This is a genomic window from Ningiella ruwaisensis (assembly GCF_004798935.1).
In the GTDB taxonomy this organism is placed as follows: domain Bacteria; phylum Pseudomonadota; class Gammaproteobacteria; order Enterobacterales; family Alteromonadaceae; genus Glaciecola; species Glaciecola ruwaisensis.
The window spans coordinates 115,344-173,014 of record NZ_RAHT01000003.1 but is presented as its reverse complement, the minus strand read 5'-3'; the positions used below and the strand labels follow the sequence as shown (position 1 = coordinate 173,014).

At 42.9% G+C, this 57,671-nt stretch carries 50 protein-coding genes (2 of these 50 cut by a window edge); 23 read left to right on the top strand and 27 right to left on the bottom strand.

All coding sequences use genetic code 11. The features are described 5' to 3' along the window. On the top strand, positions 1-296 hold the 3' portion of the coding sequence (locus tag D6V41_RS07120; protein WP_136250804.1) for a DUF3750 domain-containing protein. The gene continues 259 nt to the left of window position 1, outside the view; the window shows 296 of its 555 coding nt (coding positions 260-555); its start codon lies off the left edge, out of view; its stop codon occupies positions 294-296. Then, positions 268-1,404: a mechanosensitive ion channel domain-containing protein gene (locus D6V41_RS07115; RefSeq protein ID WP_241664454.1), complete on the top strand. Its 1,137-nt coding sequence runs from the start codon at positions 268-270 to the stop codon at positions 1,402-1,404. The genes D6V41_RS07120 and D6V41_RS07115 overlap by 29 nt, the downstream gene beginning before the upstream one ends. Before the next feature lie 21 nt (positions 1,405-1,425). On the opposite strand, the gene D6V41_RS07110 is transcribed toward D6V41_RS07115, so the two are convergent. After that, complete coding sequence (locus tag D6V41_RS07110) at positions 1,426-1,734, bottom strand: DUF6482 family protein (RefSeq protein WP_136250803.1); 309 nt, start codon at positions 1,732-1,734, stop codon at positions 1,426-1,428. A 204-nt stretch (positions 1,735-1,938) separates the two neighbouring features. Between D6V41_RS07110 and D6V41_RS07105 the strand changes: the two genes are divergently transcribed. The 3 genes from D6V41_RS07105 to D6V41_RS07095 all read left to right on the top strand — a co-directional run bounded on the left by D6V41_RS07105 (position 1,939) and on the right by D6V41_RS07095 (position 4,143). After that, positions 1,939-2,313, top strand: a complete 375-nt coding sequence (locus tag D6V41_RS07105) for a hypothetical protein (RefSeq protein ID WP_136250802.1) — start codon at positions 1,939-1,941, stop codon at positions 2,311-2,313. Between the two features lie 320 nt (positions 2,314-2,633). Then, positions 2,634-3,518, top strand: coding sequence for a DUF3014 domain-containing protein (locus tag D6V41_RS07100; protein ID WP_136250801.1), 885 nt, complete (start codon positions 2,634-2,636; stop codon positions 3,516-3,518). 31 nt (positions 3,519-3,549) lie between these two features. Next, positions 3,550-4,143 (top strand): DUF1285 domain-containing protein, encoded by a 594-nt coding sequence (locus D6V41_RS07095; protein ID WP_136250800.1) that lies wholly within the window; start codon positions 3,550-3,552, stop codon positions 4,141-4,143. A 36-nt stretch (positions 4,144-4,179) separates the two neighbouring features. On the opposite strand, the gene D6V41_RS07090 is transcribed toward D6V41_RS07095, so the two are convergent. Further along, positions 4,180-5,730 carry a methyl-accepting chemotaxis protein gene (locus tag D6V41_RS07090; protein WP_136250799.1) on the bottom strand — a complete coding sequence of 517 codons (1,551 nt, stop codon included), beginning with the start codon at positions 5,728-5,730 and terminating at the stop codon, positions 4,180-4,182. A gap of 127 nt (positions 5,731-5,857) precedes the next feature. Here D6V41_RS07090 and D6V41_RS07085 point away from each other — a divergent pair, with 127 nt between their 5' ends. From D6V41_RS07085 to D6V41_RS07075, 3 genes are all read left to right on the top strand, one after another. Next, complete coding sequence (locus tag D6V41_RS07085) at positions 5,858-7,165, top strand: metal-dependent hydrolase family protein (RefSeq protein WP_136250798.1); 1,308 nt, start codon at positions 5,858-5,860, stop codon at positions 7,163-7,165. A 272-nt stretch (positions 7,166-7,437) separates the two neighbouring features. Then, the gene (locus D6V41_RS07080) at positions 7,438-7,986 is read left to right on the top strand and encodes a YqaA family protein (protein ID WP_136250797.1); all 549 of its coding nucleotides are present in this window, start codon (positions 7,438-7,440) and stop codon (positions 7,984-7,986) included. 75 nt (positions 7,987-8,061) lie between these two features. Then, a complete protein-coding gene (locus D6V41_RS07075) occupies positions 8,062-8,829 on the top strand; it encodes a class I SAM-dependent methyltransferase (RefSeq protein ID WP_136250796.1) in 768 nt (255 codons plus the stop codon). Between the two features lie 163 nt (positions 8,830-8,992). Here D6V41_RS07075 and tusA read toward each other — a convergent pair whose 3' ends face one another. Genes tusA through rph form a run of 3 tightly spaced genes read right to left on the bottom strand, consistent with a single transcriptional unit; the run spans position 8,993 to position 10,672 of the window. Next, entirely contained in the window at positions 8,993-9,250 is a 258-nt protein-coding gene (tusA, locus tag D6V41_RS07070; RefSeq protein ID WP_136250795.1) for a sulfurtransferase TusA, read from the bottom strand. A gap of 15 nt (positions 9,251-9,265) precedes the next feature. Continuing rightward, positions 9,266-9,913 carry an orotate phosphoribosyltransferase gene (gene pyrE / locus D6V41_RS07065; protein ID WP_136250794.1) on the bottom strand — a complete coding sequence of 216 codons (648 nt, stop codon included), beginning with the start codon at positions 9,911-9,913 and terminating at the stop codon, positions 9,266-9,268. Positions 9,914-9,958: 45 nt separating this feature from the next. Beyond that, entirely contained in the window at positions 9,959-10,672 is a 714-nt protein-coding gene (gene rph, locus D6V41_RS07060; protein WP_136250793.1) for a ribonuclease PH, read from the bottom strand. A gap of 222 nt (positions 10,673-10,894) precedes the next feature. Here rph and D6V41_RS07055 point away from each other — a divergent pair, with 222 nt between their 5' ends. Both D6V41_RS07055 and D6V41_RS07050 read left to right on the top strand, forming a co-directional pair. Next, positions 10,895-11,758 carry a YicC/YloC family endoribonuclease gene (locus tag D6V41_RS07055; RefSeq protein WP_136250792.1) on the top strand — a complete coding sequence of 288 codons (864 nt, stop codon included), beginning with the start codon at positions 10,895-10,897 and terminating at the stop codon, positions 11,756-11,758. Between the two features lie 186 nt (positions 11,759-11,944). After that, on the top strand, positions 11,945-12,226 hold the full coding sequence (locus D6V41_RS07050; RefSeq protein WP_206663243.1) for an Arm DNA-binding domain-containing protein: 282 nt from the start codon (positions 11,945-11,947) through the stop codon (positions 12,224-12,226). Between the two features lie 93 nt (positions 12,227-12,319). Here the strand turns inward: D6V41_RS07050 and mobI are convergent, their stop codons facing one another. After that, entirely contained in the window at positions 12,320-12,907 is a 588-nt protein-coding gene (gene mobI / locus D6V41_RS07040) for a conjugative transfer protein MobI(A/C) (RefSeq protein WP_136250790.1), read from the bottom strand. Between the two features lie 599 nt (positions 12,908-13,506). Between mobI and D6V41_RS07035 the strand changes: the two genes are divergently transcribed. Together D6V41_RS07035 and D6V41_RS07030 are read left to right on the top strand one after the other, a co-directional pair. Further along, on the top strand, positions 13,507-14,103 hold the full coding sequence (locus D6V41_RS07035; RefSeq protein ID WP_136250789.1) for a hypothetical protein: 597 nt from the start codon (positions 13,507-13,509) through the stop codon (positions 14,101-14,103). Between the two features lie 5 nt (positions 14,104-14,108). Then, positions 14,109-15,197 (top strand): helix-turn-helix domain-containing protein, encoded by a 1,089-nt coding sequence (locus tag D6V41_RS07030; protein ID WP_136250788.1) that lies wholly within the window; start codon positions 14,109-14,111, stop codon positions 15,195-15,197. A gap of 73 nt (positions 15,198-15,270) precedes the next feature. Here the strand turns inward: D6V41_RS07030 and D6V41_RS07025 are convergent, their stop codons facing one another. From D6V41_RS07025 to D6V41_RS07010, 4 genes are read right to left on the bottom strand one after another with little or no spacing between them, the layout of a single operon-like run. Continuing rightward, a complete protein-coding gene (locus D6V41_RS07025) occupies positions 15,271-17,871 on the bottom strand; it encodes a DEAD/DEAH box helicase (protein ID WP_136250787.1) in 2,601 nt (866 codons plus the stop codon). A 3-nt stretch (positions 17,872-17,874) separates the two neighbouring features. Next, positions 17,875-19,995 (bottom strand): site-specific DNA-methyltransferase, encoded by a 2,121-nt coding sequence (locus D6V41_RS07020; protein ID WP_136250786.1) that lies wholly within the window; start codon positions 19,993-19,995, stop codon positions 17,875-17,877. A gap of 38 nt (positions 19,996-20,033) precedes the next feature. Continuing rightward, positions 20,034-20,972 carry a nucleotidyl transferase AbiEii/AbiGii toxin family protein gene (locus D6V41_RS07015; RefSeq protein WP_136250785.1) on the bottom strand — a complete coding sequence of 313 codons (939 nt, stop codon included), beginning with the start codon at positions 20,970-20,972 and terminating at the stop codon, positions 20,034-20,036. Next, positions 20,965-21,756 (bottom strand): type IV toxin-antitoxin system AbiEi family antitoxin, encoded by a 792-nt coding sequence (locus D6V41_RS07010; protein ID WP_005512037.1) that lies wholly within the window; start codon positions 21,754-21,756, stop codon positions 20,965-20,967. Before D6V41_RS07010 ends, D6V41_RS07015 begins: the two co-directional genes overlap by 8 nt. Positions 21,757-22,025: 269 nt before the next feature. On the opposite strand from D6V41_RS07010, the gene D6V41_RS07005 reads away from it, so the two are divergent. The 5 genes from D6V41_RS07005 to D6V41_RS06985 all read left to right on the top strand — a co-directional run bounded on the left by D6V41_RS07005 (position 22,026) and on the right by D6V41_RS06985 (position 29,773). Then, positions 22,026-23,720 carry a DUF927 domain-containing protein gene (locus tag D6V41_RS07005; RefSeq protein WP_136250784.1) on the top strand — a complete coding sequence of 565 codons (1,695 nt, stop codon included), beginning with the start codon at positions 22,026-22,028 and terminating at the stop codon, positions 23,718-23,720. After that, positions 23,717-24,001: a helix-turn-helix domain-containing protein gene (locus D6V41_RS07000; protein WP_136250783.1), complete on the top strand. Its 285-nt coding sequence runs from the start codon at positions 23,717-23,719 to the stop codon at positions 23,999-24,001. Before D6V41_RS07005 ends, D6V41_RS07000 begins: the two co-directional genes overlap by 4 nt. Beyond that, on the top strand, positions 24,002-24,226 hold the full coding sequence (locus D6V41_RS06995) for an AlpA family phage regulatory protein (protein WP_136250782.1): 225 nt from the start codon (positions 24,002-24,004) through the stop codon (positions 24,224-24,226). 543 nt (positions 24,227-24,769) lie between these two features. Continuing rightward, positions 24,770-26,326 (top strand): Fic family protein, encoded by a 1,557-nt coding sequence (locus D6V41_RS06990; RefSeq protein ID WP_136250781.1) that lies wholly within the window; start codon positions 24,770-24,772, stop codon positions 26,324-26,326. A gap of 246 nt (positions 26,327-26,572) precedes the next feature. Beyond that, complete coding sequence (locus D6V41_RS06985) at positions 26,573-29,773, top strand: DUF3427 domain-containing protein (protein WP_136250780.1); 3,201 nt, start codon at positions 26,573-26,575, stop codon at positions 29,771-29,773. 35 nt (positions 29,774-29,808) lie between these two features. Here the strand turns inward: D6V41_RS06985 and D6V41_RS06980 are convergent, their stop codons facing one another. From D6V41_RS06980 to D6V41_RS06950, 7 genes are all read right to left on the bottom strand, one after another. Beyond that, positions 29,809-32,214 (bottom strand): DEAD/DEAH box helicase family protein, encoded by a 2,406-nt coding sequence (locus tag D6V41_RS06980; protein WP_136250779.1) that lies wholly within the window; start codon positions 32,212-32,214, stop codon positions 29,809-29,811. After that, positions 32,204-32,827, bottom strand: coding sequence for a class I SAM-dependent methyltransferase (locus tag D6V41_RS06975; RefSeq protein ID WP_136250778.1), 624 nt, complete (start codon positions 32,825-32,827; stop codon positions 32,204-32,206). Before D6V41_RS06975 ends, D6V41_RS06980 begins: the two co-directional genes overlap by 11 nt. 81 nt (positions 32,828-32,908) lie before the next feature. Further along, entirely contained in the window at positions 32,909-34,255 is a 1,347-nt protein-coding gene (locus D6V41_RS06970) for a type II toxin-antitoxin system HipA family toxin (protein ID WP_136250777.1), read from the bottom strand. Beyond that, on the bottom strand, positions 34,245-34,535 hold the full coding sequence (locus D6V41_RS06965) for a helix-turn-helix domain-containing protein (protein WP_136250776.1): 291 nt from the start codon (positions 34,533-34,535) through the stop codon (positions 34,245-34,247). The genes D6V41_RS06970 and D6V41_RS06965 overlap by 11 nt, the downstream gene beginning before the upstream one ends. Positions 34,536-34,839: 304 nt before the next feature. Continuing rightward, entirely contained in the window at positions 34,840-36,318 is a 1,479-nt protein-coding gene (locus D6V41_RS06960) for a methyl-accepting chemotaxis protein (RefSeq protein ID WP_136250775.1), read from the bottom strand. A 68-nt stretch (positions 36,319-36,386) separates the two neighbouring features. Further along, positions 36,387-37,679, bottom strand: a complete 1,293-nt coding sequence (locus tag D6V41_RS06955; protein ID WP_136250774.1) for a cyclic di-GMP phosphodiesterase — start codon at positions 37,677-37,679, stop codon at positions 36,387-36,389. Positions 37,680-37,831: 152 nt separating this feature from the next. Beyond that, on the bottom strand, positions 37,832-38,599 hold the full coding sequence (locus D6V41_RS06950) for a delta-class carbonic anhydrase (protein WP_136250773.1): 768 nt from the start codon (positions 38,597-38,599) through the stop codon (positions 37,832-37,834). Between the two features lie 390 nt (positions 38,600-38,989). Here D6V41_RS06950 and D6V41_RS06945 point away from each other — a divergent pair, with 390 nt between their 5' ends. After that, positions 38,990-40,663, top strand: a complete 1,674-nt coding sequence (locus D6V41_RS06945) for an amidase (RefSeq protein ID WP_136250772.1) — start codon at positions 38,990-38,992, stop codon at positions 40,661-40,663. A 98-nt stretch (positions 40,664-40,761) separates the two neighbouring features. On the opposite strand, the gene D6V41_RS06940 is transcribed toward D6V41_RS06945, so the two are convergent. The 6 genes from D6V41_RS06940 to D6V41_RS18435 all read right to left on the bottom strand — a co-directional run bounded on the left by D6V41_RS06940 (position 40,762) and on the right by D6V41_RS18435 (position 44,552). Continuing rightward, entirely contained in the window at positions 40,762-41,052 is a 291-nt protein-coding gene (locus tag D6V41_RS06940; protein ID WP_136250771.1) for a high-potential iron-sulfur protein, read from the bottom strand. A 318-nt stretch (positions 41,053-41,370) separates the two neighbouring features. Continuing rightward, the gene (locus D6V41_RS18150) at positions 41,371-41,514 is read right to left on the bottom strand and encodes a hypothetical protein (RefSeq protein ID WP_168710982.1); all 144 of its coding nucleotides are present in this window, start codon (positions 41,512-41,514) and stop codon (positions 41,371-41,373) included. Between the two features lie 4 nt (positions 41,515-41,518). Further along, on the bottom strand, positions 41,519-42,175 hold the full coding sequence (locus tag D6V41_RS06935) for a flavin reductase family protein (RefSeq protein WP_179952545.1): 657 nt from the start codon (positions 42,173-42,175) through the stop codon (positions 41,519-41,521). Beyond that, complete coding sequence (locus tag D6V41_RS06930) at positions 42,175-42,366, bottom strand: zinc ribbon domain-containing protein (protein WP_136250770.1); 192 nt, start codon at positions 42,364-42,366, stop codon at positions 42,175-42,177. Before D6V41_RS06930 ends, D6V41_RS06935 begins: the two co-directional genes overlap by 1 nt. 111 nt (positions 42,367-42,477) lie before the next feature. Then, positions 42,478-44,247 (bottom strand): D-lactate dehydrogenase, encoded by a 1,770-nt coding sequence (gene dld / locus D6V41_RS06925; RefSeq protein WP_136250769.1) that lies wholly within the window; start codon positions 44,245-44,247, stop codon positions 42,478-42,480. 182 nt (positions 44,248-44,429) lie between these two features. After that, positions 44,430-44,552 (bottom strand): hypothetical protein, encoded by a 123-nt coding sequence (locus D6V41_RS18435; protein ID WP_277750966.1) that lies wholly within the window; start codon positions 44,550-44,552, stop codon positions 44,430-44,432. A 303-nt stretch (positions 44,553-44,855) separates the two neighbouring features. Here D6V41_RS18435 and D6V41_RS06920 point away from each other — a divergent pair, with 303 nt between their 5' ends. Beyond that, positions 44,856-45,173, top strand: a complete 318-nt coding sequence (locus D6V41_RS06920; protein WP_136250768.1) for a hypothetical protein — start codon at positions 44,856-44,858, stop codon at positions 45,171-45,173. A 10-nt stretch (positions 45,174-45,183) separates the two neighbouring features. Here the strand turns inward: D6V41_RS06920 and D6V41_RS06915 are convergent, their stop codons facing one another. Genes D6V41_RS06915 through D6V41_RS06905 form a run of 3 tightly spaced genes read right to left on the bottom strand, consistent with a single transcriptional unit; the run spans position 45,184 to position 50,283 of the window. After that, positions 45,184-45,900, bottom strand: coding sequence for a CerR family C-terminal domain-containing protein (locus D6V41_RS06915; protein ID WP_136250767.1), 717 nt, complete (start codon positions 45,898-45,900; stop codon positions 45,184-45,186). Further along, entirely contained in the window at positions 45,897-49,025 is a 3,129-nt protein-coding gene (locus D6V41_RS06910) for an efflux RND transporter permease subunit (protein ID WP_136250766.1), read from the bottom strand. The genes D6V41_RS06915 and D6V41_RS06910 overlap by 4 nt, the downstream gene beginning before the upstream one ends. A 13-nt stretch (positions 49,026-49,038) precedes the next feature. Continuing rightward, a complete protein-coding gene (locus D6V41_RS06905; RefSeq protein ID WP_136250765.1) occupies positions 49,039-50,283 on the bottom strand; it encodes an efflux RND transporter periplasmic adaptor subunit in 1,245 nt (414 codons plus the stop codon). 386 nt (positions 50,284-50,669) lie between these two features. Here D6V41_RS06905 and D6V41_RS06900 point away from each other — a divergent pair, with 386 nt between their 5' ends. The 3 genes from D6V41_RS06900 to D6V41_RS06890 all read left to right on the top strand — a co-directional run bounded on the left by D6V41_RS06900 (position 50,670) and on the right by D6V41_RS06890 (position 55,306). Continuing rightward, positions 50,670-52,886 carry an exonuclease domain-containing protein gene (locus D6V41_RS06900; RefSeq protein WP_136250764.1) on the top strand — a complete coding sequence of 739 codons (2,217 nt, stop codon included), beginning with the start codon at positions 50,670-50,672 and terminating at the stop codon, positions 52,884-52,886. 145 nt (positions 52,887-53,031) lie between these two features. After that, positions 53,032-54,939, top strand: a complete 1,908-nt coding sequence (locus tag D6V41_RS06895) for a TonB-dependent receptor plug domain-containing protein (protein ID WP_168710981.1) — start codon at positions 53,032-53,034, stop codon at positions 54,937-54,939. Positions 54,940-55,033: 94 nt separating this feature from the next. After that, complete coding sequence (locus D6V41_RS06890; RefSeq protein WP_136250762.1) at positions 55,034-55,306, top strand: TIGR03643 family protein; 273 nt, start codon at positions 55,034-55,036, stop codon at positions 55,304-55,306. 59 nt (positions 55,307-55,365) lie between these two features. On the opposite strand, the gene D6V41_RS06885 is transcribed toward D6V41_RS06890, so the two are convergent. Then, positions 55,366-56,055 carry a DUF4919 domain-containing protein gene (locus D6V41_RS06885; protein WP_136250761.1) on the bottom strand — a complete coding sequence of 230 codons (690 nt, stop codon included), beginning with the start codon at positions 56,053-56,055 and terminating at the stop codon, positions 55,366-55,368. 394 nt (positions 56,056-56,449) lie between these two features. On the opposite strand from D6V41_RS06885, the gene D6V41_RS06880 reads away from it, so the two are divergent. Then, on the top strand, positions 56,450-57,671 hold the 5' portion of the coding sequence (locus tag D6V41_RS06880; RefSeq protein ID WP_136250760.1) for a sodium/glutamate symporter. 125 nt of this gene lie beyond the right edge of the window; the window shows 1,222 of its 1,347 coding nt (coding positions 1-1,222); it begins with the start codon at positions 56,450-56,452; its stop codon lies off the right edge, out of view.

The window sequence follows — 57,671 nt, the reverse complement described above, 5'->3', positions numbered from 1 at the left end:
TGGTTGGCTGGCGAGTCGATAGCGGTTTACCCGCGCTAAGAAGCTACACCACCGATACTCCCGATCGATTTTGGTATGGCGCAAAGCCGGAGAAGATCCTATCTATTCAGGGAGACAGAGCCAAAACGCTTATCCCACAAATATATGCTGCGGTAGAGCGTTATCCCTACGCAAATGAATATACTCTGGTGCCAGGCCCAAACAGCAACACCTTTCCAGCCTGGTTAGGTAAAGAAATTCCAGCGCTTGAGCTTAAAATGCCATTTAATGCGATTGGAAGTGGTTACGCTGATTAGCTATAAGCTGTCCAAGCTCATCGAACAGCGAACAACACAACAAGGACCGATTTATCAAATGCAGGATCTCATTCACTCTATATTTGCTCTAGGACAAGAATTACTGCCTTTTGCGCTTATGCTATTGCTCGTTATTTTTGTTCTTCCCCTTGCGCACAAATTGTTACTAGGCGATAAACATTTAGAGGTATCAAAACGCTTTTCCAGACAGCTAATTTTGCTGTTATTCTATGTTATCGCGATCATTGCTTTAGTGATAGCTCTGCCGCTAGAGCCGAGTATTCGCAATCAGATTTTAGCTTTGATCGGAATTTTACTCTCCGGTGTGATCGCATTTTCGTCCACTTCTTTAGTGGCAAACGTGATGGCAGGTATTGTGTTTAGATTTACTAAACCTTTTCGAACCGGCGATTTTATAATAGTAGGTGAGCATGCCGGGCGCGTAACAGAGCGCGGATTATTTGATACCGAAATTCAAACCGAGCAGCGAGAATTGATTGCTCTAACCAATGCCTACTTGCTTAATCAGCCAATAACTGTGGTGCGCTCCTCGGGAACCATTATCTCAACCACTCTGTCCTTAGGCTATGATCTGCATCATTCGCACATTGAAAAACTCTTACTGCAAGCGGCTAACGATATTGAACTTCAAGAACCGTTTGTGCAAATTCTGGAACTGGGCGATTTTTCGATTACTTACCGTATCTCCGGCTTGCTCACAGAAATAAAAAGCATGATTTCAGCGCGCTCTCGCCTCATGGGCGCGGTATTAAACACCTTGCATGAAAACGGCATTGAGATTGTTTCGCCAAGCTTTATGAATCAGCGGCGCATGGATGATAAACCGCCGGTTATCCCAAAGCAGGATCGTCGCCTATACGCAGAAAAACGTGAAAATGATACTCTACCTGAAGAGATAATCTTCGATAAAGCAGAAGAAGCGGAGAGCAAAGAAAAGCAGGTCGAAACCTTGAAAGGGAAAATCCTCGCCCTGAAAGAAAAGCTTAAAAGCGCAGAAGGTGACGATAAGGACAAGTTAAAAGCGCAAATTGAAAAACGCGAACAGAGCTTAGAAACGCTGCTCGCTCAAGATAAGAAAGCGGAATAATCTTTACGAATGTCGTTATTCCTAATATGGCTGCTGCATAGAAAAAGGCATCGCCATAGAAGGCTCTGGCTTGTTAGGATTGCCAATCATTTCATCATAGGGCGAATCGTGGATCATGACTGCTTCGTCCACCTCGCAATGCTCAAAGGCGTCGCGAATTTGCTGAGAGTTGTGAAAGCGCATGGGTTTGTCTGAAGCGTCGTAAACAAAGCCTTCTGTGTCGTGCGTATAAAGCTTTACTAAATACACATTCATCTCAAAAGATTGAACTTCAAGCTTGGTGATTTTCATCGAAGCGCTTTTTATTTTATCGATTTTAAATTTGTGCATGCTTTGCTCTGCTCTGCTAATCATAGGTAAACCCTAATCTTTACGCATTGTATTGTGATGGGTTCATTTTGGTGTAACTTGCGCTTTAAGCGACACCTGACGCAGATTTGAGTCACTTGAATGAAGTACAAATAGTGATATGCTCCAAACGCTTTACGTTAAAATAAAGCAACACCACTTAAACATGATTAAGGAAGACCAACGATGTTAACACTAAAAACAAAAATTGCATTTATTGCGCTTATCAGTCTTTTCGGCTTAGCAGCGTGCAGCGATGCACCCGAAGAATCTAACGAAGATGCGCAACAAATGCTGGAACAAGCGCAAGAAGAAAGTGCAGATGCATATGATTCTGCAAAAGATAAAGCGTCAGAAATGGCAGACGACGCAAATAGAATGATGGAAGAGGGTAAAGAGAAAGCAAACCAACTTTTAGAAGATAGCGAAGAGAAAGCTGACGAACTACTTAAAGATGGCGAAGAAAAACTGGAAGATGCTAAAACAAGTGCTGCTGAAAAAGCGAAACAGGCTTGCATCAAGTTAAAAGAGCAAACCGGTGGCGACCCTTCTGAATGCTAAATCAAGCCTTATCTGTAAGGTTTAGTTATTCATAAGGCAAGTAATTCACTTGTTGAAACGATGGGTCGCTTTATAGCGGCCCTTTTTGTCAGTGTCGTTATATATGACACTCAAGTCTGGCTATGTTTCTTCAGCATGATTCAGCTTTATTACATATCTTTTAAACCTTCTGGTGGAAAATCCTTATAAAAACAAAGGAATTAATTGAATTTTGAATAGTCAATACTATGTATAAACATGTAGGATGTATTTGAGATAGAAATAATTAAACAGACCTGATTACGAATATCTTATCCGGTTTAAACGCGGTGGAGAAATATATGAGTGAAACACCTAGTCAGTTTCAACAAATGCGCCCTTACTTAATTGTAGCAGGCGTTTTAGTGATCCTCGTGCTTGTAGTGATGTTGTGGCCCAGCAGTGAAGACCCGCTTGAAACAAGACCTGTTCCCGTTCCGACTCAGGAAGTAGAACTACCAACCATGGATGAACAAGCGTTGGAAGAACAGAATAACGAAACAGAGGTTTTTGAGGCGCCACAAATACCTTCTGAGGTGGTAATTGGTGAAGAAGAGCAAAATGTCGAAATGCTCGAACCCATCATTGAAGATGCCGAGGATGTAGTGCTTGATATGAGCGATGTTGCGGTAAAAGCTGCCGTGATGGAAGCCATCAAAAGTCCGGAGTTAACAAAACTGCTGGTTGACGAGGCGCTACTGCAGAAATTTGTCATTAATGTGAATAATTTGGCAAATGAAGAAATTACTATTAAAGACAATTTGTTTACCCCGCCCGACCGAGGCTTTAGTGTTTATACTCAAGCCGATAAAATGTGGATAGATCGTACTAGCTTTCAGCGCTACAGCCCGTATATTGACGCCATAGAAGAGTCAGACACCGAAGCGCTGTTAAATGTGTATGACAGCTACAAACCGACTCTGGAAGAAAAATTTGCTGAAATTGCGCGTCCGGGAGAGTCACTGGATGAGACCGTCATTAAAGCGATTAATGAGCTGCTAGATACGCCTCAGGTGCCTGTGCCCATTGAAGTGTATTCAGACAGCGTGATGTACAAATTTGCGGATCCGAAGCTAGAAAGTCTCTCAGAGCCACAAAAACAGATGATTCGAATGGGCCCCGACAATATGCGCAGGCTAAAAGACATCCTTCGCGATGTAAAAGCAGAATTGGAAGCGCGACAATAGTCGCGCCAGTTAAGCTATAAAAGCCGCCATTATGGACTTAAAAGCCATACAACAAAGCATAGAGGATAGCACCGACACAGGTGCTAAATCTCGTTCATTGCCTCCCGTTGAGAAATGGGATCCGGAATTTTGCGGCAATATGAACCTTGTCATTAAGCGCAATGGCCAGTGGTGGCACGAGGGCACTCCTTTCACGCGTGAAGCGCTGGTTAAACTGTTTGCAAGCGTAATAAAAAAAGAAAATGAGGATTACTTTTTAGTCACGCCCGTTGAAAAAATTGGCATCACCGTTGAAGACGTACCTTTTGTCATTATCGACCACAAAAAAACCGATTCAGGCATTGAAGTAATTACTCAAACTGGAGATAGATTTACCCTTAGCGACGCCCATCCGGTTGAACTTCGTAAATTCGAAGAGAGCCTGGTACCATACTGCAATGTGCGCCGTAATTTGTGGGCGCGAGTGCATCAAAATGTGCTCTACCGCTGGGTAGAAGCAGCGCAAGAGGTGGATGAGTCTGCCAGTACTGAAAATACTGACAGTAATAAAAATAAAGCCGCAAAATATTCTAAAGCCTTATATTTACAAAGCGGCCACTACCGATTTTGTATTGGCCGCTTTTAAGCTTCAAGGTTAAAGTTCACCCGTGCTATTTAATAGCTAGCTCGCATCAAATGTACTTGCCAAACCACTAAGCATTTTAATGTTATCGTCTAGCGTTTTGGCGTTGTTCTGCAAATCATTCGCCATATCAGCATTTTGATTAGCCACGGCCAAAATCGCCTCCACGCTGCTTTTAACCTGCAAGCAGTTTTGATTTTGCGCATCGCTCGCTTTCATGATCCCCTCAAGAAGCTGACTGATGTTATCGATCATTCCGTAAATGGTAGCAATGCTGTCTGCTGATTCGTTCGCTTGTTCAGCGCTTTGCATTGCCGTATCGCGCGAAAAGTGCATTTTTTTAACCCATTCTTGCAAGGTATCCCGCATTGTATTGGTGCTGTTAATAGTACGTGCTGCTGATTCTTGCGTACGTGTTGAAAGCGCCCTTACTTCATCTGCCACCACCGAAAAGCCCCTGCCGCTTTCGCCAGCGCGAGCCGCTTCAATTGCAGCGTTGAGCGCCAGTAAATTCGTTTGGTCGGCAATAGATTCTATTTCAGAAATAGTTTGTGCAACCATGTCTGAGGCCTGCATCAGAGAATCAGCCGTGGCCGCTGCCTGGTCAACGATATCCGATAAGCTCGACACACCGTCACGGCCTCGAATTATCAATGCTTGTGCGTTTGCACACTGCATATTAGTACTCTCAACACTTTCATTCGTTTGCGCAGTACTTTGCACAACAGACTCACTGCCAGAGCGCATATTTTCTATGGCTTGTGTGATTGCCTGCATTTCCTGCTGTTGTTGCGCAATACCTTGATTAGTCTGCTGGGCAATTTGTAAGGTGCGATCCGCAATGACTTCTATTCGTTTAGAGGCATCTTGCGTTCTGCCAATAATTGTTCGCTGCATGGCTTTTTGCATACCAATATGGAAATTCACAATCCCTGTTGTGCCACTACCAGAGAGAACAAAACGGCTCACGCTCTCGTATTCCGATTTTAGCTTTTCAGCCAGCTTGGGAGTTTGTATCAATTCAGAGTAAAAAATGAACAGTCCGCTTGCACATAAGAGAAACAACGCCAAAGCGCCCGCCCATCCTGATGCTGCAAAACTTAAAATGCAAAGCCCTGTGAATATAGCCACAAAAGCCGCTACTTTTTGCCCATAGCTGAATTGCCACTTATTGGCGCGTTTTCCGGCATTAACGCGAGCATACAAGGACTCTGCTCGTTCAACTTGCTCCGCTTTTGGCTTTACGCGTACCGATTGATAGCCGACTAAGTGATTGTTTTCATAAATAGGCGTAACAAACGCGTCTACCCAATAGTACGAGCCGTCTTTACAGCGGTTTTTAACAACACCTTGCCATGAATTACCCTGTTTAAGGTGATCCCACATATCTTTAAATGCGGCTTTTGGCATATCTGGATGGCGAACAATATTGTGGCTGTGCCCAACAAGCTCTTCTTTTTTGTAACCTGCTACCTTGCAAAATACATCGTTGGCATAAGTGATCACTCCACGTTTATCGGTGGTAGAAACCAGTTGCTCAGATGCATGAAAAGTGACTTCCCTATCAATTGTCGTTTTATTACGTGGCATCGAAACCTCTTATAGGATGCGTGATAGGATAAGGCGAGACGCCTATAGCATGTTTATCGACACGAAACTTTTGATCTAAAGGCCAGATTGTCCTAATGTTAGTCAATCGCGACAACAGGTAATAAAAATGAAAACAAAAAACACATTAGGCAAATCTTTACTTTCACTTGCGTTTTTAGCGACCTTCTCTGGCGAACTCATCGCCGCGACCTACATCTATGCAGGTAAACTCATCACCGCAGACGATGCCAAGGTAAGAGAAGATAAAACCGTGGTTGTTGATGAAGGAGTCATCAAAGATATTCTCGATGGTAAAAATGAAGGCGGTGAAGGTGATGTATTTATTGATTTAAGCGAGCATACCTTGATGCCCGGCTTTATGGACATGCATACCCACATTACCTACCAAAATGAAGGTACTGCCGGTTATTTGAAACGCTTTAGCAATAACGAAGCAGATTATGCCATTGCTGGTGTCGATTATGCTGAAAAAACACTAATGGCGGGTTTTACCACCATTCGTAATTTAGGCGACAGCTATAACGAAACGGTCGCTCTAAGAAATGCCATCAATCGGGGCATAGTAGCCGGCCCGCGCATTTACACCTCTGGTAAATCTATTGCCACCACCGGTGGTCACGCCGATCCTACCAATGGCATGCGCAGAGATTTGATGGGTAGCCCAACTCCTGCTGATGGCGTGGTAAACGGTGTTGCCCAGGCACGAGAAGCAGTAAGGCAGCGCTATAAAGATGGTGCAGACCTGATTAAAATTACCGCTACAGGTGGCGTGCTATCGGTTGCAAAAAGCGGCCAGAACCCCCAATTTATGAGTGATGAGCTTGAAGCGATTGTGCAAACGGCCAAGGACTATGAAATGACCGTTGCAGTTCACGCGCATGGTAAAGAAGGCATGAAACGCGCCATTTTAGCCGGGGTGGATTCAGTTGAGCACGGCACTTACATGGATGATGAAATTTTTAAGCTTATGCGTAAGCACGACGTGTATTATGTGCCCACTATCTCGGCGGGGAACTTTGTGGCAGAAAAAGCAAAAATTGACGGTTATTTTCCTGCCATTGTGCGTCCCAAAGCCGCAATGATTGGCCCGCTTATTCAAGAAACGTTTGCAAAAGCCTACGAAAATGGCGTGATGATCGCTTTTGGTACCGATTCTGGCGTGTCACCACACGGTGAAAATGCACTGGAATTTGAGCTTATGGTAAGCGCCGGTATGTCAGAAATGGATGCGATCCGCTCAGCAACTTACAACACCGCCAAACTATTAGGCATTTCAGATAAGTTAGGTACCATAGAAAAAGGCAAACTGGCTGATTTGGTTGCCGTAAAGGGTGACCCAATAGACAATATTCGCTTACTGCAAAATGTGGATTTTGTAATGAAAGACGGCTTTGTTCACAAGCAAGCCTTGTAAGCAATCTGATGTTAAATTGAGCTCTTTCCTTTTTACTCAATAACACTCAAGGCGCCACTCAAAGCAGTGGCGCTAATTTTTTGTGCTCCCTCGAAACGTATTTTTATAGTAAATACAGAAGAATTCAAAGAGAATAAGGTTCAGGGGATAAGCGCCGTATTGGCATCGCTAGTTTGTTCAAGCGAAAATTAACGCAAATACTTTAAATAACTACAATAAACGTGAATAAACTCAAACAGCTTTTTCGGAAAATTAATGAGCGCGTAAAGCGCATGATCCACTCCAAGCATATGCTTAGCAGTATTGGCCTTGCGTCGTTTCTGGAATCGACGATTGTTCCGATTCCCTTAGAGACCTTGCTTGTGCCGCTAATGCAGGCAAGACGCGAAAAGCTCTGGCAAATTGCTACCGTTACCACTCTTGGCTGTATTTTAGGGTCAATTTTTGGCTACTTTATTGGTTATTATTTATTCGAGCTTTTAAAAGATCCCATCATGACCTATATCACCACGCCTGAGCAATTTGATTCGTTTAAAGCGCAAATGAGTGACCATGGATTTTGGTTTGTTTTTTCAACCGGCGTCACCCCCATTCCATTGCAGGTAGCAATGATTGTTGCTGGGGTAACGAGCTATTCGTTTATGCTGTATATGGTAGCCATTGCGACAAGCCGTTCAATTCGCTATTTTGGCTTGGCGTTGCTGGTGTTTTTGTTTGGAAATCAAACCGAAAAGATTATTCGCAGGTATAAATGGCAAGCTATTGTCGGCGCATCGCTTGCGATCATCGCCATCATCGCCTTTAATATTTATTCACAGTAACGATTTTGCTACTTTTTACACTTAGTTTTTATTATCTAGCACAAAGATAAATACAACGACATAAAAGGATTCATTATGAAACGCTTAAGCACACTTCAAAGCCTATGTTTAGCGGGTTTAGCCTGCTGCTTTGCCATCGCCCCGGCGCATGCTGACGATGTTGAAGAGAAACTCAAAGCCGCCATGTCGTCAGACGTGAGAACGCAAGCTGAAATAGAGCGTGATGCCAACCGCAAGCCGGTAGAGACCTTGCAGTTTTTTGGTATTCAGGATGATATGAAAGTGATTGAGCTCATTCCAGGTGGCGGTTGGTATACCAAGCTGCTTGTGCCGCTACTGGCTGAAGAAGGGGCGTATTACGGCGCAATTGGCACCAGCAGAATTGAAACCGCGCTTTCTGGTGCGCCGGGCTTTGAGCGTATGAATATTATCGCAAAAGATGCACGACTGTATCGTGAAGAGGGCGCACGTTTTTATTCACTTGAGCTTGACTCATTAGGTATTAACGACGCTGATATGGTGCTTACCTTCCGCAATTATCATAACTTTGGCGACCAGGGCCGTGCAGCTATGAATAAAGCTGCCTTTGATGCGCTTAAGCCCGGTGGTATTTATGGGGTAGTCGATCATACCGCTCGTCATATGGAGCCAATGAATAACAGCAATCGACGCCGCTTTGACCCGGTAAAGGCCATTAAAGAAATACAAGACGCCGGTTTTATATTTGTGGATTTTGCTGACTTGCATTATCGGGAAGATGACGAATTAGAATATGAAGTGGGTGCACGCTCGGTGTCAGGCAACACCGACCGCTGGACGCTTAAATTTATGAAGCCAGAGTAAAGCACTCCATTACTAACATCCGAAGTGTTTTTGGAACAAGAGGGGCGTGGAATTACAAAATCGCTTTTCGCCATCCATGGCCGCTCGACACACGCCATCCATGGCGTGTGACGTTTTGTAATTCCACGCCCCTCTTGTTCTTCACACAGCGCATTTACGCTTTTTAGGACTCCATTCCTTTTTTAATAAGATAACGATAAGGCGAGCTTTCCGTTTCCTTTGCAAGCAAGGTATGTTGCATAAAACGACAGAAGCTTGGAATGTCGCGCGTGGTGCTATGATCATCGGCAACAATGCAAAGCGTTTCGCCTTCCTGCATTTTTCTTACCTGTAATCGCACCATCATCACCGGCTCCGGACACCGAAGGCCCAAAGCATCTAGCTGATGATCTGCCTGTTCAAACACGTCTTTACTCGTCATTTTTCACAGCACCCGCTAGGCATCAATGCCGTATTGCTCGCGATAGCGGTCGATTGACGCTATTAAGGCTTCACTGTCTTGGTGAGTGCGCAAATATTCCACCACATCCGTGAGCGTCACAATAGAAAATACTTGTGTGCTGTAGTCTCGTTCAACTTCCTGAATGGCAGATAATTCGCCCGTTCCACGCTCTTGTCTGTCTAGCGCGATTAAAACGCCAGCTAGTCGCGCGTCATTTTCACGGATGATTTCCATCGACTCACGAATGGCAGTGCCAGCGGTTATCACATCATCCACCAGCATAACATCACCTTTTAACGGGCTACCTACCAAATTACCGCCTTCTCCATGCGTTTTGGCTTCTTTACGGTTAAAACAAAAAGGGACGTCTTCACCAAAAGAATTCGATAAGGCAATTGCAGTGGCAGCAGCTATGGTAATGCCTTTGTAAGCTGGGCCAAAGAGCACGTCGTATTCAACACCCTCAGCTTGCAAGGCAGAGGCGTAAAAACGACCGAGCCTGGCGAGGTCTCCACCGGTATTAAACAAGCCTGCGTTGAAAAAATAAGGGCTTTTTCGACCAGATTTTAAGGTAAATTCACCAAATCTCAGCACCTTGCGCTGAATAGCAAATTCCACAAATTCGCGTTTGTAGTCTCGCATGTTTTGTCTCTTGTCTTAATTTGTTTGAATTAGATTCGGTTTTATTTACGCAAGTGCCGTGCGCTGAATATCAAATAACTCTTTTATTCCAATGCGGGCCAGCTCTAACATTTCGTTCATCTCGTCAAAGCTAAAAGGCTCACCCTCGGCCGTGCCTTGCACTTCGATTAACTTACCCGTTTCAGTCATGACCACGTTCATGTCGGTTTCAGCATCGGCATCTTCTAGATATTCAAGGTCGGCAATTGGCGCGCCTTTATAAACACCCACTGAAAGCGCAGCAATCATATGCTTAAGCGGATTGGTTTTTAAAATTCCGTTTTTTCGCATCCACGACAGTGCATCTACTAACGCGACGCACGCGCCTGTGATTGACGCTGTGCGCGTGCCGCCATCAGCCTGAATTACATCGCAATCGACCGTAATGGTATTTTCACCCAACATTTTAAGGTCTACCGCTGCACGTAATGAACGCGCGATTAAACGCTGAATTTCAAGCGTGCGTCCGCCTTGTTTGCCACGTGTTGCTTCTCTGTCTGAACGGGTGTGAGTAGCGCGTGGCAACATGCTGTATTCAGCCGTGATCCAGCCTTTACCTTGCCCCTTCATAAAACGGGGAACCCCTTCTTGCACGCTGGCATTACAGAGCACTTTGGTATTGCCAAATTCAATTAAAACAGAGCCTTCAGCATGGCAGGTAAAAGAGCGGGTGATAGTAACAGGGCGAATTTGACTAGCCGTACGATTGCTTGGACGCATGTAAGCGGGCTCCTTGAGCGTAAAATGAGTAAAAAATGCTGTGCAGCGCCAAGTGCGCCGCATATGAGAGGGAGAGTATAGCGCATTCGGCCAAAGAGTGAAAAGCACCGGCACAATTGTGTGTGAAACATGCGCGTTGATAAACTTTTATAAAAAGATGACATTTAAAAGCAGAGTCACTAGACTTGCGCATGCCGTTTTCACAACAAGAGACAAGCTATAATGATTTACAGTATGACAGGATTTGCACGCTTTGAGCTTAAAGCCGATTGGGGAAGCGCAGTGTGGGAAATTCGCTCAGTGAATCAACGCTATCTTGAAACACATTATCGCTTGCCAGAGCAATACAGGTCGCTCGAACCTATGCTTCGCGAGCGTTTTCGCAAACGCTTACAGCGCGGTAAAGTAGAATGTGCACTACGCATTAACTTTAACGATGTGAGCAGTGGCGCCTTAACCTTTCATCCTGAACTGGCACAGCAACTGATTGATGCGGCTAAAAAGGTTCAAAGTGCGGGAGCCGACGGTAACATTAACCCTACCGATATCCTTCGCTGGCCAGGCGTAATGGCGGCGCAAGAAGCCGACGTAGACGCTATGCAAAAAGCGCTGATGCAAGCCTTTGATAACACTATGGATCAATTTCTTGCTGCCCGTGCAAGCGAAGGCGCAAGCATGGCGGCGCTAATTAATCAGCGATTGGACGCAATTTTAAAAGAAGTGGATGTTGTAAGTGAACATATGCCAGCGGTACTTGAATGGCAAAAAGAGCGTATACGCAGCAAGTTTGAAGAGGCACAAGTAGAGCTTGAAGATACCCGCGTAGAGCAGGAAATGGTGCTCTTGGCGCAAAAAACCGATGTTGCTGAAGAGCTAGACCGTCTCAAATCCCACGTAAAAGAAACACAGAAAATCATGAAAAAGGGCGGCGCGATTGGCCGTAGACTCGATTTTATGATGCAGGAATTTAACCGCGAAGCCAATACGCTAGGTAGTAAATCAATCAGTAAAGATGTAACCCAGTCTGCTGTTGAGATAAAGGTATTGATAGAGCAGATGCGGGAGCAGATCCAGAATATTGAATAAGGGTTTTTGAGTCTCTTTGAGCTTACTTAATCTTACCAAGCCCCTGTAAATAGGGGCTTTTTTTGTTTTCAGAAGATTTCAGGTCTTTGCCTCTGTTTTCAACCAACTGGTGAGTTTAGTGGTGAGTAGGATTGATCTAGCATGCCCTTAAATGGTGAGTAACTTTCCATACCTAAGGAGAACTATATGGGCAAGCTCAATGCACGCAAAGTCGCCGCTTTGGCCAAAGATGAACCACGCAAAACCGCAGATGGTAATGGCCTCTACTTCGTTGTACCCGCCTCTGGAGAACCTTTTTGGATCTTGCGATTTTCAATCAACGGCAGCCGCCCAGAAATGACACTTGGATCCTATCCAGAACTATCCCTGGCTGACGCACGTGATGCCGCCTTCCAGCAGCGAAAGCTGAGCGTTTTAAATCACGTCGCTGTACGATTAACTCATCTTTCATTTTCGAAATGTACGTAGATAACAATACAGAATCATGGATATTGATCGTTAGGCTATTTAAATCAACTTGAATATCTTTATCAAAAATACCGACTAATGGCTCTTCTAAACTCATTTGGGTTCCTCCGTCAACTCAAAATGAGCTCGCAGCTTGATAAAACGACGCTGACACATTTCAACTTTTTTCCTGATGTTATCCATCTCATGTCGGATTTCTCGGAGAAGCTGGAAAGCATCCTCTGCATAATTGATTTTCACCTTTTCCCAATCTTGAGCTTTAGAAAAACTGCTTGGGCGATAGCGACTACTAGGCCCCTTCGGAATATGTACTGACCTAACTTTTTGGTGTTTGTTTTTTCTGCGCTTCATGTCTTCTTCATCAAGAAAAACATTGATGTACCATGAAGCTTCAAATTTATTGTCTTTGACTCTCACACGACACCCAAATCTACCTGGCACCTCTGAAGTTTCAGGTGAGCGATGATGTCGATTGAAACGCCAAAAATTATTAGCGAAGCAACTAGCCAGGAATTCGAGCCGAAATGGCTCCTGATGTGTAATTTTAGTTATTTCTTCGAGGAGTAATTCCGATTGGGCCAGAGCTTTTTCAAAGTACTCTGATTCATTTAACTCCTCACGATAGTGGGCTAACTGGTGCCAATTAAACGCCAGCCTATCTAGCTTTAAGTAGTCTTGCATAATAAGCCTCCTTCTTTACGACTGCTACGAGTTACAGTCTATCGAGACTTACTAATTTGGTTGCACTGCGAAAATGCCCAATCAGGACAGTTTGAGCGTTTTTTGCTTTCATTGCCCCAGTAATAATGCAGCGCGTCGATAGCATATCCTCACCGGGACCTAACCAATCGTTTTCCAATTAACTATCTAATGTGGGCCTAGGTGATTACTTTCACCAAAAATAGTAGTAGCACTCTGGGGCTGCTAGATTTTGTTTCTATATCTATGTGGGACCTTGGAAATCAAAGCTGAAGTGGACGGAACATTAACTGGTATTATCAAAAACTTATGTGGGGCTTTGCCTGCATGTTTTCGATAGCGCTTCTGACTTTCACATGTGAAATTTCCATACCTATACCTAGTACTGTTTAATTCTGAAAATCACCTAAAAACGACTTCTCAATGCAGGTTATCAACTCGTAAGCACAACAAGAAATCCAAAAGCTACCTAGTGGTTGCTTTTTGGTAACCACCCTGGTTGACAAAAACAAAAAAAGGCATAAAATGAGTTTACATTTCACAACTTTTGCATAATTTAACCCAGTATACGGATAGAACTAATGACCAAAAAACCTGAATTTTATGCTCCAGACCTAACGGAAGAACGCTTGCACATATTGAGTGAAAACCTACTCGATGTGCTCGATGAGGCCCATCATTACTCAGAAAGTCCCAATGCGACGGCCTGGTTTAAAGGCACTGCAAATTATGGTTTACCACAGGGAATGCTAATCCGTATGCACTCAGACAGTGCTTATCCATGGCTCACGCTTGCCAACCAAACAATGGATTACACTGTTAGAGTTGGAAACACTCTAGTTCAATTTGTTGTAGATGACCCTCACTCACCTCGCAAGCAACATCGCCTTAAACGCAATGCTGTTGAAAAGCATCAAATATCTCTTGAATTAGAGGAAGACTATGTTGATACCCCATTGATCTGGCGATTTTACTTAAATCCTATATCTAATGGTGTTGATTATTCCCCATCTATTTCTTTGTTGGGTTTCAACGGCAATGGCAACGTTATATGCAGTTGGGAATACGACACAGTTGTAACTGGTCCAGTTGTTACCGACAAACCAGAATCGGTTGAAATTGATGAGCCATTATTGGTTCGTAAAAAGAAAGTACAAAAAAAGGTCTCTGATGAGTAAAAAAAATGATTTATCAAGCTGTTAATCGTTTTAACGGCGAGCAACTAAAATTGGCGCGAGTAGCTGCTGGTCTATCGCTAGCAGATGTAGGAGAAGCTTTACAGGTAACAAGACAATATGCGTCTAGGCTAGAAAACAATGCTTCTCCATCGGATGCACAAATAGAACTTCTTAGTAGTCTTCTTTCGGTCAATACAAGCTTCTTCTTTAGGCCAAGAGCAAAGACCATTGAAGCTGAACAATGCCATTTTAGAAGCTTGAGATCGTCAACTCAAACACTCAAAAAAACAATAATGGCTCAAGTAGAAATGCTTGATAGTCATTTTGTTTCTGCTATAGAAGATGAAGTAGGCTTCCCGGAAGTAAGCATCTTTTCAGCAGAAGATCATGAGTTCAGGTCGGTGAAAGATATTGAGCTTCTCGCTGAACGCGCAAGAAAAGAGTTCGGTCTTGGCTTAGGCCCGATATCTAACATGATAAAATTGCTAGAGAAACTAGGTTGTATTGTTGTCAATCTTGCTGATGCTGATGAACGCATTGACGCATTCTCTATATATACGTCTCGTCCATTAATTGTAAGAAATACAACGAAACAGAGTCCAGGTAGGCTTCGCTTTGATTTTGCACACGAGTTAGGCCATCTAATTATGCACCAAGGTATTGAGACAGGTTGTCGAGCCACTGAACAACAAGCTAATAACTTTGCTAGCGCATTTTTAATGCCAAGAAGCTCTTTCGTTGCAGAGTTTCCAAGAGTAAGAGGCTCATACTTTAATTGGGATGCGCTTGTTGAAATGAAAGTTCGATGGGGCGTCAGCCTTAAAGCAATTCTATATAGAGCAAAGGCTCTCGGACTGATAACTAGTGACAAAGCTAAATCAGGTTATATCTACCTCTCAAGAAATGGCTTTGCAAAGGTTGAAAGGGGAGATGAACTGATGAATATAGAGCACCCTATGATGCTTCAAAGAGCTATAGAATTACTAGATATTCACACTCTTGAAAACCTTATCGCTAATAGTGGTTTAAGCCGACAGCTTTTGAAGGAGCGTTACAGTCTAATGTTACCCCCTCCACCTTTGCGTTCCGTTTAAACTATCTTAAATGGCCAACTAGTAACCCATCTTAAGGGATACCGATTGGCCATTTAACAATCCATACAGAAAATTAGTTCAAATAATCAAAGGCCAACTCACTTTCGAAAAGCGATTTAGCATTATCTGAATCTAAAACTTGTTTTCTCACCGTTGGTTCCATGAGATCTAACACCTTTAACTTCCCATTAAAGGCCGCAACAGACTCTATTCGACGATATTTCCCTGCATGTTTCTCTGCATATTCAGCAAGTCCTTTCAACTTAGGCAAGGCATCGCTTAAATGCAAGCTATGTGGATCGACGATATCAACTGCGATCGTTCCGTCAGGCTTTCTCGCAAAGAAGATAAAATCCGGTCGCAATAATTTATATTCACCATTATCGAGATATGCTATGCCTAAACTATCTTGGCTACCTCGAGAAGGATTTCTGTACCATGCTTCAAATCCATCTCTATTAGTCTCATGCTCTATTACCTTAATTTCCCAGTCATTTAATATAGCAGGGAAAAGACCATCGTCCTTCGACATTAAATGGGAGTCAAAAGTTGGCAAAAGCACTTCCGAACCGTCAGCAAGCCTTTCCGTTGTTGGTTCCATCCATGTTTTAGGAAGAGATAGATCGACGTCCTGTGGCTCTTTGCTCATCTCTCGAATTTGGCGATAAACATCTTGGCGCACATCCGTGAGGTTCTTTATTGAAACTCGATGCTCTTTGAACCATTGATTGGCCAATTTTTCAGCTTCTGAGTTTAAGTATTCAGAAACATCCTTAACCAATCCAAGAGCTGCAATGTCAACATGAGCATCCATTAAAGCCTCTTCTCTTGAATCAGCAACTGGATTGTTATCCGCGAGGTGCTCAGCATATGTTCTGGCTAAATCTGGACTAAACGCTCGAGCTGCACGTTTGTACGCATCTTCAATTACTGTGTAATCGGCCTCTTCAACGAAGTCATCAAAAGACATACTCTTTCCACCTAAATCGGCTCTCAAGCTTTTTCCATCTACTGTCAGTACATCTTTTCTTGCTTCCGCAACCTGTGTCGAATAACGTGCGCACGCAGCATTTAGCACTTTGTGCATCTCTTCATGAGCTCTCTTTCCTGCGTTTTCCAACAGTTGGTCCTGCGATAACTCATGTGCCAAAGCCGTCAAACGCTTGATAGGCTTAGCAACTTTCTGCGGTAATATCTGGGAGGGGATATTTGAAAAAATTTCCCAGATATCGTTGCTAACTTTAGTATTAGGCTCCAGCTTAACAGGATTAATAAGTACACGACGCCCTTGGATAGGCGCTTCACCTTCGCTAAAGCTCCCATGCATTAACGACTCTGCTACCGCTTCAACAGACTTCTTGTCGAAAAATGGCAGCAAACAATCCACAGCATTTAGCCTGTCGTTACCAGGAATTCTGCGAGCTAACGGTGTTCGAACCATTCGCCCTAGTAACTGCGTAATGTGGGTTTGATCCTTCGCAGGTCTAAACGAGACCATCACCTCAGCTCGAGGGCAATCCCACCCAGTACTGATTGCATCTTTTGCAATCAGTACTCGTATTTCTGTATCATCCTGAACTCTTTCTGGTTGCGTGTAATACACTGTATGACGGCCAAAGTTCATCGTGGTTCTTTCACCAAATACATGAGCAATATTTGTATTTTTAAGATCAGGCCAACGTTCAAAAATAGTATCTAATGCACGACTGATATCATCTGGGTTAGGCTTGTTTGGTACTTGAAGTATCATCAAGGGTAGCATTGGCTGAAGTCCTTCAGCAGCTGTATACTCTGCCCAAGCTTGGCTTGATTCAACAATCTTATCTGTCGCTCTTCTCACCAGAACTGTATCGAATTGACCTGCTTCATCAGGAATATCGAGGATAATCGTATCCTTTAACAATCCCGACTCTTGTACTCTCGAAGGGTCAACAACAACGTTAGGTAGTGTACTTCGACCTTCAGCTACACTCATAGCTTGATTAAAGCGCTCTACTGTCGCGGAAATACCCCAAACAACAGGAATTGCAGGCACAGAGCCGGAACCGTTAATTAGTCTTTTAACAATAGTTGACTTATCATTCTGAGCAGCTTTGCTCTTAGAGCCCATACCACGATGCGCCTCATCAAGAACGAGATACAAGGTTAAATTGGGGTCTTCAATTGTATTGCGAATCACTTCCCAGATAGTGTGTGAACGCAGATCTGGACGAATCTCAGGAAATAACTCGTTTTGCGCAGAATTTTGAGCATCGGGATCGAACCCTCGAACTAGAAGACTATTTTTACTCAACTTCTGAGTGTTCAGAAAGTACACTTTTCCAGATTCAAATTTCTCCAAACTGAAAGAGTTCTCTACCACAACAAGGTCCGTGTGGTTTAGTTTGTCAGCCGCCTCCATTAAACGAAAGCGTGTTTGCTCATTCAAAGATGGATCATCACTAAACCATATAACAACCGCGCCGGGGTCAGCTTCAAAGTCAAATTCATCATCCCCATAGAACAATGCCTCGAATGCAGCTGCAGCCATAACTGTTTTACCTGCACCAGTGGTGGCCGTTAACGAGAACGCATGAACATCGCCATCCTCATGCCAGCGTTTCTTTGCTTTATCCAATCGGTTGAGCGAGTCATGTACTGCCTCACGTTGGTAATCTTTTAACGTAAATTTCACGACTTACTCTCCGTTAGTGAACTGAAAATTGTTTAGATAAGCTTCATACAAGCGAACAGGTTCCACATTTTTGGGAAGATTTCTCGCTACAGACTGAAAGCGGCGATCATCATTGGTAACTATATAAGCAATTTTCATGTCTTTACTTTCGGTGGCCCTTGCACAAAACTCCTGACTTTTATCGAGATCTGCCAGCACGCCGTAAGTTTCAGCAATATCCCAGCCTTGTAGAGGAAGTTCTTCAATCCTTCCTCCCCTTGAGCCAGCCCTTAACCAAAGTAGAGGAGCAATTTTTGAAAATGCTAAATTATGATTGATGCTTATTGGTGTTTCATAAGTCAAAGTGAAAAATTCAGCATTTTCGTCAAGACCTTGAGACATTGGGAACTCATCTCTAAATTTATAGCTAGCATTAATAGGCTTACCATCAGGAGTCATTCCGGTAATAGCGGATTTGATTCTTGGTTTTGTTATATGCTCACATATACCCAAGCACTCCCAGTCATAATCTCCCGGGCGTTTTCCATTCTCCTTCAGTAGCTTGTGCTCTTCTGCTGCAACTTCATTGTTTGTGACAGATATACACAGTCGCTCACCATTATCTTGTTTGTTTATCTTCATTACTGCATGGCAAGTGGTTCCTGACCCTGAGAAAAAGTCTAAGACAACAGCTTTAGGTTTATGTTTAACAAATAGGGTTAACACATCTTCGACAGCATACAAGCTTTTCGGGAATGGAAATTTTCTTCCTGGCAACATAGCACGCAATAGAGTTGTACCGTACGCTCCTGCCTCGTGACTTTTTTCATTCCAACTAGTCGTCGGTCTCTCTGATTTACCAGACGGATCTACAATAATCCAAGAACCATCTTCCCTTTTACCTTTCTTTACCAAAAGTCCAGAATCAACTTTCTTTATATTTGGAGCTGTAAGATAGGAAAAAACATATGGTTGGAGCTCAGATTTTTGATTTTCTGATACCCTTACATACCCAGCTTCCAATGCCTTCTTTAAGCTAGGTACTGTCAATCCCCAGTTCATTTCCATTCCATCGCTTTCCCTAATTGGGAATACAGCGGTACATCCTGGAACCTCTGCAATTTCTGAACGGCTTGCATTGTGAGGTAAAGGTTCACCTATAAGCTCTATAAGTGAAGTCTCATTGTTAACGTAGATAGGGTAAAATTGAGCAGGCCCACCTTTCTTTGTGCCTCGCGCGGACTCAACATCAGTTCGTCTTAGGTATCTCCAACGAACTTCAGACTCTTCCCCATCTCCGATTCTGTCAGGAACTGCAGCTTTTCCAAAAAAGCAAACAAATATGTATTCATCAGTACGTGAAAAGTATGTAGATCTCCCCGTACCTTTGGGATTAATGACGCTCGAAATCATTTGAATATGAGCCTCAGGAAATATCTGTTCTAACAGAAGCCCTAACCTCAAGTACTCTTTTTCATCAATAGTAGCAATAAGGATTGAGTCATCGGGATTCAAAAGTTCTTTCGCGACTTTTAACCGTCGCTCCATAAAAGCTAACCATTTGGAATGACGATACAAATCTTCAGATTCAACATAATCGTTGTTATATTTCCAATCTCTGGCACCGGTATTGTAGGGCGGATCAATATAAATGGCGTCAATTTTGCCCCGATGGGTAAAAGTTAGGGCTTTCAAAACATGGTAGTTTTCACCATTAATCACCGAATGAAATGGTTTATCGCCACCTCTCTCAACTTTCCCAGTGCTCACAAGTCCTGGATAAATCTTGTCTCGAAATTCAGCTACAACAACAAGATCAGTAACGTCCACTTGTTTAGTTTCTGGTTCTACTGCATAGCGCTCAACAAGATGAGCAACTTTTTTACCTTCCAGCATTTCAAATTGCTTCACGACCCAAAGTCTTTGATCACCTTTGGATGTATCTCCGCGGGGCGGAAGTACACGAACTTTGTCACCTTTACGCACAGGACGCTGCGGGAGTTCAACGTTTTCAGGGCGATGACGCTCGAAATTCAAACCAAATGAACGACGTGATGAAAGAGCCCTAAACTCTCGCTCTAAATCAGCGCCCATTTGTGGGTCTTTTGCTTTTGCTTGGGCGATGAGATCAGTTAACCGTGACACACCTACTCCTTAGAATTATTGTTAATACTTTTATAAAGTTAATTGGAGTTAGCTTGCTTAAGCCACTCATCAAGTACAGACTCTAACTTAGTTAGCTGCTCTACATGTTTTTCTTGATTCTTAGCTAACTTAGCTATGTTTTGTAGCTTCCAGCGTATAGCTGGCAGTTCTGCTGCATCTGGGTAGTCAAACAGTGACCAATCAGGATTCCCTTGTTTGAATGACAACAAAAATGAGCGATCTTTTTCTGTGAAATGGGCTTGTAGTGCAGCTACCATCGCTGGCCTTATAGAAATTAAGTCGTTTAACTCAACGGGTTCAAAAGTCATGCCATCGAACTCAGCTTGAAACTTATCATCAAGAGGTTGCCAGTTAGGAGCCATAACCTCATTGATAGGTCTTGGGTGGCTTAGTACGTAAGTAATGAATCCAACAAAGATATCTCGTGAAATACCTTCCTCTGCAAGCAGCATACGAACATCAAACAGATCGCGAGGGTGCTGGCGATCCATGGCAGCACATAGTTTTCCGCCATAAAGATCGGGCAGACTAACTACAGGAATCTCTGCATAACCAAACTCTTCTTCAACTGATTCTTGGACAGCTAAGCTATCTGGCTTATGCAACGTACCTCTTGCAACCGGAGAGACTTCTATTTTAATTGTTGCATTAGGACTTGTAACAACAATACGCAATTCATCTAACCTATGGTCCTGCAATACAGGTCGGTTCTCAGGTTCTTTGTTGATTAAATCGGTTATACGTTGCAATGCTGCTTTTACATTTGCTAGAGCTTCATTTCTCGGTTCAAGAGGAAGATAAGCAAGATCAATATCCACAGACAAGCGTGGAAAATCTCTCACAAATAAGTTGATAGCTGTACCACCTTTGAGTGCAAATGAAGGTTCTGTTGCAACCACTGGTAACATTCTAATCAGCAGTGAAACCTGCTTGTAATAAGGGCTCTCTCTATCCATTGTTTGCTTCTTCTTTTTTTACACTTAATATTTCTGGCACTGTGATTTGGTAACGCTCATCAAATCGCCCTTGCTCTACCACCTGACGCTTTCCTGAACCTAATGCGATCTTTGTTTCATCAATGCGCTGAGTCCACTGATGCCCATGATAATGACTCAAAAACAAAAACACTCTATTGGTTTGAACCGAGCTACTACGTTCAAGGAGAGATTGCACCTTTCTAGGACTCAGGTTTACAAGGCCTTGAAAAAGCTCTGCTGCATGCTCAAAAGAAATTTGCTTCCCTATTGCATCAACAACTTCGTAAGCAGCAAGCTCTGGGCAACTAGCTTTTAACTCTTTTCCTTTAACCGTAATCACTTTTAGGTCCTTTTCAGAGACAGCTTCAAGTTTATGGTTACCACAATAAAACCAATTTTGCTTGGGAAATTCACGAAACCACTTAGGCAATGATTGTTTGTTCTTCACCCCTATCCAAACTTGTTCTTTACTTAGCTGTAAATAGTGGCTCAGCCCTTGGTGAGTTAAGCTGCTTAACCCAGCCAGATGAACACGATGGTGCAACTGTGTGTCCATCGCTTGTAGAGCATCCACCCAGCCCGGCTTAACATCATCTCTTGCGCTTGGCCGATAATAAACGCCAGAAGATAGCTTCCTAAGCCAACCACTCTGCGCATATTTTTGAGCTAAGGAATAGCTAATTCCGTTCTCAGTCAGCCATTGCTGTAGCACAAGGGCTCCAGGATATGCATTGGCTACCAACCAGTTTATCTTGGATGACATTTTAATACCTAGGGTGTGAATATTATACGCAAACCAAACCAGAGGTTTACTCCAAGTAGTATTGTAACACCCTAGGTATTAAAAAAAACCACAAGATAAACAAAAATCAAAAACACAGTATTACTCCATGTCAAGTTCTCTTCAGTACCAAAATGGGCAATTACAGATGCCTTCTTTCACCTCAAAAATCGGTACCATCATCACGTCGACGAAATCAATTGAAAAGATCTGAAACTATTGCGCTGCAGCCAATCCACTGAGGATTTGCAATGAACTTAACAATCGAGAAACGAGATGAGGGGTTGATGTCTTTACCTGAAGGCGCACCACCAGAACTAATAGCGGGACCTATCTCTGTTAAAGCTCACACGTATGACCCAGATTTTAAGAAAGGATTTGGCATTCTAATTCAATGGCGCTCAAGAGTGGGCGAGCATCACGAGCGAGTCTTCAAAATGAAGGATATTCTTGCTGATGGAGGGCGATCTATGATTCAAACACTTGCTGATACGGGCTTATACATACATTACAGGCAGGGTTACTGGAAACACATCATTGACTATATTTTGTCATCATCACCAACAGACACTGTAGTTACGGTTGATCAAACTGGTTGGTATTACGATCAATTTGTTACACCAAGCTGGGTAGCGGGCTTTAGTGAACAAGAAGTGATTTTCCAAAATGATTCTGCAGAGAAATTGAGTTCCAAAGGTACATTTATGGATTGGCAAGAGTCCGTTGCCCGCTTATGCCAAAACAATGCTTTAATGACTTTTTCACTGTGCTCAGCTTTCGCTGCTCCTTTGCTATCCAAATTGGATTGGGACTCATTTCTAGTACATTTCCTAGGCAATTCTAAAAATGGAAAAACTACCTTATTGCGACTTGCGGCTTCTGTTTGCTCAGACTTTAATTACTGTGATTCTTGGAGTAGTACCAGCAACGGCCTAGAGGCCAGGGCTAAGTCACGCAACAACATGATTGTTCTGTTGGATGAATTCCAACAGGCAGATCCTGAATCAGTACTGACCGGCGTTTATCAACTAGGCAATGGCACATCAAAGCTAAGAGCGACCAAAAGTGCCAACCTGCAAGAGCAATATCACTGGAACATTGTAGGGCTCTCGACAGGAGAAATTAGCCTTGCTCAAGTTCTAGCCCAAGCAAACCGAAAAGTTCAAGCTGGCCAGCTGATGCGATTTTTTGAAATTCCTCTGTTTCAGAAATATGGAGCCTTCGAGCACATACATGAACTCAACTCTGCTAAAGAGTTTGCTGAACACATAGCCCAAGTAACATCACACCAGCATGGTACAGCGCTTCAACCCTTTCTAAACCAGGTCGCGTCCATTGATAACATCAGGGAAAAACTAACTTCAAGAATTAAATCAATATCATCGATGTGGTTTGATTGCTACGAACTAATAAAAAACAATCAGATAAGTTTCGCAACTGACCGCTTCGCCTTTGTTGCTTCCGTTGGCGAGCTTGCCATTGAATTAGGGGCGCTTCCATGGAGTAAAGGCAGCGCCATTATGGAGATCGGGAAAATCTTTGAGGTATGGGTAGCCAACCAGGATGAAGATTGTGACTTTGAAGAGCGACATATAAAGAACCAGCTGCGGCAAATCATTCCCAAGTGGCAGTATTCAATGAGTTTACCCGGTGAAATAGCCAAAAATGGATGGTGGCGATACGAGAGAGGCGAGCTTTGCTGGCATATCCATCGAGATGCGTTCAAGCGAGCTTTTAAGCTGGATTTTGACCATCAGGTTATTCAGACCGCGCTACTTCTTAAGAGGCAAGGCTGGCTGCAAACCAATGAGCCTGCTCGCGGCACATTCAAAAGCAATGTTTCTGGCCGTGCAGCTCGAAACTTTAAAATCTTCCCGGCTAGGATTACCGAACAACTAGATCTCGATGTTGATTTCAGCCGTTTCCAAAAAGGAGGTGAGGCATGATTTCCCATTTTCCCATTTCCCAGCGCGATAGAAACGAAGCTCAAGCTCTGTTGGCAGATATCAAAGCGGCAATCGAAGAGCTCCGCACTCTAATAACATCGCAAAAACAGTTCTTAAGCGCAGAGGAAGCTGCACAGTATGCAAACTTGTCTGTTAAGTACATTTATAAGCTCACGCATACCAAGCAAATCCCGCACTACAAACCGAACCGCAAACTGTACTTCAAGCGCGATGATCTCGATGCTTGGTTGATGTCTCACCGGGTAGAGGAGAAAAAGTAAATGCCTTATACTGAACCGACTTTGACACAAAGAGCAGAGATCTTGAACGCCTATGGTGAGTCAGAGCGCTTGGTAAGAGAAGCTGAGCGCAAGCAGATCACCTCAATCAGCAATACCACATGGTGGAGACTAAGCCGAAAAGGTCAAGTTCCGGCAGCCAAGCAAGTTGGTACAACCAAGGCCTGGTTGCTGTCCGATCTGCTGCTTTGGATGCAACATCAGTAAATTAGCCAAAATCTTTCTGGTGAGTATATCGGTGAGTAACGTGATACAGTTACTCACCACAATCGCTTGAAAGCACTGGTCTCACAGGGCATGACCAATGCTATTCTGCGAGCAGATCCAGAATATTGAGTAAATTCCTCTACCCTATCTGATATTTTTCTTATGCTTCCAAAGCCCTTTTAAAAAAGGGCATTCTTACTGGGCATATTTTTACACTATACATGGCAAGCGCCGTGAAATGTCGGTGAGCAAATATCTATTCATAGGGTTAGTCTGCGAGCGCATCGGGAGGTAGCTGATGCTGTTGCGCCGTCGGTTTGGTATGACTTAATGAAACTAAAAAACGCAATTTAACAAGAAAATGTTGATTCGTAAGTTAAAAATCTATTTTGTAAGTACAAAGCCGTATTTGTAAGTATAATTTTTAATTTGTAACTAAAAAATCTAAAATGTAATGATTTTTTTGGTAAACTAACTATTATATACGGTTGTGCAAACGTTAAACAAAGATAATACCTTTTTTGCGAGAAGTAAAGGACTGCTATGAAACCAGTTGGATATGCTTACCTTAATCTGCATTACGATCTACGTCTACCGAAGCTCGGGGTGGAGGTTTATCAGGATCCGAATGCGGAAAAGGAACAGTTGATCCAATATGGTGGTAGCAAGCGCAAGGTCATTCCCAGCCATCTAAAGTACGATGATAATCCTTACTCGCAGATGCATGCGGCAATAAAAAACCAAGGTATCAGACTACATTTCTTCGCAGCAATTTATAAAAAAATTAATGTGACTGAGTTTACTGCGTTTATTTTAGATAAACCGACAAGTCAATATAACCGAGTCCTTTGGTTTCTTTACGAATGGCTAACTGGTCAGAAGCTTGATATCCCGGACTTGAAGTCGTCGAACTATATCAAATTGTTTGAGGACGAGTTCTACTACACCCTGAGAACTGGGCAGAAAGATAAAAGAACACGGGTTATTAACAACGCGCTAGGTACACCTGAATTTTGTCCGACGATCCGAAAAACAGCTGAAATAAGTCAGCTTGATGAGACTAACGTTTATAAAACTGCATTTGCGAAAATGCAGCGCATCGGAGAACAGCTATCAGTTGATGTGATTGGGAGATCGGTTAATTACCTTTATACAAAGGAAACAAAGTCATCGACGGAGATAGAGAGAGAAGAGCCGAATAGGCAGCGAATGCAACGATTTCTGAATGCAATAAAAAATGTTGGATTATATGATTTGAACAAGCATTCGCTCATCAACGTTCAGAACCAAATTGTGGATGAGAAGTTTAAAGCGACCGATTACCGTAAATCGGAAATTTATGTCGGTACAACGATTCAACGGTTTGGGGTTCGAGATGAAGATGTTCATTACGTTGGTGCTAAACAAGAACACGTAGCAAGTATGATGAGTGGTCTATTTAAGCTACATGAAAACTTGATGATTGATGGCTCAGTTCCCCCATTATTCCATGCAACTTTGATATCTTTCGGTGAAGTTTATATTCACCCATTTGACGATGGAAATGGTCGCATTCATCGCTATCTGATTCATGACGTTATGAAGCATCGAGAACCAGAGCATAAGTTTATTATTCCTATATCTGCTGCGATCTTAAAGAACCAAAAAAAATACGATCAGGTTCTTGAAACCATTTCGGTACCAATAATGGCGATGTTGGATTACGAATTCGACGATTCCAATAGAATCGTAATCAATAATAATATTGATTACATGTATCGCTTTGCGGACTACACCGAGCATGTAAAGTTTGTATATGAGATGATGGATACAGCCATCTCCGATGATCTACTAAAAGAAGTTTGCTTACTTACTGTGTTCGACTGCTTGAAAAAATTTATCAACGAAAATGCGGACTTGCCGAACAATAAAGTCGATATGGTTTTATCAATTATTATTCAAAACGGTGGTAAAGTTTCAAAGCGCAAACGTAAGCAATTAGAAGCGCTAGTGGATGGTCCGATTCTCAAACAATTGGAGCAGCAGGCGACCCTCCTAATCGAAGAAATTAAGGATAAATTTGAAATTGATGTTGTTGCGGTGATGAACGAAGAGAGTTAAGTGCTAATAAGCAGGACAGAAAATGTTTCATGACTTTTGGTTAAATATGAACATTGTTTGGCGGCCTTACTTCCCGAGCTGTGTTAAAAATGCTTGATGAAATTCATATTTTTAAAAAGCTTGGTTCTAATCATTTAAAATACTGATTAGCCTGATCTGTAACAAGATTATGCCTTTTCCATTTAGCTTTTACCCAAATTCACTTTTCAGTTATGCTCAATAAATCAACGACTAAAAAGCAACTTTATGAATCAAGCTGGCATATATGAGCAACTAATTACCCAATTGGTGGAGCTAAAGTTAGATCGTGAAACATTCTATGTTGGTGAACGCTTATTAGAAAATGGAGAAGCAGCGTCTTGGTTGTCACGATTTCTAACTCGAATTATCGAAATAGCTATGGATTCAGTGCCTAACGGTGAGAATAGAATTTTTGACCAAATAAACCTAGCCAATAAAGTCATTGAATGGTTAAGCGACAATATTGGTGATAAGGAAATTATCACCGAAAATTTAATCGATACGCAAGGCAAGATACTAACCGCACTCCTAGACAAACAAAATCCCGTTGCCTCTGATCTTCCCAAATACATCGAATCAATAATGCCTCTGACTGGCCTCACTCAGAGTGAATTATTTTGTGGCAGTAACGTTGGCATTTCACTCGAAACTGAAATTAAAAGAGAAATTCAGTCGTCGGATAAAATTTATTGGTTAGTTTCATTTATAAAGTGGGCTGGAATTAGGATTTTCAAGAAGGAGCTTGAGGACTTCACTCGCAGTGGTAAGCAACTCAAAGTTATCACTACATCCTATATGGGGGCTACTGATGCTAAGGCAATAGAATTTTTAGCGTCACTTCCCAATACAGAAGTAAAACTCAGTTACAACACGAATAGGGAAAGACTACACGCTAAGTCATATCTGTTCATACGTAATACTAGCTTTAACACTGGTTACATTGGCTCATCCAATTTATCTCACTCAGCCTTAACCAGCGGTTTAGAGTGGAATTTAAAAATCACCTCTCAAGAAATTCCTCATATTATTGAGAAATCTCTAAGCACCTTTGAAACTTACTGGGAATCGCCAGATTTCGAACAGTTTGATGGCAAAACAAAAAGCAGGGAAAGGCTTAATATTGCCCTGCAAACTGCTAGAGGTTCGTTTGATGGTGGTGAGTCTAGCTTTTATTTTGAAATCAAACCGCACTCTCATCAAAAAAACATCCTAGAGAAATTAAAGGTCGAGAGAGAGCTGCATGGAAGGTATAGAAACCTTGTAGTCGCAGCAACAGGAACGGGGAAAACAGTCATTTCAGCTTTTGACTTTGCAAGATTTTACAATGAACACCCGGAGGCTAAGTTTCTATTCTTAGCCCATAGAGAGGAGATACTTAAGCAAGCCAGAAGCGCATATCGCGGAGTTCTTAAAAACAGTCAATTTGGGGAGTTACTGGTAGGTCAATATAAGCCTGAAAAGTTCAATCACCTATTTGCTTCTATCCAGAGTTTCAATAATCAACTTTACAGCTTGAACTTAACTTACGATTACTTCGACTATATTGTTATTGATGAGGTTCACCATGTAACAGCTAATAGCTATCGTTCAATTCTAGAGCACTTTGAGCCAACAATACTAGTTGGCTTAACTGCAACACCGGAACGCCATGATGGTGCTGACATCCTCAAAGATTTCTGCAATGTTATTGCCGCAGAAATTCGGTTGCCAGAAGCAATAAATCAACGCCATTTATCGCCATTTCAGTACTTTGCAATTGATGATGAAACAGATCTTACGACAATTTCATGGTCAAAAGGCCGATATGACGTTGCTGAGCTTACCAACTTATATACCTTGAATGACCAACGGGTGGTCAGAATTATTCAAAGCCTCAATGAAATTGTTACTGATATTTCTCAGATGCGAGCGCTTGCGTTCTGTGTGAGCAAAGAGCATGCAAATTATATGGCTAAGAAGTTTACTTTTAGCAAGATCCCCTGTGGAGTGCTCACTAGCGACAATTCTAGGGACCGTTATATTCAGCAGCAGCGTTTAAAGTCGAGAGAAATTAATGTCCTATTTGTAGTCGATATTTTTAATGAAGGTGTTGATATTCCTGAACTAGACACTTTACTATTTTTAAGACCAACAGAGAGTTTAACTATATTTTTGCAACAATTAGGTCGAGGACTCCGCCTAATTGAAAACAAGGAATGCTGCACGATTTTAGATTTTGTTGGTAACTCAAGACCTGAATATGATTTTTCACATAAATTTAGAGCATTAGTTGGCAAAACTAACCAAGCAATTTCTAAAGAAGTGAAACAGGGTTTTCCTCACCTTCCTCTTGGCTGTCGTATTGAGTTACAAGAGAAAACTCAGAAAATGATCTTGAGGAACATATCTCAAGCAACGCTAAATAAAAGCAAATTACTTAACCTTATTTCCAGCTACCCCCACGTTACTGACTTACCGCTTAATCTGACTAACTTCTTGCATATCTATCCGGACATTACTTTAGAAGATATTTATAAAATTAAAGTTGGCAAGTTTGGAGGATGGAACGCTTTAATTGCCGCAAGCAATCAGCATGATATAAATGAAGCTGAGTCTCCTATATACGCAGCTTATTATCGTGCAATCAACAATCGAATTCTAGGCAATACATCTATTTCATATTTAAGGTTTGTTAAAGCCCTATGCGAGTCTAACTTTTCCCTAACTAGTTTAGTCAATATCGAATCCATGCCTGAAAGGCACAAAGAGCTATTTACTGTTATGTGTCATTATGATTTTTGGGATAAAACAATTAAACAAGCTGGATTCGATTCGATTTCGTCTAGTATCAAAGCGCTGAACAATACACTTCTTAAAAATGAATTACTTGAAGTAGTAACATTGTTAGTTAAACGTCTTGAAACACAAGAGTTTTCAATGCCAACAGTGGAAAATGAGATAGTTGACAGCTCCCCTCTTAAGATGCACGTTAGATATCCTAAAGAGCACATTTTGATTGCTTTTGGTGACACTAAAATTGATAGAAAATCTTCAAGTCGCGAAGGTGTTTTAAACATTGAAAATGCAAATACAGAACTGCTATTTGTGACTCTTGATAAGTGTGAAAAACAGTTTTCGGCAACCACTATGTATCATGACTACGCTATCAGCCCTACATTATTTCACTGGCAAACGCAGAACAGTTCGAAGCCAACATCCGGCAAGGGACTTAGCTACATTCACCAGAAGCTGAACAAAAAAACGTTTATTTTGTTCGTGAGAGAGCAAGCAAAAGACGAATACGGAAAGACAATGGGATTTGTTAATTTTGGGCCTGTTGATTTTGTAAAGTATGAAGGTTCGCAACCGATGAATATAACCTGGAGATTAAAGCATCCCATGCCAGCATTCATGTGGCACGATACAGCCAAGCTGGCTGTTGGGTAAACAATTGCTGGTGAATGCCTTAATACCAAACAAGGCTAATTGTCTCGAAGTGCATAAACCATCAACTTATAATCAATTAACTCCAACAACCAACTTAACAATAATTCCTGATGCTGCTGAGATACGCTATCTATAAGCTCAAACTTGTCATTTTCAACTTTAAAAAACGCTTTTCGCTTTTTCGAATTTCCACCGACCCAAGCATTAATTGGGTTTTTAATCCAATACGAGATAAAGCTGTCTGGATAGTAGCTATCGACCATATGCCGCTGTAATGGCTTTGTTAAGTCATTAAGAAATTCACGGTGTCGACGAAGTACGTACCATGAGCGCCTACAAAGTGTCTTAAGTTCAACCGCACCTGATAAACCGCCACATTCAATAAAGGCTTTGAGCAAAATCATTTTGAAGGACTTTGTCATTGCGGTTTTTTCTATTTCGACCAGCAGCGCACCATAAAGATCGATTATTTCTTTTGCGTCTTTTGGCATCCCTTCCTGTTGATACACAAAGTTGAACCAAAAGTCGCTATGATGACGAATCTTACTTAAATCGCCACCGCCCTCTATGTACTCACTCAATGTCGGCCTGTGACCGAGCGTTTCGCTTAAATTCTGATATAAGGCTTGATGTGTCAGCATGCTGCTTTGCACGAGTTTGTCCAACATACTTACTGCATCAGGCGCTAAATTTACAAAACAACCATTATCAAGAGTCAACGCTTGTGCTTTCTTTAAAAACGCCTGGCGCTCTGCATTTGTTGAATTGATACCCAGCAATGCTTCAAATTGCGTGAAGTAAGTATTGTGATTACCCACATAATCAATAATCACCAAATGCGACTTATTCGAAGCCCGGCGCAGTCCTCGCCCTATTTGCTGCAAATAAACAATTTTTGATTCTGTGGGGCGCAGCATTAAAATCGTATCAATTAAGGGTAAATCGGTACCCTCATTAAACAAGTCTACTGCAAAAATGATATCAACCTCGCCTCTGGCCAACATTTGTAAAGCAACATTGCGTGGCGTATGCGAGCGTGAGTGCACGGCAAGCGCTTTTGCACCCTTATTTGAAAAATACTCTGCCATAAACTCAGCATGCGAAATGGATACGCAAAAACCTAAGCTGCGGCTTTGCTTATGCTCTTGCCAGTGAACAAAGTTGTGATGCGCTCGCTGTTGAGTGGCAAATTTTGAAGTCAGCGCGTCCGGATCGAACTTACCATTGCGCCAAGGGATCTCGGTATAATCAACTGTATCTTTAAGGCCAAAGTAGCGAAATGGAACCAGTACTGATTTAGCGATTGCTGTTGGCATATCAATTTGATACACCAAATTGTTATCACACAGCGCAAGTATATTTGCGTTGTCCGTACGTTTTGGCGTTGCGGTCAAACCTAATAAAAATCGTGGTGTAAAGTAATTCATCACAGCTTGATATGATGGCGCACTGGCGTGATGAAATTCATCAACCACAACATAATCAAAATGTTCGGGAGGTAAACGCTTCAGCGTGTTGCCCTTACCAAGGGTCATTACAGAAGCAAATATTAAATCCGCGGTTAGTTCTTTTTGCTGTGCATTCACAATACCGCTGGTGTAATTCGGAAAAAGCTGAGCAAAAGTGGCCTGAGCCTGGATTAAAATTTCTTCTCGATGCGCTATAAACAGCACACGCTTTGCTTTTATGCTGGCAACATCAAAAGCGGCCAGCCATGTTTTTCCTGTACCTGTCGCCATCACTACCAAACCGCGCAGATAACCATCATGCCTGGACTTTGCGAGCGCTTGTAAAGCTTCCTCTTGTATTTTGTTGGGTTGAAAAACTTCGTCAACCTGCTTGAAAGTTTGCTCTGGAGGCGGTTCAGCAACGTGATGCACCGCTAATTGGCGATTTTGGTCATATTTTCTCGCGTAATCGGCAATGATGATATCATTTGTCACTGACGTATATGGGTGCTTTACGAGCTCCTCAAAAGCCGTTTGTATTGCTGCAAACATCGCAGGCTCTCGTTGTTGTTGAACGCCCATATTCCACTCGAAAGCATTGGTCAATGCCGCCTTTGAAAGGTTGCTTGAACCAATAAATGCGATACCGTCATTTTGCTTTTTGTGTTCATCGCGATAGCAGAAGATATAGGACTTTACATGAAAACTTTGCTCTCGCGCTGCGAATAGATAGCTTTGTATATTCGTTAATGAATTTAAAGTGCCTAGTGCTGATGGCTCGGTGATGTATAAATAATCACTGGTTAATATACGAATGGATGCGCCACGTTCACCTGCATCAAGCAATGCCGACAGAATCTGTTGTAAGCCCGACATTTTTATAAAAGACACAGCAAAGTCTATTCGTGCCGAGCGATTTATCGCCTCAAGCAGGTGCGGCAAAAATGGATCTTCATCACCAAAGCTAATTTGATGCTTTGTATTAGTTTGCATGCGTAACAATCACGTTCAGCCAGGATTGCATACTTTCGCGCAACGGCTTGCACTCTTGCCATTGCTCGACAACTTGAAAACCAGCTTGTTGAAACACAGCAATCAACTCATCCATTTCATAATATGCAAAAAAACGCCCTCTTGAATCCACGCCTTCGTCTGCAAACATGATCTCTTCGCTTTTTGCTTTAGCCTTTGCATTGCTTTTAGCTTTAAAAGAAGCGAAAAAAATACCATTTGGTGAGAGGTGAGCTTTAAGGTAATGCAACACAGGCAGCATGTCTTTTTTAGGTAGATGCAACAAACTGGCACACGCCCAAATTCCATCAAACTCAGATGGTAAAGACAGTGCACGAAAATCCTGGACCAACACGTCTTGCCCAATAAGCTGCGATGCTCTTTTTGCCAATGCCTCGCTACCATCAATGGCTGTTACTGAAAATCCTTTTTCAATAAAATAAAGGCTATCACGACCTGAGCCACAACCTAAATCAAGTATTTTCGCGTCTTCGGGTATGCGTTGTAAAAATCGCGCTATCACATCGTCCATTGGCAGTAATATCGTTTCGTTGAAATACTGCTCGGCGTGAAGGTTATAGTAGTTATTTGTCATTACAGCAGAATAGCTAATTAATTTGTTTGTGCCAAATTTACACTATAACCTCATCAGCTCGACAAGTTTACTTTACTTTTATTAAAACAGCGCTGCATTTTCCTGTTTACGCTGGCCCAATGTCTTAGCAATCGCAGACACTGTAGTTTTGCTGATCCCTTGCTGCGTCGCAAGATAAGTAAATTGACTAATGGCTTCTGCAACTTCTTCAATGACTTGCTTTGCCTCATGCCAACTCCCATAGCCAGCACTTCTCGCTAGTTTTTGTATCACCTTAAGCGGTGGCGCTTTGCCATAACCTCCGAACGCAGTGGCGTGTTCGTTGAATGGATGTGGGCTGTAAGTAACATCGTAAAAAGGTGCAGGATCCCATTGACCGTCATCCGCTTGCAAAAACGCCCAGTTTTTACTGTGGTCGTCTTGGTTAGACGACAGCAGGTTAAACATGGCACGGCGAAATTGCAGTTGTCCAGCAGCTGGAGATTTACACAACTGACGGCTAGCTTTGATCAAGTCAATATAATCTAAGCTTGGCGTTCTAAAGTCTGCATCCAGCAGCCCGCAAGCGCTGTGCATATGCAATCGACCTGCACTGCGCTTGCTGCCCAAACCGGCCTGTTCAGTGACATAATCAAAACGCTTAAGCGCTAACCACGCAGACGCACCGCTTGTAGTTGGTGCTTCAATGAGTTGCCATTGCGGCGGTTGACACTTAGCAAGTTCTGCCATTTGCAAATAGACTGCCTCACACAAACCTTCTTCATGCCCGAGTGCGAGATTTTTAGAGGTAAACTTAACCAGCCAAGCCTCATCTCCAGGCTGAGCAAAGGTTCGACACTGCTGAGTTTCCCCTGCGGGCATATAAATCTGCGCCTTGGGCCTTGCTCCACCCGAACTACCTCCGGCGGCTAATGCGGCCAACACCTGTTGAGAATGCTCATCTAAGTGATCGCGGTTAGCGTCTATATAATCTGACATTGAAGCATCGAACAGCGTTTGTGCTTCTAAGCCCAAGGTTGCTAAATCAATATCCGCGTGCGTGGTGGCTGAAAACTCAGACACCGGAGAAAAAGACAATGCTCCCATACCTTTATCACCAACAAAGGCTAACCTATCCATCGCCGTTAATTGATTAGGCAGGATGCCCTTTTGCCGAAAAATACGATCTTGTAACAGCATGCCCCATCCATCGGGCAAACAATCTCCAAATACACCATGTACACCTTGATGCGGCTCTTTAGGTGCGGCTTGAACTTGCGTGTTCGCTTGCAAAGTAAAAGGTGATAAATTGGCAAACTGCTCTAAATAGCTGTCTACATACTGAAAAAAAGCACCTTGCCGATTCTGAGCCAAGACCCCTACAGGAACCTGCTCTCCTGAACTTAAGGTGCGGGTGACGGTGAGTTTTTGAATGGGTTTAAAAGTCATTTTTTAGCACCTCATCAATACTGGAGGGCATAGTGGTGCGCTCTTTGTTAGGTTGCGTGAGCTGATAAAGCCTCTCTAGCGAATCAAGGGTCTGCCATAGCAACAGCAATTGGCGAAATGAAATTTGCCCGGTCAGCTCAAACTTTTTAATGGTGGCCGCAGGTACGCAGCTTCGCTCAGCCAACGCAACTCGTGACAACTTTGCGCGCCTGCGTAACTCCCGCAAATAAGTCGCATAGGCTTGGCTTACATCGGTATCATCAAGTAAGGTAAAATTCATCAGCAACAATCACGTGGATACAGTTATATCTATTATAACGAAATAGAACATAATATGGATACTATTGTATCCATATTTTCTCGGGGTCGAATGGATTTAGTTTTGATATGTCGAACATATCTACACAGAAAAGTGTTATGTCGATTTGGACTGGAAATTTAAACATGACTCTGCAAGCGGAGCTAAAATCGTTTCGTTGAAATACTGCTCGGCGTGAAGGTTATAGTAGTTATTTGTCATCTAAGCAGAATAGCTAATTAATTTGTTTGTGCCAAATTTACACTATAACCTCAGCTTGATAAGTTTACTTAAACCTCGCTAACTCTTGTCTTAAAGCGCGAATTTGAGCGCTAAGCGCATTAAAACTGGCATCCGTTTTTTCTGCATTTTCAGATAGTTCTTCTGAAGTATTAGCAAGCATATTTGTCGACTTTGAAATTTCAGATGAAGCTATAGATTGCTCTTCAATCGCACTTGCGACTGAGAGCATCTGCTCACTTACTGATGAAATATGCTGCGCCACCGTGTCTATAATCGTTTTTGCTGAATCGGAGGAGTTGGAGACCGACGATGATTTCTCTACGCAGCTTTTCATTTTTTCTACCGATGCATTCGAAACTTGAATTAAATCGGCGGTTATTTCACTGATTTGCTCTGTGTTTTCTTTGGTGCGCATCGCTAGCTGTCGCACTTCATCAGCCACAACAGCAAAGCCGCGACCGTGTTCACCCGCTCGCGCAGATTCTATTGCTGCATTTAACGCCAGAAGGTTTGTTTGCTCAGAAATAGCTTTAATTGAAGCCATAAAACTTTCTATCTGATGACACTTTTCCGATAACAAAACGATTGCATCAGAGGTCGTTCCCAAATCTTTTTGTAAAGACGATACTTCTTGATTTGACCGCACTACAACACTTTTAGCTTTAACACTGGATTCTTTGGCATCGCTTGAGAGACGATTTACGTTGTTCGCGCGCTCGGCAACGTCGTCGTTATTCGCCGTCATTTCTTCAGTGGCCGCCGCTATTGTCGACACCTGACCACTCGTGTTAAAGCTAGCTTGTTTCATTTCTTTTGAGAGCAGATCGATTTCATCAGAGACGTCTGCGATACTATCAGCAACGCTTTTTGTCTGGCCGATAAACGAAGAAAACGCATCAATTAAGGTATTAAATTCCGCTAAAGATTTGCTTGTTTTAGAGGTTCTGACACTTAAGTCAAAAGCGTCTTTGTCTTTCATAATTTGATGAATAGCGTCTGACAGCTCCAATGCTGACATCGCTTCTTTCCGAGACTGAATGCTAATAAATGCGAGTACTATACCTTCTGAGATCGCAAACAGTGCATGTATTGCAAGGATGTACAGGGTTAGATAATTCTGCTCAAAGATATATACCGGCGAGCCATTTACTTGTAAGGCGTAAAATCCGATGTGATGAAACGCGACCACCAACACGCTTGATAAGACCACTTTCCAATCGCGATAAACTGTCGTTACGGCCATCACAGCAAAAATTTCAAAATGCATGAAGGTCACGCCGCCTGTTTGCTGTATATGAAGTGCAGCAAAAAGTTGCGTGGCGATTACTGCTGCGTGTCGTGTCAATGCGGCATCTTTAGCAAGACTAAACATTGCTAAGGGCAGTGATAATATAAAAATGCCCGCACCAAGCCCGAGTAATAAAGAGTCGGTGACATAACCAATAAAGAGGGTTAACACAAATTGAAAAATCAGCACGCCGCGGTAGACATGGTTACCTTTCTCTAACCAGGGAAGCGTCATAAGAATTGCCTAAAAATGAAAAACACATGCTTTATATCGACAAAATTGCATAAAGCATAAACGCTATTTTATAAACCAGCTCGACTAATGTCGATTTGATAAATCTCTGCCAGAGTCGGCTTTTGTATACTTATTTCAATGCCATCGGCCAGGTTGATATCGACGGTATCAACATACTCGTTGCCTGAAATATTATAGAACTGCCGTACTTTTGGTTTAAGCGCATCTTTTCGATTGGTTTTTATCACAACAGCAATATGGTTATTCGACAGCACAACCAAACTACCTACAGGATAAACACCCATACAGCGAATAAACTGCATTGCAAGTTTTGTATCGTAACCAAATTCTTTGTTGGAGATCATCTTTAAGGCTGATGCGGGCGTTGATTTTTTCTGGTGCGGGCGGTTGGTGGTCATTGCATCGTAACAGTCCACAATCGCAAGCATTCGGCTGAATTTGTGTATGTCTTCAGCAATAAGTTGATGCGGATAGCCGCTGCCGTCTAAGCGCTCATGGTGCTGTTCAATGGCAAGTTTTATTTCATTGTCGAGTTTCAGTGGCTCTAGCAACTCAAGTGAGTGCCAAACGTGCGCCTGAATGAGCTTATGCTCTTCTTCAGTTGGGCGGCCTTGCTTATTCAAGATGTGCTTTGGCACTTTAAGCATGCCAATATCAAAAAAGTAACCAAGCAAACCAAGGCGCTGGCAATCCACTTCAGAAAAACCTAAATGCTGCGCAAAGTGACACATTAAAATGGATGTATGCATGGCATGGTTACTCAAGTATTGGCCTTCATTTCGGATCATACTTAAACACAGCAATGCATCTGGATTACGCATTAAAGAAAGCTGTAACTCCGACACCAGCTTTTTTGATTCGCTTACATCAATTTTAAGTCCTTTTTCGATATTCAGTGCCAGCTTTTTATGGAGCTTTTTACATTCAATAACCAGCCCTTCAGCAATATCTAGCTCATCTTCAAAGCTACTTGGCGTGGGTGTTGAAAGCTTGGGAAATGCCAGGACCTCTTCAGATTCAAACTCGTCGTGCAAATCTATGGTCTCAAGTTGCTCTTTGATCTCGCTTTCTTTTATTTGCTCACTTTTGCTAGCCACATCAGCCTTTTTTGGCAGCTTTGGAGGCGAAGCTGGCTTCGCCGAAGTTTTAGGATTGGCGACTTTATGTTCAATCACAACAGATTCCACGCCACTAGCAATGAGCTGATCGATGATGTTTAAGTGGCGCACTCTTCCTTTCTTTTTTACTACCAGCTTACCCGATTGAACGGCGATGCTATGGATCACCATGCCAGGTTTGAGCTTTTCTACAGGAAGGGTATATCGTTTTACTGCTGTCATGATGTACCGATTAGATGGATGTTAAGGAATTTATCGGCATTCTTTATAAAGACTTCAGGGAATAAGCGCTTTAAATAGGAAAAAGATTAACAAAATAGCCGAGCAAAATGCCCGGCCTAAAGTCACACATTGGGAATGTATGTAAATCGAACTTAGTTAATAACTGACAATAAACGCTTGTCTGTTACCAATTCGCGAACGCCATGACCTTCACGCTCTTCAAACTCATTGCTTTCACACCATTTAGCAATACTGTTTATATCCAGCTTCGCGCAGCTTGGACGCACTGACCAGCTAACTTGAAGTGGTGAACACACTTGTTCGGTATATGACGGGCCAGTTGTTGAACCTAAAAACTCAACTGGCTCACCTGTTGTATCGGGGATCATTTTAGGCTGATGATAGCCGTTTACAACATTACCGTCGTAATCCATATCATTGAAGTCAAGGGCATCTGGGTCGTTCACAAGGGTGAAAACTTGCGTTTCAACACGTAAGTCTGGGTTGGCACATTTGTCTGATAAACAGCTTCCAAGGCCGGGGCCTGGTGCGACGTCACATGAGGTATGTACCCAATGCATTTCAATGGTATCACCCGGCTTGAGGTTTCCGCACACTTTACCTTCAGGTGCTTTCAGCTCCGCTGCGGTCAGGTTTTGGCTCATGCCACACATAAATCCAGCTCCTTCAGTTGCAGGCACTGAAAAGTCTTTTGCTCTGTGCTCTGCGTTTTTATGGAAATGGATATTACACAAATTCATTTGAGTGGAAGGAGGCGCCATTGAAAAAACAACCTTATTTTCACCATCGCGCTGGTCAATGTCTCGACTGGTTTGGGGTCCGTAGCCTTCGCATACATCTGCTGCAAGTACAGATGCACTTGCCATCGTCAATAAACCACCTAATAACAGCTTTTTCATAATATTTCCTTTAACCTAATTGACTGAATTACAACTTCTTTAATTTAAAGTGTTAACACTTTGTTTAGAGAGGTTTACGCCAAATATAGGGTAAAGATTAGCGTTTTCGATAACTAGTGGTTATTAAAATCTATTCTCCTATAACCAGAGTGTAAATTTTTAGCGCTTGAAAATTTTGAAATATTATAACAAAACATTTTTAAATTATTGATTTATATATTTTATTTTTCAAAATAACTGTTTTTCCGATCTTTAACACGCAAATCATCAGGAAAAAGTTGATATTAGTATCGGTAAAAAGGTTGAAGCTTTTATCCTGTATTGCCTATTAAGTAAAAGTGGCTTAACGTTGGTTACACGGTAATTCCTGAAAAAAAGAATAATTTGCAAATGAATAACGTTACTAGTGTGCCATTTTATCGAAGACTTCAAATAAATAATCGTTTTCGTTCACTTCAAGCCATGCTCACCACAGCCTTTTTGATGGTATTTACTGCTAATGCTTTTGCACTAAATAAAGATGATGCGTCACAAGATATCACGGCACTGAGCGCCACCGAACTGCAGCAAAAGATAGCCGTGCAAGAGATTACGGCTGTTGAAGCAGTCAATGCCTATTTGTTGCGCATAGCAGAACTGGATCGCGACGGACCGCAAGTGCAATCTATTATTGCATTAAATCCACAGGCTTTAAAAATTGCCTCTGAGCGCGACCAAGAAGCAAAGCAAGGAAAGCTGCGCGGACCGCTTCACGGCGTTCCAGTGTTAGTAAAAGACAATATTGAAACATCGAATATGCCCACCACGGCTGGCAGTTTGGCTTTGATCAACAATCACACAAAGCGAGATGCGCCAATCATTCAGCGTTTAAAGGAAGCTGGCGCAATCATTCTTGGCAAAACCAATTTGTCTGAGTGGGCTAATTTTCGTGATGAAGATTCTGTTTCCGGCTGGAGTGCAGTAGGTGGACAAACCCGAAACCCCCACAGCCTTGATCGAACACCTTGTGGCTCGTCATCTGGCACAGGTGCAGCTATTGCCGCGCATTTTTCACCGCTTGGTATTGGAACTGAAACCAACGGGAGTATTATCTGTCCTTCTGCGATGAATGGCATTGTTGGGGTCAAGCCTACCGTTGGCTTGCTTTCACGCACGCATATTGTGCCTATTTCTGTTACGCAAGATACCGCTGGTCCTATGACGCGCACAGTAAAAGATGCCGCGCTGATGCTAAGCGTCATGGCAGGCAGCGATACCACCGACCCTGCTACAACGCTCGCTGATAAAAACAAACGAAACTATGTTGAAGTGTTAGACACGCCATTAAAAGGCAAACGCATTGCGGTTTTTAGAGCCGTGCAGTCTGATCATAAGGAAATTGTTGACGCATTGGATGAAGCGGTTTCGGTGCTTGAATCGCAGGGCGTAGAAATTGTAGAAATTGATAAATACGAAACGCCTGAAGGTTTTTGGCCCAAGGCTACGCAGTTGTTGTTGATTGAGTTTAAACATGAGCTAAATAAGTATTTATCCCAAGCTGCACCTGACGTGGAAGTTCGAAGCTTGGAACAATTAATTGCGTTTAACAAAGCAAACGAACGCGAACTGGCGATTTTTGGTCAGTCTTTATTTATTGATGCACAGGCAACGCAAGGTTATAACGAAGACTATAAAGAACTTTTGCGTTTTTTACAGCAATCAACCCGCAAGGATGGTATCGACAAATTACTCAAAGAATATGACGTCGACGCTGTAATGATGCCTTCTCAAACGCCCGCATTTTTAATTGATCCGATATATGGCGACAGCTTTCCGGGCGGTTTTGCCGGTGCCGGGTGGATGGCGGCTATCGCCGGTTACCCGCAAGTGTCTGTGCCCATGGGAAGCATGCGAGGGTTACCTGTTAATGTGAGTTTTATGGGCACTGCATGGGATGAGGCAACACTTTTGAATATTGCCTATCAGTATGAGCAAGCATCTAATAAGCGTATCGAACCTGAACTTGCTTCTGGTAGTTTTGAGCACAGCCAATTTAAAAAGGCGATGAAAGCGCTAGATCGGTAGAGCGGTAAAGTCGATAAACGCTTCGCCAAACAAAAAGCCAGCTACATGCTGGCTTTTTGCTGATACTTTCTAATAAGGTAAGCGCCTTACTTGATCACTTAGCCTTTTTTCATCCAAGCTGAACACCAGCCGTCAGCAGCTACTACTTTGCCTGGGAAGATGCCACAAGGGCGCCATTCAGCACCTTCTTCACCTTGGATATACATACAGTTTGCACAGTTGGCACCTTCAACTTCTGAATTGTGCGTATACTTAAGCGCTACAGCAGTTGGGTCATCCAATTCCAGCTTTTCCTGGGCATTTGCACGCAATGCCACACCACCAAGCGTCATACCAATTAAAGTGGTGCCTGATAGCTTTAAAAAGTCACGGCGATCAAGATTTTTCATAGCTTTTCCTTTTTCGTTAACAAATGATTGTTCATTCTTGTTTTGTGCAACATTCGTAGCTTGCTCAATCTAACAATAATGATAATTATTCTTTTTTAGCTAGACCTTAAACGACAAAGGCTCACCACGCGGTGAGCCTTTGTCAATTGAAAGAAGCGCTAAAATCACACATCCTCAACAAGACGAATGAAATATAAATTCAACTGTTTATAGTTATACACTAAGAATTTGGATTCACCAAATTCAATTTGGTTCGATTTAGATGCAGATCAATGTTGCATTTTCTGTACGGCATCATTTTTAATGGGCCAAGAAAACTCATGTGCCGGGATCCTCTTTGTCTGTATCGGCCTTTTGTTGCTCCTCATCCACCGGCAGTTTCATTAATATCCAAACAATGGCTGCTACAAAGGCAAGCGCTATACCGCACACGATTAATAGTTGATCAAAATTTGGGATCATTGAACTACTCCTCCAACTCGCGCACTTCTTCGCCCGCTTTTGCATAGGCAAAACGCGCAATTCTCGAGGTGGTGTGATAGCCATCTAAACTTGAAACCGCTATCGAACCTGCCGCTTCAATATTGATGTAGCCGTCATCGGCTTTGTAATTATTCGCGGTAACAACTTCAACAATCTCGCCAATCACCAACTCCGTTTTGTTTAATTCAATAAGCTGGATATCTTTTAACTTTACACCTATTTTAATATGGCTTTGAGAAACGTAAGGCGCTTCCAGACGAGTACTGTACTGCTCCGTAAGTCCAGTAGCCTCAAATTCACTTTTATCGCTGTCAAAACGCGCTGAACTTAAATGCGCCTCTTTTACAATATCGGCATTTACGTGGTTTATAGTGAAATAACCGGTGTCTTTAATGTTTTGCAGTGTGTCGCGCGCAACGGTGTGTGGTCTCATTAACATACCAATCAGCGGCGGATTAGCACCGACGTGAAATACGCTACTCACTATGGCTAAATTTGTGATGCCGTTTTTGGATTTTGTGCCAATTAAATTGGCGCTTTTAAAACCTGATAGGCTATTAACAAAGTTCGCCCGCTCAAATTTCTCCATGTGCTGGATGGATTCACTGCTGTAAACGCACTCACTGTTCGTCAAACTCATTACTCGTCATCCCGTTTTGCAATAATCTCTAGTCCGAAACCCGTATCCTGAACATATATTTCAATGGGTGAACAGCAAATTTGGCAATCAACAATCTGCTGCTGACCGATATCGTTATCTTCATCTATTTCGATGTCGTTGTAGGTCATGCAGTATGGACACTCAAATTTTTCAGGGCGTGTTAGGCTCATAAACTCCTCAATTTTCAACTTCCCTGTTGTCTATGCTTAGTTTAAGTACTGAAGTTTAATTACTGAAAATTTGATTGGCTGGTTCTTTTTTTAAAGCGCTTTAGAATAGTTTTAACAACAGGCGCAGTTACGGCGATGTTTGCTCATTTTGCCAATGCCAGGATTAAATGTGTTGGTAGGGTCTAGCGACTGATAAAAACTTTGCAGCGCTTTTTCAGCTTCGTATAAATGCCCAACATTGTGTTCGGCTGGATATTTTGCGCCGCGTTCATCTAAAAGCGCCAGCATTGCTTGTTTAACGGCTTTTGCGTCAGCGCCTTTTTTTAGCACATAGTCTTGATGAAAAACGTGGCAAAAAAAGTGACCGTAATACAGGGATAATTCTATCTGCGATGAAATTTCTTCAGGAAGGCTTTCTACCCAATTAAGTTCGTTGCGTTTAAGTGCAATATCTAGGGCAAGGATTTCTCCGACTTTATCTTGATGCAATGTTTGATAACGCACTGCTGCCCCGGCCGCGGCAAATCGATGCAAAAAAGCAGCCTGACTTTCTTGTTCATTGCATTCGAAAAAATCGCCTTCATTTTCAGTTTGAGCAAAAAAGCCGGGTAAAAACGCTTTTGCTTCTTCAATACCACCGTCGCTCATTTTTAATATCAGGTGATGTTCGTATTTGTAATAAAAGCCTTGCATTCTGCTCGGCAAATGGTGAGGAAGCAGCCGCGCTATAAATTGCATAAAAATATCACTTAGCTCATGAGGTATGAGTGGCAATCGTTTATTAATTTTACGCAGATACGCATCTACCCGACCTTTAATGGCAAAAAGTTTAGGCATAGCATCTGTGCCGAAGTGTTTGATGCTTAAAAAGGTGTCTTTTCCGTACTTTTCAGAAATGCGATACATATCTTTGTGCATGTATTCGCCTACCTCGGGGAGGTGTTCAAAATCGCTCAAAATACTGCGGCGCAGGCGAGTCAGCACTTGTGCGTCATTTGTGCCTATGTAAAAAGTTTGTTCTTTTTGCGGCGTCGCAAAAGTATCTAGGCGTAACGCGAATACCGCAATTTTTCCTGCACAACCGCTTGCTTCATAAAGTTTACTAGGGTCAGCGTTATATCGGCTAGGCGTATCAGCATTGATGTCTCTTACGTGAGCGGGATAATCTGAAGCACTGGCTTTTTTTCCACTTGATTTATCATCGCCAGAGTTTAAGCTTTTCGCGAAATTCCCCGACTCTAAATTTGTAAGCATTTCTTCCGGGGTATCACCCAAATCTATACCTAAGTGATTAACTAGCACTAACTCACCTTGCTCATTTACCTTAGCAAATAAGGCAAGTTCAGTGTACGCAGGGCCGCGTTTGACAAGCGCCCCTCCTGAATTATTCGCAACGCCACCAACAATGGATGCCCCCAAGCAGGAAGAGCCGATAACAGAATGCGGCGAACGCTTTAAAGGTTTAAGTGTTTTTTCAAGTGTGTGTAAGGTGGCACCGGGTAAACACAGCACCTGTTCACCTTTTTTATCATCGTCTCCAAGCACGAACAACGATGACATGGCCAGCGTATTTATTACAACCACTGGCCTATCGTAATCACTATCGCTTTTGCCCATTTTGCCTTTTGGTGTAGAGCCTTCGGTTAAACCGGTGTTGGCAGCTTGCACAATAATGATGGTTTTATGATTTACGCATATTTGAAGCGCTGACCAAAATTGCAACAAGCTTTGAGGAAACAACACGCATAGAGCCTCCCCTTCGCCCGAGCGCCAGCCTTTCCGATAATGGGCGGTTTTATTTTGTTTAACTTCGACGAAGGGCTGACCTAACGCAGCTACAAAATCGTTTAGAATGTGAGCGTGATGTTCAGAATGATTCATGATGAGCGCTTATTTGCTTTTGACGGCATTCAAATCGCGCAGCGTCCCGTGCTTTAAGTTTGGTAAACCGAAGTTTAACAACAACACGCCTTAAGTGGGAGTGTTTGTTTGAGTCAATTTATCTGTAACCTTCACATAAATTATGCGGAGTTTAATCTATGAAGCTTCAGATGTGGCCAGACTTAATAACCCATTAAAATCAAAATGCTTAAAACGAAGCAAACTATGCCGATCTTACTGGCTTTTGATGCCAAATCTACAACGATATCAATAACTTCTGCAGACGTTTTTTGTGGTTCGTTCATTTTCAATCTCCTCAACAAAGCAACTTCTCACACATTCCATGCATGAATACTTAAGCGGCAATATTAATGAAATCTACAGCGCTACTACAGCTTTTTTGCGCACAAAATAGCCAAGTCACTGTCTGTTAACGAAATTTAATTTATGTTTCAATTTTGTTACAAGAGCCCGAGGGTAATTTGCCAAAAAGATGACTTTTTTGACAAAAATTTGTCAGCCTCAAGACCAGAATCTTGTCCGTTTACAATGAAGTATTTCAAACCGCTCAAAAATCTATTTGATGTAAACATGCATATATAAAAAGCATGAAAGGACAAACGAAAAACACACCTAAACGTCAAAGACAGGGTCTCTGCCCCTTGTGTGGTCGCGATGTGAATCTTACGTTTCACCATCTTATTCCGAAAAAAATGCATAGGCGCAGCCATTTCAAAAAGCATTTTACGAAAGCGGAACTGGCGAGTGGGATCGACATTTGTAGAAAATGCCACGACGGGCTTCACAAAACCTATAACGAAATGGAACTTGCCAAGCAATATAATACCATTGAGGCACTAAAATCTGATGAAAGACTCAGTGCGCATTTTGCCTGGGTAGCCAAACAAAAGGTAAAAAAACTCTAAGGTAACTGCGTTAGTCAGCTCCTAAAATAGCAAGTATCTGTTCGCGAATGACCTCTCGTATCATGTCAATGTCTTGCGCGTCCAAATCCTCTTTACCTAAGCCTCTGATGAGTGATTCGCGCGCGACCAAAAAACTAATGGCTTGCCCAAACAATGCATGGCTTTGCACTTTCACCCTTGGATCATTTTCATCTTTACCTAAACAACATGCCAAAAGCTTGGCTTTAAATCCTTGCATATGCTGGTAATAACGTCGATAAAAAATGTTGTAGGCTTCAGTAGGAGAGGCATGCTCACGCATGATAAGCTGCGCCCAGCGCTGCGTTTTAGGGTCTTTTAAAAAGAACTCACAGAAGCGATCCATAATGTTTAAATATGCGGCTTTTGACTGCGCTTTATTCAATTTAAGTCCAGAGCTGTCCTGATTGAGTTGCTTGCCAAGCTCATTGCCAAGACCTTCACCTAGCCCCTCACCCAGCTCTGCCCAGATTTCATCTACGATGTAATGCATACACGCCAAGTATAGCCCTTTTTTATTCCTGAAATAGTAGGGAATAGCGGCAATATTCGCCTTTGCTTTTTCTACCACGCTGCGAGTTGTAGCTTTAAGCCCATATAAACCAAACTGTTCAATACCCGCCTCGATGAGCGATATGGCGGTGCTGCTATTTCGAATATCGTCTGTGATCATGCTTCGTTGAGTTTGTGCCAATTCTAAATAACTCATGCTTTTACCTCTAGCTCATGTTGCTGGCTGCCGGAACTGCGCTTGGTGGGAACTGCAAAAAATAGTGCGTACAAGGCAGGAACCACACCAAGGGTTAATACCGTTCCTACCGCAAGACCAAAGGCAATGGCGCCAGACATTGCGTAGAAAAGCGCATCCTGCCCCAGAATTAAAGGCATTAAGCCTAAAATTGTGGTGGTGGTCGACATGATAATGGGGCGAAGCCTTATTACGCACGCACTAACAAGGGCTTCAAACTGTGCGTTTTTATCTTCACTGTCGTTTAGCGCATTAATTTCAATGTCGATGCGATCAATCAGCACAATGGCGTTATTGATGATAATACCTGCCAATGCATACAAACCTAGAATAACCATAAAACCAAAATCACCTTGCAGCACATGCAAACCTATGGCCGCACCAATGATAATAAGCGGAATCGTCGTTATGATGATGGCAGTGCGTCTGAAGGACTTAAATTGCCCAACAAGCAAAAGCAAAATAATAGCAATACACAGCGGCAAATTTTTATTCAGTGACTCCTGAGAGTTCTTTGAATCATCAATCACGCCATCGTATTCAATGCTATAGCCGTAAGGTAGACTGTCGCGTAGCTGATTTAATGCAGGCTCTATTTTGGGCACCATATCTTCTGCGTTCATTAGCGCGTTTTTACCCTCAACGGTAACGGTACGAAACAAATTTTCTCGTGCGATGCGAGCAAAACCGGTTTCATATTCCAAGGTTGCCACCTGCATCAAAGGAATATTTTGCTCCAGGCCTGATGAAAAAACAGTTACGGTTTCAAGCCGATCCAATTTGAATCGTTCTGTCTCTGGCGCTCTGAAAATGACAGGCAAAATATCGTCACCTTCTCTAAACTCAGTGACCACAAGGCCGCTGAAATAGCTTTGTAGCGATTGTGCAATATCTTGTGAACTTACCCCGGCGCGGCGCGCCTGTTGCTGATTCACATTAATTTTGATTTGAGTAACGCGATTTTCCCAGTCATTCCGGACATCATAAGAGCCTTCTACGCTTCGTAAAATAGCCTCTATTTCCTGGGCCTTTTCAAAAATGAACTCAGCATCAGGTCCTTTTATTTGTACATCAATTTTGCTGGAGTCTGAAGGGCCCAGAAACATTTTGGTCACGCGCGCAGCCACTTGCGGATATTTGCTGGCAAACATTTCTCTTAATGCATCAATTGTCGGCTGGGTGTGTTTACGGTCCCCCACATCAATCATAAAAAAGGCTTTGTGCGGTTCAGTGTCGATAGGGGTGAGGGAAAGTACAAATCGCGGGCCGCCAAAACCGCCATAGGCCACATGTTTTTTGATGTGAGGAAAAGCTGACTTGTCATCTAAATCCTGCATCACCTTGTGCATAACATCTTCTGTTTCACGCATGGAGCTGCCCGCCGGTAAATCCATATAAACCAGCACCTGCGAGCGGTCTGAGTCGGGAAAAAACTTAACCGGGACCTGACTCATTCCAAAACCACCCGCGAAAAACAGCACCAGCATGGCGATGAGAAAAACAGCTTTGTGGGCAAGTACCCAGCGCAGAAGCATCTCATACGTGGGGTTGATGCGGTCAAACACAGCATTGATCTTTTGTCGTACAATGCCTTGCTCTTCTTTGGTTTTAATTTCAACAAAGTGATAGCAAAGCAGTGGTGTCACTGACAGAGACAGAAACCACGATATCAACAGCGAAATCAAAATCACCAAGGAGACAGAGCGCGTGTATTCGCCTGATGCGCTGTCTGCAAGCATCAGGGGTAAAAACACTAAAATCGTGGTTAACGACGAGGTGAGCAAAGGAATTGCCAGTGTCGAACCCGCCTGAAGAACGGCGTCTTTTCTGTCTTCACCTTCTTCTAAACGGCGCTTGAAATCTTCGGCCACCACAATACCGTTATCTACCAGCACACCAAGCGCAATGATTAAGGTTGCCAATGACATTCTTTCCAGCGCCATGCCGCTGAATGCCATCACCGACAAGGTAATTAAAATCACTGATGGCACAATTGAGCCAACGATGATGCCCGTTCTAAGCCCTAAAAATAAAATGACCACCGCTGAAACAATTGATAAGGTTTGAATAACGTTGAAACTCACGCCTTCAACCGCAGCCGTCACAACATCAGCCTGTCGAGTAATGACTTCTAATGTGTAGCCTGCCGGGATGGATTGCTGCATATCGTTTATCAGCGCTTCCATCTCTGGCGTAAAGGCCAGCACGTCAGTCGCGTCATCTTTAGCGATGGCAAAAACAATGGCCGGCTCGCCGTTAAAGTAGGCAGTGCGAACAGGTGGATCAACCGTTTGACGACTCACCATCGCTATATCTTTGACTTGAATGGATTGCTCAAGACCAGGCACGGTGATCAAGGTATTGGCGATATCGTCAATCGACTCGTAATTACCGGTTGGTTGCAGCGTTAAATTAGTGCCATTTGCGTCTATTGTTCCTCCGGGTCGGATGATATTTTGCTGCTGCAGCGCCTGAATCATTAAATTAGGCGCGACGCCAAGCTGCGCCAGTTTTGCATTTGCAATTTCGATAACGACTTGTTCAGGCTGAATACCCAGCAAATCGACTTTTTTTGTGCCCTCAACAGTGAACATAAAGTCGCGAATATGCTGCGCCATATCAAAGCGTTCACCCCACGAAATATCCTCTTCAGCCAGAAGCGCCACCGTTAAGACGGCCACATCGCCAAAGCTATCGTTTACGCGAGGAGTGCTGGTACCTTGCGGTAATTCATTAACCACCAAATCGATTTCCTGACGCATATCATCCCAGATTTGGTCGAGCTCATTGTATTCATCTTCAATTTGCACATGAATTATCGATTGTCCCACCAATGACACCGAGCGTATCTCTTTCACCTCAGGCAGCTTTTGAATGGCTTCTTCAAGTGTTTTTGTGATGAGTAGTTCAACACGCTGAGCAGGAAAACCTTCTAAAGTGGTGGTAACAACAGCCTCTCGGATGGTCACTTTTGGGTCTTCTTGCGCAGGCAAATTAAAATAACTATACGCACCAAACACCATCAGCGAGACGACTACCGCCATGAGCAGTCGGTTGTAAACAAGGCTTAATCCAGAAATATTCATGTCGTCTCAAGCCCTATTGATTGATGGTTTGAGGATATTCATTGGCGACTTTTACCTGCTGCCCTTCGCGTAAAAAATCCAAACCTGATCGCACGATTTGATCAAGGTCTTGAGAGGCTGTAAAAATAGCATAATCATCTTGCAACAATTCGACATCTACCTCGACTTTTCTCAAGGTATAAAATCCGTAAGTTACGAGTGTATCTTGCTTTGATTGCTCGCTTTGATTTACATCGCTATTTTTTACCAAGGCATAAACGTAGTGCGAATTTTTCGCCCCGGCTGCGACCGCCGACAAAGGTGCGCGCAGGCTATTGCTAGCAATATCTTTGACTTTGGAAACAAAGGTGACTTCGGCTGACATACCTGCTTGTAACAAAGGCAAAGGCGCGTTTTTATCAACGAATGCATCAACTAACGTATCGCCTGAATCGCTTGAGTATGCATCTAAAGCCACCGTAACCGGAAAAGCATTGGCTCGTTGCGCCTGATTACCTCGCTCAAACACCGTTCCGGCTATTCGCTGGCGCGCTTGATTAACAATAATATCCACATTCGCGGTATCGCCTACTTTAATTTGATTGATCATGGATTCAGGAACCAGGACAGATACTTCCAGAGCATTGCTGCCCTGAATGGTAAAAATAGCGTTGGAAGGGGAGACTTGTTGAGAAGGTTCGATATGTCGCTGAGCGACCGTTCCATCATAAGGGGCGACTAGCTTTGTGTCAGCTAAATCTTCATAAGCCATTGCAAGCTGAGCTTTAGCGATTTCAACCTGGTCACTTAAGGATTTAAAGCGCGCTTGAGCAACATCAACTTCTGCCTGAGAGACAGCTCCCGAGGCAACAAGTTGGGTTTTACGCCGCAAATCCAACTCGGCTTCAGTCAGACGAGCCTGCGCTTCAGACAATTGCCCTTCGCGTTGACGTACCGCCAATTGAAATACCTTATCTTCAATTGTGGCCAGTACATCACCCTTTTTAAAATTATCGCCTAAATTTACGTTGACCTTTTCAATAACCCCTGGAATTTCGAAGCTCAGCACGCTTTGGTCCACCGGCTGCAAGACGCCCGAGAGAGTTCTTTCTACCTGCTTGTCTGCAGGCTCAGGCGAAACGGCAAACACGGTTTTCATAATCGCATTGTGATCTTTGGTCTCACTGCAGCCGCTGATAAATGCGCTTAACGTTAACACTAGCGCAAGAAGTGTGAGCAAATGACCTTGTGGCCTTGCCGTGAGCATTTTTGCTTTCATGAAAACTCCTTTGTAATCAACGATCAAAATATTATGCGAACGATGACGTTGTTAGCGAAATCAAACGAATCAAAACTAGAGTACGGTTAAATTAAATCAAAAGATTAAATCATTTGATTTAATTTGTCGAGTTTGATGTATAAATTGGCTATTTATATTTGACCTGATATTGGAAGAAAGACGTCATCGTGGCGAAGGCCACGATGACGATTCGCTGTAGCTAACTTCCAACAGAAATTGCGAATTTTCGCGTTGTTTCTTTTATTATTGAGCGGAATTGCCCTATCACTGTATTTTTAACCAGTAATTGTTTAATATGCTCCTGCCACGGCAAGAAGCAAGCGTTAAAACAGTTCCTTATAAATCGTTACTAAAGCAATTAAGCCATGAAAAAACTGCCTACCTACTATTATTTAAGTCATTTCCACGAATTTTTGTCATTTGTGAAAGGTCCTTGCGCAGATCTCTTGCACGGTGAACACCTGCAATTTATTGACGATTTTCATGCTGCAGATAAAAACGAACAATGCACATTGGTCAGATGCATTAATCGCAAACATAGCGTGATCAAAGTCGCTTCACTGCGCTTTGAAGAACTGCCTGACATTAATTTACATATAGAAGCTTTAGTTCAGCGGGGCTGGTTGAGTAATCCAAAAGAGCAAGACAAGCAAGCGTGGATTAACAGTCTTACCAAAGAGGAATTACTGAGGCTTTATCAAAAGTGTTCGAATGCGTCCTGCGAAACACCAGCAGAATTAGAGCAGAGTGGGCGCGTATCATTGAGTTTACCGCGCGCTTCTTTGGTTGAGGCCTGTATGTCGCTCGAAGCAAGTGCTATGTGTAATTCCGACATGGCAGGCGCTTATATTGTTCGTCGAATTGACCCTATCATTGATTACTTTTTGTTTTTATTTTTCGGCAATATCAAAGCGCGCCTAAATCAGTTTTCTCTAAGGGATTTAGGGGTAATGAACACGCGCGATGAGAAAGCGCAGATGGAGTCTCGCTTTGATTGTAAAGATGCGGCGCTAAGTAGTTTTCGATATTCCACTTATTTATCGTCTTTCCGCCGACTTTTTTTCCAGTCAGAACAAGATATAAGCGAGTTTTTAGGTGCACTTCCAGCGCCTGTAGGCCAGCAAGCAAGCGAGAAGCAGCATCAGCTTTTATTTGAAGCAGGCAAGACTATGCTGCAATTTAATGCCAGCTCAGGTTTAAGCCTGCTTGCGTTATCTGATGCTCAGGATGCACAGGAAAAATGGTGCAGAGAAGCCTATAAACAGGGCAAAAAAGACGCCGTCAAAGAAAAGCTACTTGCGATACTGGAGAATCCTGGCACCGACAAGCTACTTGCGTTTGCTGAAGATTTTCTGGCGCGAAAATACGAACAAAAACGCACAAGCCTGCTGACGGATATGTTACGCGAGGGCAACCAGCACCTTAGCATTGACGAAACCTTCAGGGGCAACGTTGAACGAGGGGTTATTGCGTATTACAAAAACAAGGGGGTGCAGGCATACCGCACTGAAAACAGGCTATTTAGAAGCTTGTTCGGTTTGTGCCTTTGGCAGGAATTGTTTGAATTGCCCGGCTTGGGTCTTGCGACTCAGTTTGACTATTTGCCTAACTGTTTAAAGCAAAACAATTTTTATGAACAAGCAGGGGAGGCCATCGAGGCAAAATTTAGCCAAATTAACTCTGACAAAACCTTGATGAAACTCTTAAGTGAAAACGCTGCCAAATATTACGGCAGTGGTCAGGGTATTTTTAATTGGCGCAGCGACCTGCTTGAACAATTGCACTTGCTGGTTCAGCACACTGATGTAGAGGCGCTCAAACAGGTATTGAGACGAATGAGCCAAGACTGGCAAGCATGTCATGATGGCTTTCCGGACATAATGGTATTAAACAGTGCTTCAGATGCCTCCGACAAACAAGCAAGCCTGCATTTTGAAGAAATCAAAGCAGAGGGTGATGTACTCAGGCGCAATCAACTTGCCTGCATCCGGCATTTAAAAGAAGTGGGGATAAAAGTGCTTATCACCACCGTCAATTTTATTACCGACCCTGATCAGCCCTATGTAGTGGTGGATATTGAAACCACCGGAGGGCGCTCTCAATATCACAAAATTACAGAAATCGGCATGGTCAAACTGGTACGCGGTGAAATTGTGGACTCCTGGCAAAGCTTGCTTAATCCGCAACGTCGAATTCCTTCCAATATAACCGCTCTTACCGGTATTAGTGATGACATGGTTCAAGACGCGCCATTATTTGCTGATGTCGCCGATGAAATTGATGCTTTTACTCAGGATGCTATTTTTGTAGCGCATAATGTGAATTTTGATTACGGCTTTATTCGCGAGGAATACGCCCGAATTGAGCGCATGTGGCGACGACCTAAACTATGCACGGTGCAGTTAATGCGCCGCTATTATAAAGGTTTGCCCTCCTATTCCCTGGCAAACTTAACAAAGCATTTTGGTATCGATATGCAGCGCCATCACAGAGCGATGTCTGATGCGCTGGCCGCCAGCGAACTTCTCAACCTGGTCAACGAAAAGCGCTTTACACAGCAAAATGCCGAAGTTGCCTGTTAAATCGCCGTTATAAGGAATTTATTTTGTGTTAAATGAAATATCATAACTGAATTACGTAACCCGCGTTGCTATGTTCCCCATGTCCGCAATTCGCATCTTTTATCACACAACACAAGCGGACAAATTAGACTTAAAAGGATGGCAAATGTTATTTAAGTACGCTGTTATTGCGGCGAGTATAGCCTCGTCTTTTTACACTTTGGCAAATGATCTTGAGCAGATTGGGCGCACAGACACACAAGCGCAGGCTCCCGAACTCTCTTCTGAACTTGCATCTGTTGAGCAAATAAAGGTGACGGGCACGCGTCTGCCAGATGCGCCTGTTGGTGCGCTTTCCATTATTTCGCGAGAAGAAATAGAGCAAATTAACCCGGCGTCTACCATCGACCTGTTGCGCCGAGTGCCTCATTTAGATATCGCCGAAAATGGCAATGCAGGCGGCTTTTCCTATGTATCAATTCGTGGCGGTGAATTTAACTTCACTTTGGTAATGATTGATGGGGTTGCCGTGAACGATTCGACCAATAGCCGTGGCGGTGGCTTTGATTTTAATCAGGTTAATCCAGCCGCTATCGAGCGCATTGAAGTATATCGAGGCGGTATCAATACCATTTATGGTGGCGAGGCAGTAAGCGGCGTTATCAATATCATTACTCGTGAACAAACGCGACCTGTCATAAGCCTTGAAGCCGGCTCAAATCGTCAGCTAAATGCCAGCCTGACGGGCTCGCATGCAGTAACTGAAAATATTGATTTGCTGTTGTCAGCTTCAACGCAAAATAAAACGGTCTCTGATTTTGAGAGCGTGCATTCTCGTCAGGGACTTGCCAAACTTAGTGTTGACGGTGAGCGTAGCCAGTATAATGCGCTCGTTACCTACAATAGCACTGATGTAGAAGGTTTTACCGAAGACAGTGGCGGTGAATTACTTGCGATACCCCGCATCAGTGAAGCGCGTGATAGCGAACAGTGGTTATTCAGTACAACGGGGATATGGAGCGTAAAGGACTCTGTTAAGCTACACGGAAATTTATCATTTTTAGAACGAGAGGAAAGCATCAACAACCCCGGTATTGCTCCTGGCGTCTTTGACGGCATTCCTGCAAGTCTAATCACCTCGGAATATGAGCGTGGTGAAGTGGATCTTTATGCTGACTGGCGAGTAAGCCCAGAAACGTCATTCATTGCAGGGCTAAACCTTCGTCAACAAGATGGTAAAAATCGCGGCACACTTGATTTTGGTTTCCCGCTGCCAGTCGATTACGATTTTTCACAGGACACAAAATCTGCCTTTGTTGAAGCACAGCATACAATTGATGCGCTCACCATACAGGGCAGCATTCGCTATGATTCTCCGGATGACTTTGATAGCGAGACCTCATTTCGTTTAGGCGCCAACTATGCGCTTGATGAAACAAGCAAGCTGTTTGCTGTGTTTAATCAAGGCTACAAACTGCCGAGTTTTTTTGCTCTGGCGCATCCGCTAGTCGGCAATGCTGATTTGCAACCTGAGCGAAGTGACAACTTTGAACTTGGTTTTGAGCATAGTATTGGCAATGACCTAAGCTATTCACTTGTGTATTTTTATAATCAGTTTGAGGATTTGATTGACTTTGATGCTGCTCTTTTTACCAATGTAAATCGCAATGCGGTAGATACTCAGGGCATTGAATTTGATACCCGTTTTGCGCTATCTAACAATGTGGCGCTTACAGCAAATGTTCGCTATTTAGATATTGATGCAGATCAAGGCGTCACGCTTCGCAAGCGTCCTTCCTGGGCGGGAAATTTGCAGCTTGATTACACCTACCAGGCGCTTAGCACTGCTATCTTTGTTGATTTTAGAGACGAATTTTTAGATAGCGCTATTCCCACTGGCTACGTAGAGCTTGGTGGATATGCTACCCTTGGCGCAAGTGCCTTATATGACTTTAATGAGCATATTGATATTACATTTAATATCGAAAACGCACTGGGCAAAGAGTATCAAGATGCGGTTGGCTTTGTGCAGGACGATATCGAAGTGCGTTTTGGTCTTATCTACGCATTTTAAAATATGCATGTTAAAACCGACTAAATGAAGTGAACTCAATTAGGGTACTGCGGGTAAAAGTAAGCATGAATATCAATCAACTTTACCCGCAACTATGTCCCTTGCAAAGCAACTAACTGAGGCGGAAGTATCTCGCGTCATTGAAATGGCGTGGGAAGATAGAACCCCTTTTGAAGCGATTGAAAAGCTTTACGGGCTTAGTGAGCCCCAAGTCATTGAGTTAATGCGAAGCAGTATTAATCGTAAAACCTTCAACAATTGGCGAGCGCGAGTAAGCGGGCGCAAAACCAAGCATAAAAAACTGCGCAGCCCTGAGGTGTCTAGAGGCTATTGCCCCACGCAGTATAAGCCTAGTCGAAAACGCTGACATTATTTATGTGTGAAGCTATCGCTTAAACCGAATCCGAACGCATAGTCAATACGCGCTTAATTTCTTCCTTCGGCTTTATCAAGCAACCCTCTTCTAAACTGTGGTGTCACGTCAAAAAACCAGGTGAATCGACGCTGATTTTCTGGTGCTTGTACAGTCATTTTCTGAATAGGAATTTGTTGCAGATACACCAAATCCTGTCCCACTGCAACCAGTTGGTGCAGCTGAATGAAAGCGTATAAGTCGATACTTGAATTGATATGCAAGGCTTGTTGAGGACTTTGACCATCACCCGTTCGCCAAATGGCTTCAATTAAAGAATCCAGCACATAGGTGTGAAACCTTGCCAGTCGCTCATCTCCCAAGCCTTGCGCGCAAAGGCTGGCGGCATGATGGCCGGTAAGTGAAGTATAGTTTTGCGCTAGCATCTCATTTGCCGCATTGATGCAGGCTTGATATTGACCTTCTTCAATATAGGTTTCGGTTAACAATTTACCCGCCGCTTGCTTGTCGTCGTTTGGTTGATAAAAAGAAGTTAGCGGGTAAACGGCTAAAATCCTATCAAAGGTATCGGTATTTGCCACTTGATTGATAATCGTTTGCTTGAGCGCTAAATAATCTTTATCACTTTTAGCGTAGTTAACAATATTTTTAGGTTGGCTGGCACAACCTGATAAAAGTGCTGTAAAAAGCATGGAAACTAAGATAAGAGCTAAAAAGCGCTTAAGCAAAAGTAAATATTTCATTTTACGTATAGTTTATGTTTGTGACGCTATCACGAATAAAAGTGATGACAATGATGATAGCAAAATCAGCTATAAGTAACGATAAGCCCTTAGAAGAACAAAGTCTATCTTATCAAAGCCATAATATTCGAGTTAGTTGTTGTAATCTTTGCAGGACTGATATTTCAGATTTACTGTCTTTTTAGTCAATCACCGAACAAAATCTTTAAAATACTCGTAAAATCATAAGCTTATTAGAGTAAATTTTGGTATGGAAATCGCTTGGATAAAAATAAAGAAAAGTACAAAGAGAAACATAAAGAAAAATATAAAGAGAATTGTAAATAAAAACGGTAAATAGAAATTAAATCGCGTTAACTAAAAACCAAACGGCAGTAAAAAACCTATAGGAACTATGAATTCGCTTCAACTCGCTGACATTTTTCACGCACTTTGTATCATCGCATTTCTTTTGCTCATCGCTAACATAATCAAGCGTAGTTTGCTTAAAGGCTTGATTGTGCCATCTTCACTCATTGCCGGGGCGCTTGGTTTAGTGCTCGGGCCGCAGCTATTAGGGCAGTTTTTTTCACTTAGCGTGGCAGGTGAAAATATATGGATCACGCAAACCAGCGTTGATATTTTTAAAGCCTTGCCCGGATATCTGATAGTTATCGTTTTTGCAGGTCTATTTTTAGGTAAATCTATTCCGAGCTTGTCAGAATCACTAAACAGCAGCCTGCCGAATCTAGGCTTTGGCTATACTATCGCCATTGGGCAGTATGTGGTTGGTATGATTGCCACCTTATTAATTATTATACCCTTTTTTGACCTGCAGCCCGCTGTAGGTGCGCTTATTGCGGTAGGATTTCAGGGAGGGCATGGCACGGTAGCAGGCCTCGGTAGTACCTTTGACGAAATAGGTTTTACGAATGGACTTGATTTGGGTTTGGGTATTGCAACAATCGGACTTATCAGTGCAATCATACTTGGCACGATCATGTCCAACGTCTCGAATAAACGCGAAGACGAAGACAGCAAAGCAGAGCCACAAATAGGTGAAGATGACGACCTTCGCAAAGTAAAAGACCGTCCGATAGGGCTTCAGTTTGCTATCTTAGGAGCCGTTATTGCCGTGGCATGGCTTTTACTTAGCGCGTTGCAGTTAGCAGAAAATGCCGTATTTGCTGATTCAGATGTTGCAATTATGAAATACATGCCGCTTTTTCCCATTGCAATGATGGTGGGATTGGTCACACAAGTGCTTTTAAATAAAGCTGGCGTTGGGCATTGGAGCAGTCACTATCAAATAAATCTTATTTCCAATCTTTCGCTCGACATACTTATTGTATCAGCCTTGGCAGCGTTAGATTTATCAGTATTGGCGGACTATTGGCAGGCCATTGCTTTATTAGGCGCAGTTGGCGTGATTTACAGTGCTTCGGTGTACTTTTTTGCTGGCAGTTGGTTTTTTCAAAACAACTGGAAGATTAGAGGCCTAGGTGAATTAGGGCAGTCTATGGGGACGACGGCTGTTGGCTTGTTGATGCTAAAGCAGTCGTCTGGTAAGCCTCAAGCGCACATTAAACCCTTTAGTTACAAACAGCCTCTTTATGAACCTGTTGTGGGGGGAGGGC

Bases quoted from the DNA above. Each gene is read 5' to 3' on its own strand.
- D6V41_RS07115 (WP_241664454.1), top strand. From the start codon at position 268: ATGCGATTGGAAGTGGTTACGCTGATTAGCTATAAGCTGTCCAAGCTC.
- D6V41_RS07110 (WP_136250803.1), bottom strand. From the start codon at position 1,734: ATGCACAAATTTAAAATCGATAAAATAAAAAGCGCTTCGATGAAAATC.
- D6V41_RS07105 (WP_136250802.1), top strand. From the start codon at position 1,939: ATGTTAACACTAAAAACAAAAATTGCATTTATTGCGCTTATCAGTCTT.
- D6V41_RS07100 (WP_136250801.1), top strand. From the start codon at position 2,634: ATGAGTGAAACACCTAGTCAGTTTCAACAAATGCGCCCTTACTTAATT.
- D6V41_RS07095 (WP_136250800.1), top strand. From the start codon at position 3,550: ATGGACTTAAAAGCCATACAACAAAGCATAGAGGATAGCACCGACACA.
- D6V41_RS07090 (WP_136250799.1), bottom strand. From the start codon at position 5,730: ATGCCACGTAATAAAACGACAATTGATAGGGAAGTCACTTTTCATGCA.
- D6V41_RS07085 (WP_136250798.1), top strand. From the start codon at position 5,858: ATGAAAACAAAAAACACATTAGGCAAATCTTTACTTTCACTTGCGTTT.
- D6V41_RS07080 (WP_136250797.1), top strand. From the start codon at position 7,438: ATGATCCACTCCAAGCATATGCTTAGCAGTATTGGCCTTGCGTCGTTT.
- D6V41_RS07075 (WP_136250796.1), top strand. From the start codon at position 8,062: ATGAAACGCTTAAGCACACTTCAAAGCCTATGTTTAGCGGGTTTAGCC.
- tusA (WP_136250795.1), bottom strand. From the start codon at position 9,250: ATGACGAGTAAAGACGTGTTTGAACAGGCAGATCATCAGCTAGATGCT.
- pyrE (WP_136250794.1), bottom strand. From the start codon at position 9,913: ATGCGAGACTACAAACGCGAATTTGTGGAATTTGCTATTCAGCGCAAG.
- rph (WP_136250793.1), bottom strand. From the start codon at position 10,672: ATGCGTCCAAGCAATCGTACGGCTAGTCAAATTCGCCCTGTTACTATC.
- D6V41_RS07055 (WP_136250792.1), top strand. From the start codon at position 10,895: ATGATTTACAGTATGACAGGATTTGCACGCTTTGAGCTTAAAGCCGAT.
- D6V41_RS07050 (WP_206663243.1), top strand. From the start codon at position 11,945: ATGGGCAAGCTCAATGCACGCAAAGTCGCCGCTTTGGCCAAAGATGAA.
- mobI (WP_136250790.1), bottom strand. From the start codon at position 12,907: ATGCAAGACTACTTAAAGCTAGATAGGCTGGCGTTTAATTGGCACCAG.
- D6V41_RS07035 (WP_136250789.1), top strand. From the start codon at position 13,507: ATGACCAAAAAACCTGAATTTTATGCTCCAGACCTAACGGAAGAACGC.
- D6V41_RS07030 (WP_136250788.1), top strand. From the start codon at position 14,109: ATGATTTATCAAGCTGTTAATCGTTTTAACGGCGAGCAACTAAAATTG.
- D6V41_RS07015 (WP_136250785.1), bottom strand. From the start codon at position 20,972: ATGGATAGAGAGAGCCCTTATTACAAGCAGGTTTCACTGCTGATTAGA.
- D6V41_RS07010 (WP_005512037.1), bottom strand. From the start codon at position 21,756: ATGTCATCCAAGATAAACTGGTTGGTAGCCAATGCATATCCTGGAGCC.
- D6V41_RS07005 (WP_136250784.1), top strand. From the start codon at position 22,026: ATGAACTTAACAATCGAGAAACGAGATGAGGGGTTGATGTCTTTACCT.
- D6V41_RS07000 (WP_136250783.1), top strand. From the start codon at position 23,717: ATGATTTCCCATTTTCCCATTTCCCAGCGCGATAGAAACGAAGCTCAA.
- D6V41_RS06995 (WP_136250782.1), top strand. From the start codon at position 24,002: ATGCCTTATACTGAACCGACTTTGACACAAAGAGCAGAGATCTTGAAC.
- D6V41_RS06990 (WP_136250781.1), top strand. From the start codon at position 24,770: ATGAAACCAGTTGGATATGCTTACCTTAATCTGCATTACGATCTACGT.
- D6V41_RS06985 (WP_136250780.1), top strand. From the start codon at position 26,573: ATGAATCAAGCTGGCATATATGAGCAACTAATTACCCAATTGGTGGAG.
- D6V41_RS06980 (WP_136250779.1), bottom strand. From the start codon at position 32,214: ATGCAAACTAATACAAAGCATCAAATTAGCTTTGGTGATGAAGATCCA.
- D6V41_RS06975 (WP_136250778.1), bottom strand. From the start codon at position 32,827: ATGACAAATAACTACTATAACCTTCACGCCGAGCAGTATTTCAACGAA.
- D6V41_RS06970 (WP_136250777.1), bottom strand. From the start codon at position 34,255: ATGACTTTTAAACCCATTCAAAAACTCACCGTCACCCGCACCTTAAGT.
- D6V41_RS06965 (WP_136250776.1), bottom strand. From the start codon at position 34,535: ATGAATTTTACCTTACTTGATGATACCGATGTAAGCCAAGCCTATGCG.
- D6V41_RS06960 (WP_136250775.1), bottom strand. From the start codon at position 36,318: ATGACGCTTCCCTGGTTAGAGAAAGGTAACCATGTCTACCGCGGCGTG.
- D6V41_RS06955 (WP_136250774.1), bottom strand. From the start codon at position 37,679: ATGACAGCAGTAAAACGATATACCCTTCCTGTAGAAAAGCTCAAACCT.
- D6V41_RS06950 (WP_136250773.1), bottom strand. From the start codon at position 38,599: ATGAAAAAGCTGTTATTAGGTGGTTTATTGACGATGGCAAGTGCATCT.
- D6V41_RS06945 (WP_136250772.1), top strand. From the start codon at position 38,990: ATGAATAACGTTACTAGTGTGCCATTTTATCGAAGACTTCAAATAAAT.
- D6V41_RS06940 (WP_136250771.1), bottom strand. From the start codon at position 41,052: ATGAAAAATCTTGATCGCCGTGACTTTTTAAAGCTATCAGGCACCACT.
- D6V41_RS18150 (WP_168710982.1), bottom strand. From the start codon at position 41,514: ATGATCCCAAATTTTGATCAACTATTAATCGTGTGCGGTATAGCGCTT.
- D6V41_RS06935 (WP_179952545.1), bottom strand. From the start codon at position 42,175: ATGAGTTTGACGAACAGTGAGTGCGTTTACAGCAGTGAATCCATCCAG.
- D6V41_RS06930 (WP_136250770.1), bottom strand. From the start codon at position 42,366: ATGAGCCTAACACGCCCTGAAAAATTTGAGTGTCCATACTGCATGACC.
- dld (WP_136250769.1), bottom strand. From the start codon at position 44,247: ATGAATCATTCTGAACATCACGCTCACATTCTAAACGATTTTGTAGCT.
- D6V41_RS18435 (WP_277750966.1), bottom strand. From the start codon at position 44,552: ATGAACGAACCACAAAAAACGTCTGCAGAAGTTATTGATATCGTTGTA.
- D6V41_RS06920 (WP_136250768.1), top strand. From the start codon at position 44,856: ATGAAAGGACAAACGAAAAACACACCTAAACGTCAAAGACAGGGTCTC.
- D6V41_RS06915 (WP_136250767.1), bottom strand. From the start codon at position 45,900: ATGAGTTATTTAGAATTGGCACAAACTCAACGAAGCATGATCACAGAC.
- D6V41_RS06910 (WP_136250766.1), bottom strand. From the start codon at position 49,025: ATGAATATTTCTGGATTAAGCCTTGTTTACAACCGACTGCTCATGGCG.
- D6V41_RS06905 (WP_136250765.1), bottom strand. From the start codon at position 50,283: ATGAAAGCAAAAATGCTCACGGCAAGGCCACAAGGTCATTTGCTCACA.
- D6V41_RS06900 (WP_136250764.1), top strand. From the start codon at position 50,670: ATGAAAAAACTGCCTACCTACTATTATTTAAGTCATTTCCACGAATTT.
- D6V41_RS06895 (WP_168710981.1), top strand. From the start codon at position 53,032: ATGTTATTTAAGTACGCTGTTATTGCGGCGAGTATAGCCTCGTCTTTT.
- D6V41_RS06890 (WP_136250762.1), top strand. From the start codon at position 55,034: ATGTCCCTTGCAAAGCAACTAACTGAGGCGGAAGTATCTCGCGTCATT.
- D6V41_RS06885 (WP_136250761.1), bottom strand. From the start codon at position 56,055: ATGAAATATTTACTTTTGCTTAAGCGCTTTTTAGCTCTTATCTTAGTT.